This is a genomic window from Aquimarina aquimarini, from assembly GCF_900299535.1.
Taxonomy (GTDB): domain Bacteria; phylum Bacteroidota; class Bacteroidia; order Flavobacteriales; family Flavobacteriaceae; genus Aquimarina; species Aquimarina aquimarini.
Genome location: NZ_OMKE01000011.1, coordinates 1 through 57,671, shown reverse-complemented (window position 1 = coordinate 57,671; position 57,671 = coordinate 1). Strand labels below are relative to the sequence as shown.

General features: G+C 33.1%; 11 protein-coding genes. 10 read left to right on the top strand and 1 reads right to left on the bottom strand.

The annotated features are described in order from the left end of the window. Positions 1 to 16 precede the first annotated feature (16 nt). A complete protein-coding gene (locus tag DG508_RS06630; protein WP_234418192.1) occupies positions 17 to 2,095 on the top strand; it encodes a T9SS type B sorting domain-containing protein in 2,079 nt (692 codons plus the stop codon). An 82-nt stretch (positions 2,096 to 2,177) separates the two neighbouring features. Here DG508_RS06630 and DG508_RS06625 read toward each other — a convergent pair whose 3' ends face one another. Then, on the bottom strand, positions 2,178 to 2,972 hold the full coding sequence (locus tag DG508_RS06625; protein WP_108867386.1) for an FAD-binding oxidoreductase: 795 nt from the start codon (positions 2,970 to 2,972) through the stop codon (positions 2,178 to 2,180). Positions 2,973 to 3,429: 457 nt separating this feature from the next. On the opposite strand from DG508_RS06625, the gene DG508_RS06620 reads away from it, so the two are divergent. The 9 genes from DG508_RS06620 to DG508_RS06580 all read left to right on the top strand — a co-directional run. Continuing rightward, entirely contained in the window at positions 3,430 to 4,752 is a 1,323-nt protein-coding gene (locus tag DG508_RS06620) for a DUF1028 domain-containing protein (protein ID WP_108867385.1), read from the top strand. A 1,367-nt stretch (positions 4,753 to 6,119) separates the two neighbouring features. After that, positions 6,120 to 7,025, top strand: coding sequence for a chlorinating enzyme (locus DG508_RS06615; protein ID WP_108867384.1), 906 nt, complete (start codon positions 6,120 to 6,122; stop codon positions 7,023 to 7,025). 26 nt (positions 7,026 to 7,051) lie between these two features. Continuing rightward, positions 7,052 to 7,762, top strand: a complete 711-nt coding sequence (locus DG508_RS06610) for a thioesterase II family protein (protein WP_108867383.1) — start codon at positions 7,052 to 7,054, stop codon at positions 7,760 to 7,762. Positions 7,763 to 7,794: 32 nt separating this feature from the next. Further along, positions 7,795 to 9,525 (top strand): acyltransferase domain-containing protein, encoded by a 1,731-nt coding sequence (locus DG508_RS06605; RefSeq protein WP_108867382.1) that lies wholly within the window; start codon positions 7,795 to 7,797, stop codon positions 9,523 to 9,525. A gap of 237 nt (positions 9,526 to 9,762) precedes the next feature. Then, positions 9,763 to 18,765, top strand: a complete 9,003-nt coding sequence (locus DG508_RS06600; protein WP_108867381.1) for a hybrid non-ribosomal peptide synthetase/type I polyketide synthase — start codon at positions 9,763 to 9,765, stop codon at positions 18,763 to 18,765. Positions 18,766 to 19,381: 616 nt separating this feature from the next. After that, a complete protein-coding gene (locus tag DG508_RS06595; RefSeq protein ID WP_108867380.1) occupies positions 19,382 to 22,525 on the top strand; it encodes a non-ribosomal peptide synthetase in 3,144 nt (1,047 codons plus the stop codon). A 173-nt stretch (positions 22,526 to 22,698) separates the two neighbouring features. Next, entirely contained in the window at positions 22,699 to 41,859 is a 19,161-nt protein-coding gene (locus DG508_RS06590) for a non-ribosomal peptide synthetase (protein WP_108867379.1), read from the top strand. A gap of 132 nt (positions 41,860 to 41,991) precedes the next feature. Continuing rightward, entirely contained in the window at positions 41,992 to 43,659 is a 1,668-nt protein-coding gene (locus DG508_RS06585; RefSeq protein ID WP_108867378.1) for a condensation domain-containing protein, read from the top strand. A gap of 43 nt (positions 43,660 to 43,702) precedes the next feature. Then, on the top strand, positions 43,703 to 57,671 hold a 13,969-nt coding region (locus DG508_RS06580), incomplete at its 3' end, for a non-ribosomal peptide synthetase (protein ID WP_159090717.1).

Genomic DNA, 57,671 nt, shown 5'->3' with positions numbered 1-57,671 from the left:
TTTATTAAAAATAAAAATGAAATTCAAAACACTCATTTTTTTTGCTTTTATTCACACCACTTTTTTTGCTCAATTTATTAATACACCTGGAGGGGTAAGTTGTGATGATTTAAAACCTATTTGTTGGGATCCACAGGGGCGTTATACATTTGAAAACGTTTCGGATGTAACAAATGAGGGTACTGGAAAACAAGTAGCTTGCTTAGATACAGATCCTAGGCCTTCTTGGTTCTATTTTAAAATAGCAAAGGGGGGAGATGTAAAGTTTCGGATTAGTCAATGGGCAGATTTAGTGCCCAATAATAGGTTAGACCCTTTTGTAGAACCTGGCTTAGATGTAGACTTTGTGGTATGGGGACCTTTTAACTCTAAAAGTGTAAGGTGTAATGATTTTTCTGATCATTGTTCACCTAAATATAGTACGTCTTTGGATTCTGGATGTCCCACTAATACTACATTTACTAATGCAAGAGATTTTTATGCTACTATTAACACTACTAATGTAAAGGATTGTAGTTATAGTATTGCTGCTATTGAAGAAATGCATCTAAATAACGTAAAGTCAGGTGATTATTATGTTTTGTTAGTAACAAATTACTCTAATATAGGTTTAAATGGATTAGTTCAAATAGAGCAAATAAATTTGGATGAATCAGAAGCAGGAACTACAGATTGCTCAATTGTTGATATTGTGCATGTTTTGGGTGATGATTCAGAAGTTTGTGATGTTACAACTTTAAATGCAAATCCAAATCAAGACCAGCAATATGTACATTATTTTTGGGAAATAGATACAGGAAGTGGATTTGTTGAAATACCAAATACAAATGGAGAACGTATTATTACTGTAAATGAAACAGCAAACTATAGAGTTTCGGTAACAGATCTTGTAGGAGATATACACCAGGATGAAGTGGAAATTACTGTTAAACAAAGGGTTGTTCCTTTGTTTAATGCAATAGTTCCTATTTCTTTTGGAGATACATTATCTGAATTACCTACCACTTCTATAAATGGTATTACGGGATCATGGTCTCCAATATTAAGCAACTTAATAACTAAAGAGTACACATTTATACCAGATTCAGATCAATGTGGCACACCTACTAATATTACTGTAGTAGTTGCACCATTTATTCTTGATAGTGTTTTGGGGGGTGATTTAAACCTTTGCGGCGTTACAAATACAACTTTAAATGCAAATCCAAATGAAAGCCCACTCTATGGAAATTATTTTTGGGAAATAGATACAGGCAATGGATTTGTTGAGATATCAAATACAGGAGGAAAACGTATTATCACTGTAAATGAAACAGGAGCTTATAGGGTTACAGTAACAGATAGTATAGGCAATATACATCGAGATGAAATAGCAATTATCTTTAACGAAGAAATTGTGCCTTTGTTTAATAAAATTGATCCAATTTGTTCTGGCGATGAGTTATCAGAATTACCTACAACTTCTTTAAATGGTATTACAGGATCATGGTCACCAGAGTTAACTAACTTAAAAACCGAAGAATATATATTTACACCAGATGCACATCTGTGTGCCACAAATGTAAAGATGACTATTGGAGTGATATCAATAAATAAATTGGATATAGAAGCAAGTATTATTGATAATAATTACGGCAATGATTATAGAATCAAAGTAACCGTAAAAAATAATAATGAAAGATTTAAAGAATTTGAATACAGTTTGGATAATAGAAATTGGCAGGAAAGCAATGTTTTTGACAACGTAAAAGAATGTTTTCAAACGGTATATGTGCGTGATGTTTCTGGGTGTAATGATACAGGAGTACATACAACTTCAGTTTTGGATTATCCTAAGTTTTTTACACCTAATGGAGATGCTATTAATGATAGATGGAATATTCATTGTCTAAAAAATAATACTTCAGCAGTAATATATATCTTTAATAGATATGGTGCTCTGTTGAAGCAAATAAGACCTTCTTATGATTCATGGGATGGAACGTATAGAAATAGAAATATGCCATCTAACGATTATTGGTTTAAAGTTGAATATTTAGATAAAAATGATGGTGTTGTTAAAACATTTTCTTCACATTTTACTTTAAAGCGATAAGTTAATGTTGTTAGATTAGGAGGTAACAAAAAAAGAGGCAAAACAGAACCATAGTTTCACCCTTAAGTTTTTTTTCAATTCTTTAGGGTGAATCATTAGAATTAGTTCTTTCAAAGCTTTCAAAAAAAATACGTTCATTAGGAACATCAATTGCCTTAAGAGTTTTTTTCGTGTTCTCAATCATTGTTTCTGGGCCACAGATGTAGTATTCTGCATTTTTTGCATAAAGAGGAAATTCATTTATAAACCACTTGACAAGTTTAGTATCTATGCGACCTTTTCGGAAAATTTGCTCTTTTGAAGGTTTCCATAAATCATTCCAATTACTGTTAGGGTGACTCAAGGTATATTCAAGAATAAATCTATCTCCATATTTTTCTATAAGTTTGTCCAATTCTTTTTTAAATAATATTGAATTCTCTGTTCTATTTCCATAAATCATATAGACATAGCTACATTCTTCAGTTAATAAAACTGTTTTTAAAATTGAAAAAATTGGTGTGATACCACTTCCCGCTGAAAACAAATAATAAGTTTTAGAATTCTCTTTTTTAACATCAACAAAGAAACGTCCATCAGGAGGCATAACATTAATAAAATCACCAACTTTAATAGTGTTGTTTATATGATTTGAAACCAATTCATTCTTTACCAGTTTTAGGCTAATTCGCAATGATTTTTCTATAACAGGAGAACTACATAATGAATAAGAACGACGGATCTCTTTACCATTTAAGTTGAATTTTAAGGTTAAATATTGTCCAGGCTTATAATTGAATGTTTCGTGTAATTCATAAGGAACATCAAAAGAAACAGAAACGCAATCTTGGGTTTCTTTTTTTACTTCTAAAACTTTTAATTGATAGAATTTATTCATTTGTCATATATTCTTAATCATTTGAAGCCACAATTGTGTGATTGAAGATATTACAAGCGAGATAATCGTTGTTTTCTTTGTAATACAAAACTTTGACTTTCAAAATTATTTCGCAAATATCCAAGTAACTGATATGCTTTCCTTTGATTTATGTCAAAAAGTATTGAGATTATGCTAGTTTCTATATAAACTATCCTTTTTCCGTTTAAAAATAATCATACAGTCTTTTGATGGTAGTATTTCTTTTGATAACATAAAATCGTTTTTATTATTCATACGTTTTATTAGATTCAAAAGCAGTATTGTTTCTTTTTGATAATCAAAAGGTAACGAAGTTGTGGTTTAACAAGAAGTTTGCTCTTTTTAACAGAACGCTATCGTAAGGTGGTCAGTATTTTCAATTATTTTGTGGATATCTAATCTACAAATTATACTAACATCTTAAAACTAACTCATTATGAAATTTTTTAGTAATTGTTTTTTCTTATTGTATTTGATTTTATGCTTGCCAATTACGCTTGAAGCACAACACACTTTTTCTATTGTAGCAGTAGATCCAGAAACAGGCGAAATCGGAAGTGCAGGAGCCACTTGTATTAATTCCGAAGATGGGGCAAGAGATGTGAGTGATATTGTATTAGGAGTAGGAGCAATTAATACACAAGCATTTTGGATACCTGCAAATCAGCAAGCCGCTACAAAACGTATGGAGGCAGGTGATTCTCCAGAGCAAATTATACAATGGCTTGTTCAAAATGGAGAAGTTCCAGATAGTGCACAATACATTATTGCTGATTTAAACGGAGGGGCACCTAGAACAGCAGGATATACAGGAGACAAAGTATTTGATAAAAAGTTACATATTGCTGGATCCAATTATGCTATAGCAGGAAATATACTACTATCTAAAGATGTTATTTTGGATATGGAAAAAGCATTTTTGCAAACAGAAGGTACATTAGCAGATAAGCTAATGGCTGCTTTACAAGGGGCTAAAAGACCAGGTGCTGACTCTCGATGCTTACAAGATGGTGTGAGTTCAGGTTCTGCGTATTTGCGAGTTGCTAAGCCATCAGATACTGATAATAGCTATGGAAAACTTTCTCTAGATCTAAATGTATGGATTACTACTGATATTTTTGAACCTATCGACGCTTTACAAAAGGAATATGATAATTCAACTCAATGTACAGAGGTGACCCTAAAACTGAAAACGGATAATTATCCTGAAGAAACTTCTTGGGAAATTCAGGATAAAAATAAAAAAGTAGTAGCCTCAGGGGGACCCTATAATAAAGAATTGATTACAATTAAGAAGTGTTTGCCATTTGGTGATTATACCTTTATTATTAAAGATACATATGGAGATGGAATTTGCTGTCGATACGGAAGAGGAAATTACAGATTAACATCTGGAGAAAGAGTACTTGCTTCTGGAGGAAGTTTTAGATACTCAGAAAAGACTGCCTTTAGCTTGCAAAATTTGAAAAAAACAAAATTTAAAAAAGAGGAAGTAATCGTAGCTGTAGGAGAAAAAGATCAAGTTACAATATACCCGAATCCAGCGACTAATATAGTTACTATTAAATCAAATGGAAACCCTATTTTCTCATATGAAATCCGAGATGCTTATGGAAAACTTATCGAAAAAAGAGAAAACAAAAGAAAATCAGCTACTTCTGTTTATCTGGATGTTGTAAACTATAATTCAGGAGTTTATTTTGTAACAATTTATGATGAGTTTCAAAAAATACATGTAGATCGATTGATAGTAAGATAATCAGAAAAAATTAATAGATTAAGAAGCGATATTTTATTAGCAAAATATCGCTTTTTTGTAAAAAAAACTTACATTCAAATGAATCTGATATTGTATCATTTTATAAGTTTTTGATCTGAGACAGTCACTAGTTTAACAATGTTTCTCTATATTATTAGGATAGTATCTTTTAAATCCTAATTGAAGATAATCAAAGTTCAAATTTAGAGGTGATTAAACCCCAGAAAAAGGGGTGAATACCCCTTTGAATTTTGATTAGTAATCAAGTACATTTGAATTCTCAAAATAAAATAATAAAAATAAACAATGTGTTTTTACATAATTATTATTTTATATGATGGTACTATATATAATTCAGAAGAAAAAAGAAAAGATTCAAGACCAGTATCTAAGTCAATTAATTCTGAGTATAAAACTATAATATCAGTCAATACACAAGAAGAAACCTAGAACGAATTAGATCAAAAACAGAATTTCTTAAGATATAGATTATGACCCATCTTCTAATCCTTTAAGAAGGTGTTTTACACCAAGAAGAAGTATCAAGATAGGTAGTTATTATTGATCGTTCATGTCAAAGAAACTGTTGAGCGAATAGTAAGTGTCATTGATAGCTAGGAGGAAGAAAAAGAAATGGAGGAGGAGAAGCTAATATTGGATTAAGAATTTGATATAATTCTAAAATAAAATGATCGTTTTTCTATCATAATAATTGAAAATTATTGACTTTAAAATAAAATCCAGTAAGTTAACAAAAAGTTAATTGCATTAGTTTTTTGTTAATTATTGATGTGAAATACAAATGTGTATGGTAATACGTTACTTTTTTAAAGTATTGTTTATTAGTTGATTACGGTTTATTGTGCTTTGTTATGAATAAAAACAGCAAAACAATTGCGGATAAAGCGTATTGTGAAAAGATTGATAATAAGTATATTCGTTTATAACTTATAGTATCCATCATCAAGATAGACTATTCTATCTTATTTCATTAAATTTTTTAGATTTTTAAAAGAAGTGTGACACGAAGAGGCGAAGCTATGTCCAAATGCGAAATATAGTAAGTAACTACTATTTCTCACTAGTTTAATTAGTTCCTACGCCTATTACATATGTATTATTAATGGCTATATAATTCCTCAAAACAATAATCGGTTTATAATTTTCCAATATCAAAACCTATACTACCATTTTAATTTCTATAAACACGATTTTAAAGTTAAAATGATGTGAGAACCCAAAACTCTTTTATCCTGTATAAATACTAAATCTACATGTATTATAATAATATCTAAAACACTGTTTTTGAGAGGAATCCTTTACTACACCTATCGGTATATAACCAATAAACTTAATTCATACAAATCATGAAAAATTCATTAACACCAGAAGAAAAAAAGCAATTTTTTGAACAAGGATTTATAGGTCCTATAAAAGTTTACGAACCAGAAGAAGCAAAGAATATTCTGAAACAGATTAGAATTAAAGGTGCTGATCATTCAAAAATGTTACACAAAAACACACTCAATTATGACAGACATTTTGATATAGAAGAATTAACTAATCATATCTGTAGAGAAGAAATAGTGGAGAGATTGGCAAGTATTATGGGGGATGATATTAACCTATGGAGGGTAGAGATGTTTCCTAAATATCCAGGAAGTAAGGGTACAGAGTGGCATCAAGTACAAGATTATAGCTATGCAACAGGAAAACCCCAGTTAATTCCAACGGCTACAGAAGAGGGAATTCCTTTTGATTTAACTGTTTGGACTACTTTTACAGATGCTACCAAAGAAAATGGATGTTTGAAAATGATGCCAGGTTCTCATAACAAAATGTTTTTTGATGAGAAGAAAAATATAAGCACAGGTAGAGAAGAAGCATATACAGCCGTAGAGTCTGATACGAGTTTTTATGGATATAATTTCTCAGATTTTAAAGTAGATTCTAACTGGGAACCAGATGAATCTAAAGCTGCTGTTCTAGAAATGAAACCAGGAGAATGTGTAATTTTTTCTGCAAGATGTATGCATGCTTCTTTTCCTAATACTTCAGAACGTTCTACTAGATTTGCCGTTGCTTGCAGATATGTACAAGGGCAGGTACAAGTATATCCAAATACATCAACTTTTAGAGCACATGGAGCTGATTTTGATTTAAAAGATTGGGGATGTGTTAAGGTTAGTGGTACAGATACATATGGGCATAACAAATTTAGAACTAAAAATAATTTGGGACAGCCTTTTCCAGTACTATCATATTCTAGTTAATCAAGTTTATATCATATCAGTTTATTATGAAAATAATATGTATACATTATGGTGGAGGTAATAAATTTAGCTTTGCCAAATTAGAAGAACATATAGACAGTACATTAGTAATGGAGTCTATAGAATTACCAGGTCATGGAAAAAGGATCAAAGAGAATTTATTGACAGATCTTAATGAAATGGCAGTAGATATATATCATCAAATTAAAAATATAACAGATGACGAGCCCTATATCCTTTATGGGCATAGCCTTGGGGGGATGTTATGTTTTTTAGTTTCTCGATTACTTCAAAAAAAAGAAGATCAGTTGCCTTTACATATGATTATATCTAGTTGTAAAGCTCCTAGGTATAATCATGTTAGAAAGGTTACTTGCCATACATTAAGTGATGAAGATTTCAAAGAAGAGTTAAGAGTATTAGGCGGATTTCCTAAACGAGCTATCGAGAATAAAGAAATTTTGGATTTCTTTTTACCGATACTTAGGGCAGATTTTAAAGCGATAGAAACTTATGAATATAAGCAGGATAAAGCTTTAGATATTCCGATTACTGTTTTAGCAGGATTAGACGAAGACGTTTCCAAGGAGCAACTTATTGGTTGGCAAGAAGAAACAAAATACCCGTTTAGGTTTCAGCAGTTTGAAGGAGGTCACTTTTTTATTTTAGATAAATTTCAAGAAATAGGTAGCATTATAAATAAAGCAGCTCATACAGCTAAATCTCTTATGAATTAAGTTGCAATTCTCTGAAAAATAAACTCAAAACAATGACAAAAAAACAAATTTTACTTCCCTATAGGAATATTAGCGATTTGTCAATAGTAGCAAAACAATTGAAGTCATTTATTGAACAACAACAAAGATTCTCAATAAACCAATTGTCACATCAGTCATTAGGTATCACTAGAAAGCACAAATCCTATATAATCCTTGCTATAGCCAATAAAGAAGAGTTGATAGAAAAACTAAAAGCTGTAGAAAAAGGATTATATAGGTCAGTAGCTATTTTTCGTACAAAAGAGCATTTTCAAGGAAAAGCAGCTTTTCTTTTTACTGGTGGAGGGGCGCAATATGCCAAGATGGGAAAAGAATTATACCAAACAGAGCCTGTTTTTAAGGATGCTATTGATGAGTGTGCTATAATAGCAATGAAGTATCTAAAAAAAGATATACGACAGGTATTGTTTGCAGGAAAAACAACTAAACTTGGCAAATTAATTCATCGTATTGATTATATGCAAATGACTCTATTTGCGTATGAATACGCAATGTATAAAATATGGCAATCCAAAGGAATAAAACCCAAAGCAGTGATTGGGCATAGTATCGGTGAGATAACAGCCTCGTGTGTAGCGGGAGTTTTTTCTTTGGAAGATGCGATAAAATTAACATGCAAAAGTGGTGAGTTTGTAGAGACATTGACCAAAAAAGGACAGATGGTAGCCGTACAGGCAAGTGAGTTAGAAGTAGTGCCTTTTTTGCAAGGATATAAAAAAACAGTAGGAATTGCAGTAATAAATAGTGCAATACAAACAGTAATTTCTGGTGCGCCTGAGAGCCTTAAGGAAATCATGAAAAGACTTGAAGAAAAAGGGTATGAAGCCAAGAAGCTTAGAATATCTCATGCCTTTCACTCTCCATTAATGTTGCCCGCTTTAAAAAGTTATACAGAAGTTCTAGCATCCATTCAAAAAAATGAACCTAAAATAAAACTAGTAAGTTGTATTTCAGGAAAAGTTGCTGGAAAAGAAGTTTGTAAGTCTCAATATTGGATAGAACATTTATTAGGATCTGTAAAATTTCTATCCGCTTGGCAACAACTAAAACAGCTAGATATAGATACCCTGATAGAAGTAGGCCCTAATCCTATTTTATTAGGAATTATTGAACAATATGGAGATCATGAGTTTTTGTCTCTGGCATCAGCAACAGATGATCAACCTTTGATGATATATGATAGTTTTACAAAATGGCAATTAGAAAAAGGAATATTTACAGATAGTAAACGCTCTTCAGAAAATACATTTAAAAAAGATACAGCAATTCAATGTTTTTTTGAAGACATTACCAAATTACTTTCTGAGAGAAAGAATACGAATATTGAAAATGTAAACGATCAAAAAGAACTTCAAAATGTTTTACATGTAATTCAAGAACAGGTAGGTGATATCTTGAAGATAGAAGATCAAAACCAGATTGATATAAAAAAACCTCTTAAGGATATGGGCATGAATTCTTTAGAAGCACTTAAGCTAGTCAAAAAGCTATCTTTGATATTTGCGATAAATATTGCAATTGCTGTAATATTTGATCATCCTACAATAGAAAGTTTATCAGAGTTTGTTACTCAAAAATTATCACCAAAAAAAGAGAACTCATTATCTTATTTGCCAGAGTCTAACAAAGAAGCATTAGAAGCTTACAAAAAAGAAATTGCGGATATGAATATTGCGCAATTAGAAAATGAATTAGACAAAGAATTAGCTTTCTTAGAGTGAAAGTGAAGTGGTATTGCAATGCAGCAATTCAGATGTCTGTTTTATTATTCCCCCCCCCACTAATAAGAAACCCTCGTATTTAGTTAAAACCGCTTTATGTAATAGATTTTCTAATATATAAAACGGGTTAAAAAACAGTAGTGATCTATAGTGTCGTAGCAGAGAAATAGCTACAGGCTACCTATTTGTTGAATAACATATTGTAATAGTAAAAATTACAAACACAAAATTATACCCATGGATACGTATAAAGAAAAATTGAAGCAAGCTCTGATTGCTATCAAGACCCTAAAAAATAAAGTACAACAAAAAGAAGAAAAAGAACCCATAGCTATTATTGGTATGGGGTGTCGTTTTCCTGGAGGTGTTATTGATATCAATAGTTACTGTAAGCTTCTAGAAGAAGAAAAAGATGCAATTATAGAAGTTCCTAGTAATCGTTGGAAATTAGAAGACTGGTTTTCTGATCAGAAATCTGTAGAAGGAAAAATGTACTCAAAATGGGGTGGTTTTTTACCAGATATCGATCTTTTTGATGCAGAGTTTTTTGGGATTTCCCCTAGAGAAGCAATATATACAGATCCGCAGCAAAGAATTTTTTTAGAAACTGCATGGGAAGCATTAGAGCAAGCAGGATATACTAAAAAAGAGTTACAAGATAGTAATACTGGGGTTTATCTTGGGGTATATGCAAATGATTACCATACCAAAGTGATGAAAAATGCATCCCATGTGGGGGCTCACTCTTTTGTAAGCTCTTTAGGGAGTGCTATATCGGGTAGATTATCCTATTGGTTAGGACTTAAAGGCCCTAATATGGTCATAGATACAGCCTGTTCATCCTCGTTGGTTGCAATTCATACAGCTGTAAAATCATTGCAAAATAAAGAATGTAAAATCGCAATAGCAGGAGGAGTAAACATAATATTAAATCCAGAAAACACGGTAGGCCTAAGCAAAATAGAAGGGCTTTCTCCAACAGGTAGGTGCCAAACATTTTCTGCAAAAGCAGATGGTTTTGTACGAAGTGAAGGAGCTGGTGCCCTAGTCTTAAAACCATTGAGCCAAGCACAACATGATGGGGATACAATAGTAGGAGTCATCAAAGGAAGTGCTGTTAATCAGGATGGTCAAAGTCAAGGGTTTACAGCACCTAGCGGAAATGCTCAAAGAGAAGTAATCTATAAAGCTCTTGCAGATGCAGGGCTATCACCAGATGATATAGATTATATAGAAACACATGGTACAGGAACTGTGTTGGGTGATGCAATCGAACTCGATTCTATAGTAAATGTTTTTGGTAATCGTGATAAAGCATCATCATTATATGTAGGAAGTGTAAAAACCAATATAGGGCATACAGAATCTGCAGCAGGAGTGGCAGGAGTTATAAAAACAATCTTATGTCTTAATAGGCAATCTTTGTATAGAACGCTACATCTAGATACACTCAATACTCATGTTGATTGGGATAGTAGTGCTATAAAAGTTGTAGAGAATACAATTCCTTGGAAAAAAGAAAAAAACAAAACCAGAAGAGCAGGAATAAGTTCGTTTGGGATAAGTGGAACAAATTCTCATATTATTATTGAAGAACCTCCTCAAAATGATAAGGAGCAAATAAAAACTGAAAAGACAGAAGTAGGATTGTATCACATTCCTTTTTCAGCAGATAAGAAAGAAGCACTTATCCAACAGAAAAAAAGATTATATGAATACTTACAAATACATGTAGATATCGAACTCCAAGATATAGCTCATACATTATCGTGTAGAAAAGATCACTTTATGTATAGATCAATTCTTCAAGTTGGTACTATAGAAGAATTAAAATCTACTCTAAAATATCAGGTAGAACAAAAAGAAGAGTTTTTTGTAGATGAGGCTATAGACATTAATAATCCTGTATTTCTATTTACAGGTCTAGGTTCTCAATTTTCAGAAATGGGGAAAACAATTTACAACACAGAGCCAGTGTTTAGAGAAACTTTTGATCTCTGTTGTTCATTAGCTGTTCCTTATTTAGAAAAAGAATTGAAAGAGGTTGTATTCAACAAGAAATATGAATCTCTTTTGAAAGAACTAGATTATATGCAACCAGCACTATTTGCATTTCAATTTGCGATGAGTGCTTTATGGCAATCATGGGGAGTAACACCCAAGTACCTTTTGGGGCATAGTTTGGGCGAGATTGTAGCCGCTTGTGTAGCCAATGTCTTTACGCTAGAAGATGGTGTCAAGTTGGTTTGCCATAGAGGTCGATTAATGCAAAAGCACTCAGAAAAAGGAAGCATGCTTTCTGTAAAATTATCGCCAGATGAGGTAAAAAAGTTATTTAATAAAAATGAACCATCTATCTCTATAGGAGTTGTTAATGGCAAAAAACAGACTGTATTATCGGGCAAAACAGATGAAATCCTTAGAGTAAAAAAGTGGTGCGATGACAAAGAAATTAAATCGAAATTACTAAATATCTCTAGAGCCTGTCATTCTTCATTAATGGATCCAGTTTTAGATGAGTTCAGAGAAGTTCTTGATACGATTACTTTTTTCAAACCAACGTATTCTATCCTAAGTAATCTTACAGGTGAAATAACAGGAGGTGATATTGCTTCTTCAGCATATTGGGTAGACCATTTACGGCAAACCGTTCAGTTCTCAAAATGTGTACATACGATAGAAAAATTAGGAGCTAACACATTTATAGAAATGGGCCCCAAACCTATTGTATTAGGAATTATAGGTCAAGAGATTGACTCGAAAGAAAACAATTTATGGCTTCCCTCTAGTAGAGAAGAAGATGGGGATACAGTATATAAAAGTTTAGCAAAATGGTACACCAATAGAGGAGAAGTAGACTGGAACTCTTTGTATGAGAAAGGAAAACATGTGTATTTACCCACATACCCTTTTCAAAGATCATCCTATTGGTATTCAGAACAACAAACAGCAGATTCAGCATTAATAGAGAGTAAGAAGACTTTATTAGGAAACTATTTTGAAGGAGCAAATCATTGGATATATCAAAATCATATTGATTTTGAAAAGTTTCCGTTTTTGATCACTGTACAAAATAGAACGACCAATATTGCATCAGAATCTCTTATTTTAGAAATACTTCAGGAGTTTATGTGTCACCAAAAGCTACAAAAAAACACGATTGTAGAACAACTCCAGATACACCATCCATTACTTTTTCAGAATAAAAAAGGTCAAATACAATTGATCGTTAGAAAAACAGATCAAGCCTACTCCTTTTTATTTTACAGTAAAAAGACAAATGAATCTGATTGGGTCGAAAACGCCTCAGGAACATTAATTATGTCTGAAAAAAAGAGCGATGTAGTGAATATAGAAAACTTGCAAACATCTTTTGATCAACCATATGATATCAATGAGTACAATAGCTCTTTACAACGATTAAAAGATGTACCAGATACACTGCTGAAAGTTGAGAAATTATGGATAGATGAACACCATGTTTTGGCACAGATACAACTTTCTGAAACAGTAGATTTTTACAGTCAATCATTTCAAATACATCCTATAATACTCAAAGAAACATTTCACCTTATTTCTATATTAATGGAAGATCAGGGAGAATTGGATCAGTTTCCAGTTTTTTCTATAGGAACTTTTGAAACGTACAAAGAAGTTTGTGAAAAAGAAATCTGGATTAAAATTCGAAAAATTGCCAAGACTACAGATGCAAAAGAAATGTTTGCAGTAGATATTCGTAATCACAAAGGAGTAGGGCTTGTGAGTATGGGAGCGGTAGAAAAAGAATCTTTTTCATTAAAAAATTATAGTGATGCAATTGAGGTAGATTGGCGTTATAATTTAGATTGGAAACCAATAGATCTTGCTACTTATCAAGAAAGAACAATAAATAAGTTATTAATTTTTGGAGATCCTTCTGCCCATACCAAGTTGATTAATGAGCTTTCTAAAAAAGGAAATTCTATTTTTTATGCCACTCAATTAGAAGACGTAGAAGAGATAGTACAAGAAATGTCTATAGACACTGTTTTAGTATTGTGGAAACCTTCAATCAATAAAGAACCCGTAGGAGTTATTAAAGAGCAAATGCCAGAAGCTGTGGCTATGCTACAACAATATATCTCTTGGACAAAATCAAAAGCCTTTCCTCTTTTGAAAAATATTTACTGGATTACGCAAAATACCCAGCCCTTTACTAGCCATACAATAGATTTGGCAAAAGCAACTATATGGGGTGAAGCAACGGTATTTACAAACGAACGCCCAGATATCCCACTTGTTCTTATGGATATTTCAGAACAAGAGGATAATAATAAGATGATTAGTCAAGTAATTTCTAAAGATTTACTAGAAAAAGAACTAATTATAAAAGACCAACAAGTTTTTGGTAAACGTCTCACTAAAAGAAAAGATAAAAATAAAAAAGAGCATTTTATAGCTACCGCAGCATGTACTGTTATGATTACTGGTGGATGTAAAGGGATAGGATTACTTACAGCCGAATGGTTTGTCAAAAAACATACTATAAAGCATCTGATTCTATTAGGTAGAAGTACCCCCGATTCTTATGCAAAAGAAAAAATAGAAGCGCTTAGACAATTAGGAACAATGGTAACAATAGCAATAGCAGATGTTACAGATCAAGTTGCACTCTCAGAGGTAATAGAAGAAATTCCAGAAGAGTTTCCTCTCAAAGGGATCGTGCATTCTGCGGGAGTTACCAGAGCAAAAACAGTAGAGAATCAAATAATAGAAGAAGTTCTTTCTGATATGGCGCCAAAGATACAAGGAGCATGGTATCTTCATGAGTTGACAAAAGGGATGGATTTAGACTTCTTTATTTGTTACTCTTCTGCGGCATCTGTAATGGATGTGCTAGGAGTAGGGCAAGGAAGTTATGTTGCAGCAAATACCTTTTTAGATCATTTTGCCTACTATAGAAATCAACAGCACCTACCAACCTATAGTATCAATTGGTCTCCTTGGGAGTCAACAGGAATGGCGAAGAGTTTAACAGAGAAAGAAAAGAAAAGATTAAAAGCCTTAGGATTTATTAATATTCATAAAAATGAAGGTATAAAAATACTGGAGGAAATAGGTAACAGTGAAGCAGGGCAATATCCTGTTTTAAAATTTGATCCAACTTTGTTATTAAAATATTATGACGGAATCGAAATTTCATCAGTATACAAAGAACTAACAGATGCGCAACAATCAAAAACAGACAAATTAAATGATGTAAACCTCCTTGATACCATTCGAGGTAAAAAACCAAAAGCACAAAAACAACTGATAAAAGAAGTGATAAAAGATAATATCGCAAGAATTCTTTCTTTAGCTTCAAAAGATGTTGTCGATACCAGAAAGAGTCTTTTTAAACAAGGTTTAGATTCTTTAATGATGGTTGAGTTAAAAAATCGAATTACAAAACAATTAGCTATTAATCTCTCTTTATCAGAGGTGTTGAATATCCCTAATATAGAAGAACTGACAACTGTTATCGTAGAAAATTATTTAGGAATAGAAGAGCAAGAAATAATTTCTGATGATGTTGTGATAGATGATAAGGTAACTGTAACAAAAGTACCATTGTCATCAATGCAAGAAAGATTATGGTTTATATATAAGCTTACAGGAATCAACCAATTACATAATATCTATTTTGAACTTTTTTATAATGGAAATCTATGTTTGACAACTTTAGCAGAAACTATTCAGTATCTCGTAGATAGACATGAAGCCTTGCGCTCTGTCATAAAAGAAAATAAAAAGGGGGCTGCTTTTGTAGAAGTAAAGAGCAAATCAGGTTACCAGATTCCGTTTAATGATTTTTCGGAGTATAGTGAGAAAGAGAAGACAAAAGCAGCAGAAAAACTTAGAAAAAAGCGTATGAAATATTCATTTGATTTTTCTGAGGAAACAATGCATTTTGAAGTGGTTAAGCTAGAAGAAGATGTGTACAAGCTTATGGTTACACAGCATCATTTATTTTCTGATGGGTGGTCGATAATCGTACTTCTCAAAGAAATCATAAAGGTATACGATGCTTTACAGGCAAAAAGGACTCCTCAATTAGGTAAAGTCATTAGAAATTATGAAGAATTAGTAGTAACCGAAAAAAGTAAAATTAAATCAGGAGATTTTGATACAGATCTAGCATATTGGAGAGAATACCTTTCAGATGCTCCGTTATTAAAACTTCCAACCGATTATTCATATCCAGAAAAAAGGGGGTATCAAGGAGGCAATATAGAGCTCCTTTTGTCTAAGCCTCTTTCTAAGAAGATTGATACATTTATAAAAAAAGAAGGGGTTACGCTAAATACCATACTTTTTGGAGCGTATACATTAATGCTTCATTATTTTTCGAATCAAGATGATTTTGTTATTGGTTCAGGAATGGCAAATCGTAATGAAGAAGGGTTTGAAAATGTATTAGGATATTTTGCCAATACTATCGCCATTCGTTGCAAAATTAAGTCAGAAGAAACACTACTAGCGTTTTTAGAACGTCAACGCGCCTCTATATTTAATTGCCTTCCTTATCATGAAGTACCTTTTAATTTGGTAGTCAAAGAAGTGCTAAAAAGTAGATCAAAAGACAATACTATAGACAACCCGTTGTGCAATGTTTCTTTTGTCGTAAATAGCTTTGATCTTTCAGAGTTGTATGCGGTAAAATCTGATTGGTTATTTAAGGGATTAAATTTAGGAATAGAAGGAATTGCAACAGATGATCTTAATATGATCATGATGCGTAGCAAAAATGATATACAAGGTATTATTAATTATAATTCTGAAATATTTGATAAAAAAACAATAGAGCACTTAATTTCTTTATATAAAAGTATTGTTACTGCTATTGTAACAGATCCATATCAAACTATTAATTCAATTTGTCTAGTAGACAAACAACATATAGAAGGGGCTTTAAAAAGCAACAATAATCCTTCTGTAAAATATCCTAAGAAAAAAACATTGATAGCGCTTTTTAGAGAACAACAAGCAAAAACACCAAATGCTATTGCTGTTACCTATAAAGATCAAGTTTTGACTTATAAAGAGCTACAAAAAAAATCGTTACAAGTAGCTAATTATTTAGTAACAAAAGAAAATATACAATCAGGAGATACTGTTGCTATACTAGCACAACGAGGTGTTGATATGATAGTGAGTATTTTGGGAGTGTTACAATGTGGAGCTACCTATGTGCCATTACATACAGAATATCCGGTGAGTAGATTGCAGTATATTATAGAAGACTCTAATGTAAAAACGATCCTCTGTACAGATGAAAAACTAATCCTCGAAAAACAACTATCTTCTTATCCTTATTTTTTGATAGAAGAAACACAATCTTTTCAAGACACCCCATTAGATAGTAGTAGTACTCCATCTTCTATCGCATATATTATGTATACTTCGGGTACAACAGGAACTCCCAAAGGAGTTCGGGTTAGTCATCAAAACATAATGAAGCTAGTACATGACACGGGGGCAATACAAGTTTTACCAGAAGATCATGTGCTACAATGGTCAAATTTTGCATTTGATGGGTCTACCTATGAAATTTTCAGCACATTGCTTACAGGAGCAAGATTAGTCATGATAACAGAAGAAGACGCTCCAAATGTAATTCGGTTAGCAGATGAGATCAAAAAGAAGGAAATTACAGTATGTTTTGTTACAACCGCATTATTTAATGCATTAATAGATTATGATACACAAAGCTTATCAGGAATACGCAAAATCCTTTTCGGAGGAGAACTAGTATCTGTTCCCCATGTAAAAAAGGCTTTTGATACTCTAGGAAAAGGTAAAATTGTACATGTATACGGGCCTACAGAAACGGTGGTCTATGCAACAAGTTATGAGGTAAATAAAGTAGAAAAAGATAGTGTGCCTATTGGTAAACCATTAGATAATACTACGGTTTATATCTTTAATAAAGGAATGCAATTATGCCCAACAGGAGTAATAGGAGAATTGTACATAGGAGGAGATGGAGTAGCCAACGGATATTTAAATAAACCTGAATTAACAACAGAGCGTTTCGTATCAAATCCATTTGACACCCATAAAAATGCTACGTTATATAAAACAGGAGACATGGTTCGGTGGTTGCCAGGAGGAGATATTGAATTTATAGGCAGAAAAGACGATCAGGTAAAAATAAGAGGGTATCGAATTGAGCTGGGAGAAATAGAAACCACTTTTAAGAAATCTTCATATATCAAACAAGCTTTGGTAGTAGCGCAAGAAGACCCAGGAGGCTCAAAAAGATTAGTAAGCTATATAATTCCTGATAAAGGATATACAAAAGAATTACTCATTCAAGAATTACAGTTACAGCTACCTGATTATATGATTCCGCCTTTTATTATTTCTTTAGAATCATATCCATTAACCCCTAATGGGAAGATAAATAAAAGAGAACTTCCTGATCCGTTAGCAGTAGATGAGAAATTAACATCTGATAAGAATACTACAGCAATTATAGTTAATGAAACAACAGTAGAAAAGGTATTAGAAATTTGGAAAAAAGTATTAAATATCGATACCATCTCTATAGAAGATGACTTTTTTGAATTAGGAGGCCACTCGCTATTAGGAACTCAGATTATAGCAGAGATCAAAGAAGTTTTTGATATCGAAATTAGCCTTGGTGATTTATTCTCAGAAGGAACAGTAAAGAATCTAGTGGCACTAATTGAAGCCGCTACAGCTGGCGAAACTACTGAAGAAAAAACGATAGAAGGAACACTTTTAGAAATTTGGAAAAAAGTATTAAATATTGATACCATTTCTATAGAAGATGACTTTTTCGAATTAGGAGGTCATTCGCTGTTAGGAACTCAGATTATAGCAGAGATCAAAGAAAGCTTGGGAGTAGAAGTAAGTTTAGGTGACCTATTTTCTACAGGTACAGTAACCAATCTGGTAGCAGTTATTCAATCACAACTTTCTAGTACCAAAAAGAACACGACTATATTAAAAATAGCAGAAATCTGGAAGAAGGTATTAAATGTAGATACTATTTCTGAAGACGATGATTTTTTTGAGCTAGGAGGACATTCCTTACTAGGAACTCAGATCATTGCTGAAATAAAAGAAACTCTGGGGGTTGAGATTAGCCTTGGCGATTTATTCTCGGCAAGTACTGTAAAAAATATAGCTACGCTGGTAGACGCTAGGTTATCTCAAGAACAAAGTGCCATAGATACACTGCAAGTTTTATAAGAGCTATTTAGCAAAAATTGCAAGGTGTAATAGGTTTTATAATGCATAAATCGAGCTTTAATTAGAAGCAGAAAAAGTAGATCAAGGTCAAAAGTTGTGTGTGAATTAAGAATAGAATCTTGGTAAAAAATCAATAATTATGACTTGTTAAGCCCAAAATACGTTCCGATTGGTCAAAAAGACGCTCCATTTAACAAAAAAGACCAAACTTTTAACCTCCTGAGTTAAAAATTCAACTTTATAGGTTGAAATTTCAACTCAGCTTGTTGAAATTTCAAGGATAAGACCTGAAAATTTAACCGACAAAGCTAAACACTTCGTCAAAAAGACGCGTCAGAAGGTCTTTTGAGTTAAATAGAACACCCAATAGACCCGTTGATGAGACAGTATTGTTAAAATTTGGTTGATGACTGATAACCGTTTAGCCTGAGAGGCCTATAATTCGTCTTTGGAGAAAATAATACGATTATAATTTTTTATAGAGTAATCAGAATAGTTACCTAAACACAACAATTCAAAAGAATAAAATACAATAACAATAACACCAGTTATACTTTGAATTTTCTTTTACGGTAAATTCAAAGTGTAAATGGTATAAGACAATAAAAAGAGAATTATGTCAGAAGTACAGCAATCCTTATTTCCACTATCATATTCTCAAGAGAGCCTTTGGTTACTTGATAAAACAGAAGGAAGTACACACTACCAAATCCCTTATGTATATAACATACAAGGAAAAATAGATGTACAAAATCTTGAAGACTCATTAAAAAATCTTGTAGAAAAATACACATCCTTAAGAACAGTTTTTGATCAGCAAGAAAATGGAGACGTATATCAATCTCTTTTACCTTCTCATGATTGGAACATGTTCTATAGTGATGCGTATAAAGAAGATACTAAACTGGTAGCATACATTGATACATTAAAAGTTTCGTCTTTTGATCTTGCCAATGATTATATGCTTAAAGCATACCTTTTTAAACTAGATACAGCACAGTACAAATTATTGTTAGTGATGCACCATATAGCTTTTGATGGTTGGTCTAATTCTATTCTTATCAACGAATTAAATGCATTTTACAACCAGAAAAGAACAACAGAAGAACGTGCGTTTGAAAAAATAGAATATACATATATAGAATATGCTGCTCACCAAAGGAGTGCAGCATATCAAAAAAGCATACAAACAAAATTAGATTATTGGAAAGAGCAATTGAAAGATAGTACACCTTTACAATTTCCATTAGATTTTTCTCGTAATATCTCTCAAGGACATACAGGTAAGAATTATGTGACCACATTAGGGGTTGATCTTAGCAATCAAATAAAAAGTTTTGCAAGAACAAAACGGGCAACACCCTATATGCTACTACTAAGCATTTTTAAAGTGTTGTTGTATAAGTACACAGGTAAAACCGATATAGTAATAGGGTGTCCAACAGCAAATAGAAAGGATATTCAAACACAGAAATTGATCGGTTACTTTGTGAATTCTATTGCATTACGAACTCATATCTCTGGAGACATCGTATTCAAAGAATTATTAGATCAGGTAAAAAATACGATAATTAGAGGGTATGAGCATCAAGAAGTACCTTTTGATGAAGTGATTAGAACCTTAGGAATAAAGAAAGTACTAGGAGAAACTCCTTTATTTCAGATACTCTTCATCATGCAAAACAATCAAGAAGCTCCAGCTATTAAACTTGATAATGCTATTGTTACAGAAGAACCATTTGAATATAAAATGGCAAAATATGATATCACATTTAGCATTACCGAAAAGCAAGGAGATTTTGAAGTGTATGTAGAATATCGTGATTCCCTGTTTAAGCCAGAAACCATAGAACGGCTAGTCAATCATTTTAGAAACCTCATTCTAGAAATTATAAAAGATGGGGATATCAAAGTTTCAGCTATCAAAATGATAACAGAAAAAGAAAAGAATCAAATGCTAGATACTTGCCGTACTACATCAATTGAGCGCCCTATAGAAAAGAATACGGTACTTGATATGTTTAAAAAGCAGGTCAAGAATCAACCAAATGAAACTGCAATTCTTGTTAAGGATACAACAATGAGTTATGTAGAATTAGATAAAAAATCAGATGAGGTTGCCCATTTTTTAATAAGTAAAGGGGTTGAAAGTAAAGATATAATAGGAGTATGTGTTAAAAGGTCGTTTGAAATAGCAATAACTATTTTAGGGATTTGGAAAGCAGGAGCGATATACGTGCCTCTAGATGAGAAATACCCAGAAGAAAGAACACGTTATATTATAGAAAATTCTAAAACAAAATATCTTATTTGTTCAGATAAGAATGCAGACAACCATATCGATTTTGGGATAGAAAGTATATTGTTTAGCTCTATAGCAAAAGAACCTCAAAAAGAAGTATCAATAGATCGGTCAATTACCAGAGATATGTTGGCATATATCATTTACACGTCTGGATCAACGGGTAAACCTAAAGGAGTAATGATCTCGCACGATAATTTACAAGCCTTTTTAAACTGGAGCTCAGCTGAGTTTGCAAAAGACCAACACCAAATAGTATATGCAACAACATCTATCTGTTTTGATTTATCCATTTTTGAATTTTTCTACTCATTAACTAGTGGGAAAAAAATACGAATCTTAGAAGATGGATTATCAATCCCCAAGTATCTGTTGCAAGACAAAAATATATTAATCAATACCGTTCCAAGTGTGATTAACCATTTACAGAATAACAAGGTAATTTTTGAGAATGTAACAGAGATTAACATGGCAGGAGAACCTATTCCAGAACAAGTAATGAAAAGATTGGATTGGGATGCGTATAAAGTAAGAAACCTATACGGGCCATCAGAAGATACTACGTATAGTACTTGTTGGTTGATGAATACTAGCAGAACATCATATATAGGAAAACCAATAGCGAATACCAAAGCATATGTGCTAGATAATGACCTTAACCTCGTTCCCGAAGGGATTATAGGAGAATTATACCTAAGCGGAAAAGGAGTGAGCGCAGGATATTTTGCCAATGAACGATTAACTCAAAAAAAGTTTTTAGACAATCCTTTTGAAAAAGATGGATCAAAGCTATACAAAACAGGAGATATGGTACGATGGTTACCAGAAGGAGTTTTAGCGTATATAGGTAGAAAAGATACCCAAGTAAAAATTAGAGGATATCGGATAGAACTTGGCGAAATAGAAACAATAATTAATAAGGTATCATTTGTAGAAAAATGTGTGGTAGCTGTAAAAAAAGGAGAGGATAATGAGCAATTTATGGTTGCTTATGTAGTGATCAGAAATATAGAAGATTGGTATAAAAAAGTAAAAAGCCATTTAGAGAATAAAATACCAGGATATATGGTTCCTGCACATATTATCAAGTTAGACAATCTACCTTTGACTCCAAACGGAAAAATAGATAAAAAAGCGCTTCCTGAGGTCAAAGAACAGCTTTTTGAAACCATTGATTATGTCGCACCAACAAACGTATTAGAAAAAGAATTGGTTGCCATATGTAAGAAAGTGTTACATCAAAATAAAATTGGAATTCACGATAATTTTTTTGATTTGGGAGCACATTCCATGATGTTAGCAAAATTGGCCTTTTTGATACGTACGCAATATACAATTTCTATAGAAGTACATCTTCTATTTGAACTTTCAACGGTAGCAAAATTGGCTAAATACATAACCATACTTAAACAAGGTCAACAAAATGAAGAAGAGTATGAAGTAGTTGATCTCTTTTAATCTAAATATGCATTAGAGCTTTCTTATCAAGTAGTAGATTTTAATGCATAATCAGAGTTTATTTCCAAAAAAAGAGTGTTGATATCGCTTTTCAAATTCTCAGGCAGCAATTTGTTTTTAATCAGCACAAACCTTCACACAAATTATCAATAAATCTTTGCAAAACCGTAACAATGAATACACTAAGTCTAGTTGTCGATATTTTAGATAATGCAAAAAAATATGGGGTACAATTATTTCTTCAACAAGGAGAATTAAAATTAAAAAAGCAAAAAGGAGTAGCGGTACCCGTAACCATAATAGAGTTAATAAAAGACAATAAAGTAGCAATTACTCAATTCTTAAAAGAACATCAGAGTGCGCATAAAACAGGTGTAAAAAAGATTCATAAAAGTAACAATGATGCTACAGCAAAAGTATTGTCTTTTAATCAAGAGCGTATATGGTTTATAGATAAGCTACAAGGGAGCACCCAATATCATATGCCATTTTTGTTTAGTATTTGTGAGTTGATAGATTTACAAATACTAAATAGTAGTTTTAAAGAAGTAATTAGAAGACATGAAACATTAAGAACCGTTTTTTATGATCACAATGGTATTGCAGAGCAGAAGGTACAACAGGTTCATAACTGGAACTTGGAGCAACATGATTTTACTAGCACTGATCATGAGCTAGAACAGTATCTCCAAAAGTTAATACAAACTCCTTTTGATTTATCTGTAGATTACTCGATAAAAGTTCATTTTATCAAAGTTGCCGATACTGATTTTAAGCTATTAATCTTGATACATCATATCGCCTTTGATGGTCAATCATTACCAATTCTTCTACAAGAACTTTCTCAAATTTATCAAACATATATGCAAGGTGCATCGGTAAGCTTACCAGAACCCTCAATACAATACAGTGATTATGCCTTGTGGGAACGAGATGTTTTTAAGAAAAGTGGTACTACAGAGAAGTTGAGGTTCTGGAAAGAATATTTACAAGAAGTTGCACCTTTACATTTACCACTAAAAGGAATTAGACCTACTACCCAAAGTGTAGCAGGAGATAGAGTAATCTTGCAGTTAAACAAAAAAATAAAAGACCAAATAATAGGGTTTTCCAAGGCAAATAAAGTAACCCCATATATATTCTTACTATCTGTTTTTAAAATAATCATGGCTCGTTATTCTAGTCAGGAAGATATTTGTATAGGAAGCCCATTTGCAAATAGAAACCAAGAAGAAACCACATCATTGTTAGGTTTTTTTGTAAATACATTGCCTATTCGAACGTTTTTACCCAAAAAAACTAGCTTTATAGAATTGTTAAGTCGGGTAAAAGCTTCTTTGATGAAGGTGCATGAGCATCAGGAAGTACCGTTCTCTGAAATAGTAAATCTATTAGGTATTGAAAGAGATTTGAGTAAAAGCCCTTTGTTTCAAACCATTTTTACATATACCAATTCTGAAGAAAAGAAACCCTTTTTATTAGGAGAAACAATTGTCGTTGAGGAAAATAGTAACTATCAGGTTTCCAAGTATGACCTTGCGATGGAGGTTGAAGAACATCGAGCAGGAATGACGCTTACTCTTGAGTATTGTACTGATTTATTTCATGAAAAGACCATTAGTACCATGTTGTCTCATTATCAACAAGTATTAGAATCAGCAATAGCACAACCCACATCTTTTATTAATGATTTAAAACTAATCAGTAAAGAAGAAGAAAAAGAACTTATAAACAGTATACAGGTAAATACAATCGATTATGCTCTTGATAAAAATGTTATAGATAGATTTTGCAACATAGCCAAGAAAACTCCAGAATCGATAAGTATTTGTTTTGAAGGGCACTCATTTTCTTATCAAGAAATAGATAAACAATCCAATCAACTAGCCAATTATTTAATAGCAAAAGATATAAGAGAAGGAGATGTAATCCCTATATGTTTAGATCGATCTACTGAAATGATTATAAGTGTCTTGGCAGTATTAAAAACTGGAGCAGCCTATGTTCCTATCGATCCTTCTTACCCAAAAGAGCGTATTGATTTTATCCTTGAAGATACAAAGGCCAAAATACTTATTACAAATACGGAGAGTTACACAAAAAACAGCCTAAATACAGCAGTAACGATTATTGAAATAGATGAGGTGTATAAGCAATTAGCATCTTATAGTCACGAAGCGATTACTACTTCAATTAGTTCTGATCAATTAGCATATGTAATCTATACATCAGGAACAACAGGAGTTCCCAAGGGAGTTATGATTTCGCACAAAGGATTAAGCAATTTATGTTATTGGCATCAAGATGCCTATGATGTGAAGCCCTCTAGCAAAGCTACTCTGTTGTCTGGAGTTGGTTTTGATGCTTCTGTTTGGGAAATCTTTCCTTACCTCACCATAGGAGCTAGTGTTTTTCCAATAACAAATGAGCAGCGTTTAGAGACAGAAATGTTGATAGACTTTATCAATACTAATAAGATAACACATGGGTATCTACCTCCTGTATTATACAAAGAAGTCATAGCAGAAGAAAGCAAGGAATTTCATTCAGAATTTAAAGCTTTAATTGGGGGAGAGGCATTAATCATAAATAGACATAAGAAAAATGTAACCCCTTATAACAATTATGGCCCTACAGAAAACACAGTAGTTGCTACTTATTATAAAGTAAAAGAAAATGAAGTAGGAGCAGTACCTATAGGTAAAGCAATAAATAATGTGTCCTTATACGTTGTAGACGAAAACCTATCGATACTTCCTCCTGGAATAACAGGAGAACTCTGTATAGCAGGAGATCAACTAGCATTAGGGTATTGGAATAGGCCCAAGCTCACAGAAGAAAAATTTGTAGAGAATCCTTTTAAAACAAATACCAAACTATATAAAACAGGAGATTTAGTACGAGTACAACACGATGGTAATATTCAATTTATAGGAAGAAAAGACAATCAAGTTCAGGTTCGTGGCTATAGAGTAGAACCAGGGGAGATCGAAAGCCGTATTGAAGAATTGGATGAAATAAAACAGGCATTAGTTATTGCAAAAGAAGACCTTTCTGGAAATAATCAGCTTGTAGCCTATTTATTGCCCCAAAAACAACTCAATGTATCTAGTATAAAAGCACTTCTCAAGGAAAGCTTACCCTCATATATGCTTCCAAAAAATTATGTAGAAGTAGCTAGTTTCCCAATGACTGCCAATGGTAAAATAGATATCAAAGCTTTACCAGTACCAACAATAATTACTAATCAAGATAAAGAATATATAGCTCCTGTAAGTCTAACACAACGACAACTGGTATCCATATGGCAAGAATTGCTAGGCTCAGAAAAAATAGGAGTTACCGATAATTTCTTTGAGTGTGGAGGAGACTCTATAAAAGCGATTCAATTGGTAAGTAGAGCTAAAAATTATAAACTCTACTTCAAAGTAAAAGATGTATTTAGATACCAAACCATTCTCGAACTAGAACAACAATTAGACAAACAAACATCTACTTTAAGAGAAGAAGGAATTTTAAAAGGAACTTTTGGGTTATTACCTATTCAAAAGATGTTCTTTGAGATGAATCTGGAGAATTATAATCATTATAATCAATCGATGTTATTCTCTATAAAAGAAGAACTAACCTATACTCAATTGTCTAAAGCAGTATCAATTTTAATACAACAACACGATGCGCTTAGATTATCATTTGAATATCAAGATGTTAATACCGTTACCCAACAATATACCACAAAAGAGATACCCTTGATTAAAGAAGAAGCGTCTTCTGATAAAGAGGTAACAGCGCTATGTAAAAAATACCAACAAGAATTAGATAGTACTCAAGGAGAACCCATAAAAGTAATTTGGATTTCTAAAACAGAAAACGGAAAACAAAATTTATTGTTTTTCTGTGCACATCACTTAGTTATTGATGGGGTCTCATGGAGAATTCTATTAGAAGATTTAAATGAAATACTTAACGGGAACGATCCTTCACTTTCTAACAAAACAACCTCCTATAGGCAATGGCAATCAACGTTGGAGACTGCTGTCAAAGAAGAGTTATTTCAATCAGAAATACCTTACTGGACTGATGTCATATCTTATAAAAAACCATTTCCAGTAGAAAAGAAGTCTGATAAAGAGCTAACCTATCAAGAAACCAAGTATAAAACACAATCTCTTTCTTCAGAAAAAACAACATCGCTGGTAAAAGAGGCACACACTGCATTGGGTACAGATATGAATGACATATTGTTAAGTGCCTTGGCCATGACTCTTTGTAGCCAAATAGGAGAAGAAAATATTGTTATTGGAGTAGAAGGGCATGGTAGAGAAGAGATAAGTAACCAAATAGATCTTAGTAAAACTGTAGGTTGGTTTACTTCTTTATTTCCTGTTTGTTTATCAATCCCTAAGGAGGTTACAGATCTCAAAAAAATAATAGCAGATACAAAAGAAAACCTTCGGGGGATACCTAATAAAGGACTTGGGTATGGAGTGCTCAGATATCTAGAAGAAGACCCTTTGATGAAAGAAAAGCTGAGTGCTAATTTTGATGAGATACTCTTTAATTATTTAGGAAGTTTTGAATCTAGTATAAATAACAAAAGTCTTTTTTCATTATCAGAAATAGATAAAGGATCAGATATAGGAGAGTCAAATAAAAATCCATATAAAATTGCTATCAATAGCATTATAATTGAAGGACAGCTACAAATGAATTGGAGCTATGATAGCCTTCGTTTTAGTGATGCAATGATAGATAGACTATCAAGTAAGTATCTTCAAAATCTAGAGCAGATTATTGATTTTTGTAAAAGTATTACTACCCCTGTAAAAACAGCCTCAGACTATGGATTGTCTTCTGAAATAAGCTATAGTGAATTAGAAAAATTTCATTCACTTTCTAAGCATTCTTCAAAAATAGAAGATATATATCCGTTAAGTCCTTTACAAAAAGGAATGTTGTTTCATAGTCAATACGGAGAAAATAAAGGCGCTTATGTGGTACAATTTAGTTTTGATATTACCTCAGGTTTTGATGTTGAAATATTCAAAACATCTTGGAAATACCTTTCTAATAAACATACTATTTTACGTACAGCGTTTTTCTCAGATTATTTCAAAGACGCTGTTCAATGTGTATATAAAGAAGTTACTATCCCTACAAAAATTATTGATCATAGTAATGATACCTTACTCACAGAAGAAGATTTACATATCATTAAAAAAGAAGAACGTATTCTTGAGTTTGATATGTCTATAGCACCATTAGTGCGTTTTACGATTATAAAATTACCAGAAAATAAGATCAAATTATTAATAACAAATCATCATATCCTATGGGATGGGTGGTCATTTGCTTCATTGTTTTCATCCTTTGTAAATATTTATAATACAATCTCAGAACAAAAAGAATTACCCGTATTAGAAGTAGATAACTACGGAGATCTGATCAGAAAGAATACATTAGAAGACACCATTAAATCCCAAGCATATTGGAAAAAATATCTGGAACCTATAACAGCATCCACATTTCTTCCTTTTGTAAAAGACCCATCCAAAAGAAATAAACTTTTTGGAGATACAATAAGTACACTAGATTTTGATGAGCAGTTTACTCAAAAACTAATTACATATACGCAACAAAAGCATGTAACTCAAAGCACACTAATTCAAGGAGTTTGGTCCTACTTATTGTCAAAATATAATGGTACTGATACAGTTGGCTTTGGGGCTACTATTTCTGGAAGAAGTGCAGGGGTAGATAATATAGAGAAAAGAGTAGGTTTATATATCAATACGATACCAGTCATTAATAAAGTTTCTGATGATATGGTTGTAAGTGATTGGTTGCAAAAACTTCAAAAAGAACATACTACAAGTAGAGAAGAATATGGGAACCTATCCTTGAATGATATACAATCCACATCATCTATAAAAGGCTCTTTGTTTGATACTATTGTGGTATTTGAAAACTATCCTGTTGATGAAAAGTCTCTGAATGAGCAAGGAGTATTATCGATAACCAATATCGATGCAGATGAATACGGAAACTTTGTACTTAGCCTATCAGTTGCTATTATCGATAATAAGCTTAAAATCAAGTTTACATATCACCATGATCTATTAGAGCATCATACAGTAAAAATGATAAAAGGGCATTTGAAACAGACGTTGTTGCATATCGTTGATGGGGCTACAACCATAGGAGAACTTGATTACATTTCGCAAGAAGAATACAAAACATTAGTAAGCTCATTTAATCAAACACTAACCACATATCCCAATCAAAAAACGATCATTGAGCTCTTTGAAGAGCAAGTACTCAAAAACCCTGACAAAACAGCGCTAGTGTATGGTGATAAGCAACTTACCTATCAAGAGCTATTTGATGAGTCAAACCTTTTGGCACAACACCTTTTGTCTCAAGGGGTAATTCCTGGAGATACCGTTGGGATTCTTGCAAAAAGAGGAATAGAGATGATGATTGGTATTTTTGGAGTATTACAATGTAGAGGCGTATATGTTCCTTTACACATGGATTACCCTACCCAGCGATTAGAATATATTCTAGAAGATGCCGCTGTTGCCAAAATTATCTGTACCGATAAGTCTTTAATTTCTGAAAAAGAACTTTCGGGCTACGAATTCATTTTGATAGAAGAGCTAGAAAGAGGTGAGGTAAAGCCTCTACAAATAAAGAGGAGTGCCAATTCCTTAGCATATATCATGTATACATCAGGAACTACAGGCGCCCCAAAAGGAGTACAGGTAACACACCAGAATATCATTAAATTGGTTTATGATAAAGGAGCGATAGCAATTCAACCAGAAGATCATGTATTACAATGGTCTAATTTTGCGTTTGACGGATCAGTTTATGAGATTTTTAGCACCTTACTAAAAGGAGCAAGCCTTCATCTTATTCATGAAGCAGCAGCGCCAAGTGCAATACAACTTACCAAATTAATTAAAGAGCAGAAGATCACCGTTTGTTTTGTTACCACAGCATTATTTAACTCTTTTGTAGATAATGATCCTGAAATTTTTAAGCACCTACGAAAAGTTTTATTCGGTGGAGAACTTGTGTCTGTGCCACATGTAAAAAAAGCATTGGAGCATTCAGGAGAAAATACGATTATCCATGTGTATGGCCCTACAGAAACAGTAGTTTATGCAACCAGTTACCCTATTAATACTGTACAAGATGATCTAGTGCCGATAGGGAAACCCCTATCCAATACACAAGTATATGTTCTGGATGCTTATAATAAATTGTGCCCTATTGGGGTAGAAGGAGAACTATATATCGGAGGAGATGGAGTCTCTAAAGGGTATTTGAATAAACCTGAATTAACAAGGGAACGATTTGTTCCAAACCCATTTAATAACAAAGAAGGAGTTCTGTACAAAACAGGGGATCTTGTAAAGAGACTTAGTGATGGTACGATTAATTTTATAGGAAGAAAAGATGCACAGGTAAAAATTAGAGGGTACCGAATAGAACTAGGAGAAATAGAGACGGTTTTGCAAGAATTAGACTTAGTGAAACAAGCGATTGTCATAGCATTTGATGATCCAGGAGGATCAAAAAGATTGGCGGCATATATCATTCCAGAAGGATCTTTTGATAAGTCAACTATACATAAACGATTGGAAGAAAAATTACCAGAGTATATGATTCCTCCATTTATGATCCCAATGGATTCATATCCACTAACTCCTAATGGTAAAGTAGATAAAAAAGAACTACCTAGCCCACTAGAAAAGAAAAAAACATGGGCACCACAGCATTTTGTCAATTCTATAGAGATACAACTTATCCAGATTTGGAAAGAAGTCTTGAATCTGGATTCAGTAGGAATAGAAGAAGAATTTTTTGAATTGGGTGGTCACTCACTATTGGCTACACAAATGGGTGGTATGATCCGCAAGACCTTTGATGTAGTAGTAGACATCAAAGATATTTTTGAGCACGATACCATCGCCAAGCTTTCTGCTTTAATAGAAAGTAAAAGCAATCTCACACAACAACAACTCATCGAGATTTGGAAAGAAGTTTTGAGTTTGGATTCAGTAGGAATAGAAGAAGAGTTTTTTGAATTAGGAGGTCACTCACTATTGGCTACACAAATGGGTGGTATGATCCGCAAGACCTTTGATGTGGCAGTTGATATCAAAGATATTTTTGAGCACGATACCATCGCCAAGCTTTCTGCTTTAATAGAAAGTAAAAGCAATCCCACACAACAACAACTCATCGAGATTTGGAAAGAAGTCTTGAATCTGGATTCAGTAGGGATTGATGAAGAGTTTTTTGAATTAGGTGGTCACTCACTATTGGCTACACAAATGGGTGGTATGATCCGCAAGACCTTTGATGTGGCAGTTGATATCAAAGATATTTTTGAGCATGATACCATTGCCAAGCTTTCTGAATTTATCACAACAAAAAATAATAGAAAAGAAGTTACAGATAAGATAGAAGTTCAAGAATGCCCAGAACACATTCCGCTATCGTATTCTCAAGAGCGATTATGGTTTCTTGATCAATTAGAAGGCAGTAATCATTATCATATACCAGTAGTTTTAGAAATTACAGGGGAGCTGGATATTTCATTATTAGAAACATCTATACAAGAAATTGTCAATCGCCATGAACCCCTTAGAACTATTTTTTATGAATATAAAGGGCAAGGGTTTCAAAAAATAGTACCTGAGAATGAGTGGATGTTTACAGAGATAATACAATTGTCTGATGATAAAAAAGAAGAAGAAATACTAAAAGAGAAAATAACACTTCCTTTTGATTTGTCTAGTGATTATATGCTAAAGGCTTATTTACTAGAAAAAACAACATCTAAATACACATTAATTTTTGTGTTTCATCATATTGCAGCAGATGGTAATCTTCCGTTGTTTTTTAATGAGTTGTCAACTATTTACAACGCCAATATCAAAAATACTTCCCCTACTCTAAATACGCTTCCTATTCAATATATAGAGTATGCTATTTGGCAACGAGAATATCTGCAAGGAGAGGTTTTGACAAATAAACTAGCATATTGGATAGAAAACTTGCAAGACTCAACCCCCTTAGAATTACCTACTGATTTTGCAAGACCCTCTATACGAAGTACAAAAGGAAATACAATAACGGTAGATATTGAAAAGGAATTATCTGAAAATCTTATTAAACTGGCAAAACAAGAAGATGTAACGCTATATATGTTAATGCTAAGTGTATTGAATGTATTGATGTATCGTTATTCTGGGCAAACAGATATAAATATTGGAAGTCCAGTAGCCAATAGAAAACAAAAAGAAATTCAGCAGTTAATAGGTTTTTTTGTCAATACAATTGTTATTCGAAGTCATGTAGATACTAAGCATAGTTTTATTGATTTCTTACAGACTGTAAAATTTACAGCATTATCAGCATATCAGCATGAGGATGTGCCTTTTGAGCAAGTTGTAAATGTATTAGATGATATACGAGATAGAAGCAGAACTCCTCTTTTTCAAGTATTATTTTCATTACAAAACCTGTCGGAGAACGAGGCATTTCCAATGGAAGGTCTTGTCACCAAGTATAAAGACTATGAGTATCAAATTGCTAAATACGATCTAACATTTATTGTAATTCAGAAGGATGAGCATCTTTCTGTGGCTGTAGAGTATTGTACTGATTTATTTGCAGATGATACTATTCATAAAATGACATCACATTATATACAACTCTTACAAAGTGTCGTTGCCAATCCGTCTCACAGAATAGACCAATTAACATTACTCTCTGTATCTGAACAAAACTATTTATTAGATAAACTAAGTACAGGAAATGTTTGTAAGAGTAATGAAAATACGATTCTCAGTATGTTTCAAGAAATCGTAAAAGTTTCAGGAAATACTATTGCACTACGATCAGGAGAGGATCAAATTAGTTATAAAGAATTAGAAGACCGTTCTAATCAATTGGCACATTATTTATTAGATCGGGGAGTAGTAAAAGGAGCGTTTATACCAATAAGTATGAATCGTTCTTTTGATTTGATTATAGGAATTTTAGGAATTTTAAAAACGGGAGCTGTTTATGTGCCTATAGACGCTACGTATCCAAAAGAACGGATTGATTTTATTATTGAAGATATAGATGCTAGTTTGATTTTGAGTCATAGTGAGTTATCCTCGGTATTTTTGGATAGTGCTATAGACATCATTAATATAGATTGTATAGATAGTGTTGTAAAAAAATATTTAAAAACAGCAGTTCCTGTTACAGTATCTACAGAGGATTTAGCCTATATAAACTATACATCAGGATCAACAGGAAGACCCAAAGGAGTGCTAATTCCGCATAGAGGAGTTGCAAGATTAAGTCAGATAGATGTAGTATCGCTAGATAAAAACACTAAGATGTTGCAATTATCTTCGATTTCTTTTGATGCAGCAACTTTTGAGATATGGGGATGTTTATTGAATGGAGGAGAGCTTATAGTATACACCCCTGATCAGGTAGATATATCAGAAATAAATAATCATATAACCAAATATTCTATAAATACAATTTGGTTAACCGCAGCCTTATTCGATCAATGGGTACTTAGTAATATCTCAGAATTACCGTTGCAATATGTATTGTCTGGAGGAGATATCCTGTCTCCTCACAGTGCTAATCAATTATATAATAAGCACAAGACAGTTGTTTTAATCAATGGGTATGGTCCTACAGAGAATACTACATTTACCTGCTGTCATCAAGTTCCAAGAGATATAGATCCCACTAGGAGTATTCCTATCGGAAAACCAATACCAGGAACAAATATCTATGTATTAACACAGGATATGAATATTTGCCCGATAGGGGTTGTTGGAGAATTATATACAGCAGGATTAGGAGTATCAAAAGGGTATCTTAATTTGGATGATTTGACCAAAGAACGTTTTGTAACAAATCCTTTTGATGATTCTGAAAATTCAATCTTATACAAAACAGGAGATTTAGTACGCTGGTTACCCGATGGTACGATAGCGTTTATTGGTAGAAAAGATACGCAGGTAAAAATTCGTGGATATCGTATAGAGCTAGGAGAAATAGAATATCAATTAAATCAAGTTGAAGGAATAGCACAATCATTTGTTATGACTAGGGGCAATGATACAGAAACCAAATCTATTGTCGCCTATATGATCGTTAATAAAGAGATAGATCAGCATGCAATTGCTACAGTATTGCAAGAAAAACTACCTTCTTATATGTTACCTCAATACTATATCTTTTTAGATACTTTCCCATTAACTCCTAATGGTAAGATTAATAAAAGATTATTACCAGCACCAGATCATAACTCTTCTCTTACACATAACTATGTTGCACCAGAGACAGACTTAGAACAGCATATAGCGTCCATCTGGCAAGAAGTATTATCTATTGAAAAAGTAGGAATTCATGATAATTTCTTTGCTATAGGAGGACACTCACTCATGGCAGTACGGTTGATATCTCGCATCAAGGATGTTCTTGCTATGCATCTCAAGATATCATTAGTGTTTAATCACCCAACAATTCATGAGTTGTGTATTGCAATAAATAAAGAAAGTGTTTCTTCTTTACCAGCAATACTAAAAGAAGAAAGAGAAGAAAGCGTACCATTATCTTTTTCACAAGAGCGATTATGGTTTTTGGATCAGTTATCAGGAACTTCTAATTACCATATGGCAATAGCATTGCGAATTCATGGGAATCTGAAAAAAGAAATATTAACCAATTCGTTACAAATCATAATAGAGCGCCATGAACCTTTGCGAACTGTTTTTAAAGAAGAAAAAGGGATCGGATATCAGCACCTATTATCAGCCAGTGATTTTGCCATAAAAGAAAGGGTACATACGAGTAAAAATATTTCTATAGAAGCGTATGTAGCAAAGCTGGTTCAAGAAGCTTTTGATCTATCCAATGATTTTATGATTAGGGGAGTATTGATACCAAATAATAAAGAACAGGTTTTTGTGATTACAATGCATCATATCGCTTCAGATGGATGGTCTATTCCTATATTTATAAAAGAATTGGAAACCTGTTATAATGCTATATGCGAAGAAAAAAATATTGAATTGCAACCATTACCAGTTCAATACTCAGATTATAGTGTATGGCAAAGAAAGTATATCTCAGGAGATTTTTTAAAAGAAAAAATGGGGTATTGGATGGATCAACTAGAGGATGTACCTACATTAAACCTTTCTACAGATTATAAAAGACCTCCTGTACAAAGTACCCAAGGAGCGATGTATACTTTTACCCTGAATAGTGAAATTACAGAAAAGCTTAAAGCCTATTCAGTATCAAAAGAGTGTACCTTGTTTATGACCTTATTAGGAATTTATAAGGTATTATTATACAAGTATACAAATCAGAATGATATTTGTATTGGAACCCCAGTAGCAAATAGAGAACAGCATGAAATCGCTACTTTGATAGGATATTTTGTAAATACCATTGCACTGCGAACTACGATAAATACAAAAGACAGTTTTGATACATTTCTAGATAAGGTTCGAGAAGTTACTTTATCGGGTTATGATCATCAAGATGTACCTTTAGAGCGTGTAGTTGATGCACTTGAGCTAAAAAGAGACCAGAGTAGAACTCCTCTTTTTCAGACAATGTTGGCTTTACAAAACAATGAGCAAGTACATACAATTAGCTTAAAAGATGTTGAGGTTACCTCATTACCATTTGAGCATACTACTGCTACATTTGATTTGTCTTTTGATATCACAGAAAAAGAAAATGGAATGGATGTCGCTATAGAATATTGTACAGACCTATTCAAAGAAGATACTATCAGGCGTATGGGCGCTCATTTTACCAATCTCATCCATACAATTCTTTTAGACAGTACAATAAAAATTGCTGATATTTCTATGCTGTCAAAAGATGAAAAAAGAATATTGACAGAAGAGTTTACTACAACAGTAGATGCTTACCCAGATGGTGAAACGGTGATAGATTTATTCCAAAAACAAGTAGCTTCAAATCCTGATGCAATTGCGTTGAGTTTTGAAGGGACAACGCTTACATACAAAGAACTTAACGAAAAGGCGGATTTCCTAGCCAATGATTTACATAAAAAACATGTCAAAGCAGAGGATTGTATTGGGATATGTGTAGAGCGTTCATTGGATTTGATAATCGGTGTATTGGGAATCCTAAAATCTGGAGCGGCCTATGTGCCTATTGATCCTACATTACCAAATGCCAGAATCCAATATATTCTAGAAGATACAAAAGCATCTATTGTCTTAACGCAACAAGAACTAAGTTCATTATTTACAAATAAAGAAGTAGAGGTATTGTGTATAGACACCCTATCTTTTGATCCAGAAGAACAGTTGTTAGAAACAAAAAAACCTGTTCCCAAAGGGCATCACCTAGCATATATTATCTACACATCAGGGTCTACAGGAAAACCTAAAGGAGTTTGTATAGAACATAAGAACCTTCATAATTTGGTATTGGCACAAAGTGAAGCTGTAGGAGTTACTAGAGACACGAATATTTTACAATTTGCTTCTTTCAGTTTTGATGTGTTTGCAGGAGAAGTATTCGGAGCCTTATCTCATGGTGCAAAACTGGTACTTATTTCTAAAGAAACTATGTTAGCAACAGATAGGATAGAAAAGGTACTAGAAGATGAACAAATTGAAATTATAGATTTACCAGTTGTTTATGGAGAGAGTTTAAAACCAGAACGTTTGAGCAGTCTTAAGACTGTTATTTTTGGAGGAGAACGAGTTCCCCAATCCTTAATAACGAGATGGCAACCTTTTACTACTGTTATTAACGCATACGGGCCAACAGAAACCACAGTGACAGCCACATTGACAACAACCCCTATAAAAGACAATAAAGTCTCTATAGGTAAGCCGCTGAAAAATGTTCAGGTTTATATCGTAGATGAGCAATTATCATTAGTTCCTATAGGAGTTACAGGAGAATTATGTATTGCAGGGCAACAAGTAGCACGAGGATACCATAACAATGAAGAACGTACCAGAGAAGCATTTGTCTCAAATCCTTTTGTTACTGATAAAGAAGCACGACTTTATAAATCAGGAGATCTGGCAAGGTGGTTACCAGATGGGTCGATAGAATTTTTAGGGCGAAAAGATGAGCAAGTAAAAATTAGAGGTTTTAGAATAGAGCTGGGAGAAATAGAAACCACTTTAAATAAACTACCTCAGGTAAAAAATACAGCTGTAATTGTAAAAGAAATTGACAGTAATACAAAGCAACTTGTAGCATTTGTAGAGCCTGCTAAAACAACTGATTTCTTTGATAAAGAAATTATACAAAATCAATTACAACAACTACTACCATCTTATATGGTGCCATCAATATATCATGTTGTAGAAAACTTTAAGTTAACATCTGGGGGTAAAATAGATCGAAAATCTTTAGAAAATAAAACGATAGATATCACTACAACTACAACAGAATCATATGTAGCTCCTTTTTCTACCGTACAAAAGCAAATCATAAAAATTTGGGAAGAATTGTTACATGTGTCTCCTATAGGTATAGAAGATAATTTCTTTGAATTAGGAGGTGATTCTATCAAGGCCATTCAATTAGTAAGTAGAGCCAAAGAACGTGGATTATACATAAGAGTAAAAGATATTTTTGATCACCAAACCATTGCAGCTATTACAGAGAATCTTCAAGAAGAAATAGTAGTTATCAAAGAAGAAGGAATACTAACAGGAGATGTAGGATTGCTACCAATTCAAAAAGAATTTTTTGCCACACCGTATGAGGATATTAATCATTACAACCAATCGATGCTATTAGACATTGATAAAAACAGTACATATGAAGAAGTATCTAAAGTCTTACAAACATTAAGTAAGCATCATGATGCATTGCGATTTGTTTATAAGAAAGAAGAAGATACCATACAACAGGTGTATGGAAAACAAATAATTCTTGTAGAAGAAAAACAGGTAGAAACAAAAGAAGAACTTACTGCATTATGTGAATTTTATCAAAGAAGTTTATCTATTTATACGGGAGAGAGTGCAAAATTTGTATGGATTAAGACTGCCGATAATGAAGAGAAAAACAGACTTTTTATGGCGGTACACCATCTTTTGATTGATGGAGTGTCTTGGCGAATTCTTTTTGAAGACCTTCAAAAAGCAATGGTGTCTATAAAGAACAATCAACCAATTAATTTAGGTAATAAGTATACATCTTATAGACAGTGGTCTCAAAAATTATCTGAATATGCCAATGAAGGAATAGAAGCGTCTGAGGTAGCTTATTGGACAACAATTATAAACAATCGCAATGAATTTCCTCAAGACTTTGATTACAAGGGGTCTACAATTTATGAAGATGTCAAAAACCATGATGTTATAATAAATAATACAATAACAACTGCTGTTTTAACCAAAGTACATGAGGTGTATAACACTGAGATTAATGACATACTTCTAGCAGCTCTCACCCTTACATTATCAGAATGGGGAGGCACTAAAAATGTAACAATAGCCTTAGAAGGACATGGTAGAGAAGAACTATTTGAGGATGTAGATATCAGCCGTACAGTTGGATGGTTTACAACTGTTTTCCCTGTTGTTTTATCAGCTCCAAAAGAAAAAGAAAACCTTTCTGAATTAATAATTGAAACCAAAGAAAACTTAAGAAAAATACCCAATAGAGGTATAGGGTATGGAGTGTTAGAATATCTTTCTTCTCAAAAACAACTTCCTAATAATGAAATTAGTTTTGATCAGATTGTTTTTAATTACTTAGGAAATTTTGATACAAGTATCAAAGATGGGATGATTAACTTCTCAAAAGAAGATAAAGGCAATGATATAAGCTTATTAAATGCAAATCCGCATAAAATAGCTATTAATTGTATGGTAATAGATGGTAAACTTCAGCTACGATGGAGCTACGATAGTAAGCGATACAAAGCAATTACCATTCAACAATTGGCGACCCAATTCAACACGTATTTAGAAGAGATAGTATCTCATTGTAAGACTCAAAAAACAGTAGTTAAGACCGTTTCTGACTATATGTTACCTGCTACGATTACACAAAAAGAATTAGAAGCGTTTAAACAATTGCCAAGCCATAGCGCAGAGATTGTAGATATAGCCATATTAAGTCCATTGCAGGAAGGAATACTTTTTCATAGTATTTTTGATGATACTCCTGGAGCTTATGTAGTACAATTTAGTTTTGATTTTGTAAATGGAATTGATATTCCACTATTCAAAGAAAGCTGGGAAAAATTATTCAAGAAGCATGCTATATTACGAACAACGATACATGCAGAATATTTTGAAGTGCCTGTGCAATGCGTATATGGTGAGGTAGATTTTCCTTTAGAGATAATAGATTACAGTCACCTTACAGGAAATGCACTAGCAGAAGCAATAAACTCTTTCTTGATTTCTGATAAAGAACAAGGGTTTGATCTTACAAAAGCTCCCTTGGTACGTTTTACGATACTCAAATTACCAGAAAACAGAATGAAACTGGTCATTACGGATCATCATATTTTATGGGATGGTTGGTCATTTTCTATTTTGATGAGTTCTTTTATTACAAACTATATGCAGAAAAGGGAGCAGGAACCTTTGCGTGTTGGAGAAGATAATTATATTGATTTTATACGACATATACATCGTAAGAAGACAAAAGAAGCTACAGGGTTTTGGAAAAAATATCTATCCTCATTAAAAGCACCTTCATACATTCCTTTCACAAAAAACAGTGATCAAAAAAATACCGTATTTGCCAATACGATCAGTGATCTTACTATTGATAATGAAACGACAAAAAGTATACTACAATATTCTCAACAGTATCATTTAACCCTTAATACGATCGTTCAGGGAATTTGGAGTTACTTACTGTCTAAGTATACAAGGCAAGACACAGTTACATTTGGAACCACGATTTCAGGAAGGAATGTTCCTGTAACTGCTATAGAAAATAGAGTAGGACTTTACATTAATACCATACCAGTATGTACAACGCTTACCCATGAGCCTCTTGCACAATGGTTACAGCAATTACAAAGTTCGCACACAACTGCAAGAGAAGAGTATGGATATATTCCTCTGGGTAAGATTCAATCATATACCCATATTAAAGAAGCCCTTTTTGATAGTTTATTGGTCTTTGAAAATTATCCAGTAGATGAAAATACATTGAATGTAGCAGCATCTTTACAAATAGAAAATGTAAAAGCAGAAGACTTTACAAATTATACAATCAGCATCTCTATAGTGCAACAAAAGGAAACTATTTTAATAAAGTTTGCGTATAACCCAGAGATCATTACTCATGAAAGTATACACCGCATACAACAACATTTTCATGAACTATTCAAGAGTTTTTGTAAGCCAGAGACCTATGAGATAGACTCATTAAATTATATTACAGAGAAAGAACAAACAACGATACTTCAAGACTTCAATAAATCAGAAAGAGCGTATCCAAAAGAAGAAACAGTTCTTGATATGTTGGCAAAACAAGCAAAAAATCAACCAGATCAAGTAGCGCTTATCTATGAAGACCAAAAAATATCATATCGAGAATTAGAAGAACAATCAAATCAAATAGCGAATTATCTGATCAGTAAAAATGTAGAAAGAGGAGCTGTTCCCATCTATATGAATAGATCATTAGAGATGGTTATTAGTATTTTTGGGGTGCTAAAATCAGGGAATGCCTACGTGCCAATTTCTCCATCATATCCAGCTCATAGAGTAGCTTATATACTAGAAGATTGCCAATCAAAACTATTTCTTTCTACTATTGATACAGAATCGCTGCATATAAATAAAAACATAGAAGTTGTACATATAACCAGAAACGCAGCAGAAATACAAGCATGTGATATAGAAAGACCAACACTAGCAATAGACCAAGATCATCTAGGGTACATTATCTATACTTCTGGAACTACAGGAAACCCTAAAGGAGTAGAAGTTTATCATAAAACAGTAACCTGCCTATTGTACGGAATGGCTAATCAGTACCCATTAACAGGAAATGATAAATTACTATTAAAGACTAATTTTACCTTTGATGTTTCAGTATATGAGTTGTTCGGGTGGCTTGTACATGGAAATAGCCTAGTTATTTTACCAGAAGAGACAGAAACAGATATAGAAAAAACAGTAGCAATTATTGATAAGGAGAAAATAACCCATCTAAATATGGTGCCCTCTCTATTTGCTACTATGATAACAACAATTTCTGAAGAAGCAATTGCAACAAAGTTTAATAGCGTTAAGCACGTTATGCTGGCAGGAGAAGCTCTATCTCCTGGGCTAGTGAATAAGTATAAGAAAATTGGTTTTACAGCAACATTATCAAATATTTATGGGCCAACAGAGGCTACCGTTTATACTAGTCATTATACCATACCAAAAAATCAAGATACCGTAGATGTTGTACCAATAGGAAAACCATTAGATAATGTGTCTTTATATATTTTGGATACAAATAAAAAAATAGTTCCTGTAGATGTTATTGGTGAATTATATATAGGAGGAAGTCAATTGGCAAAAGGGTATCGTAACCTACCAGAGTTAACCAACGAAAAGTTTATCCAAAACCCTTTTGAAACAGACCAATCTCGTTTGTATAAAACTGGAGATTTGGCACGATGGTTACCCGATGGAAATATAGAATTTTTAGGAAGAAAAGATCATCAGGTAAAAATACGAGGATATAGAATTGAGCTAGGGGAGATAGAGTCTTGTCTAGATGAATTATCAGAAATAAAACAATCCGTAGTAGTCGCTCAAAAAGATGTAGACAAAGAAGCATTTTTAGTTGCATACTATACACCAATCACCAATATAGAGAAAGGTGATATTGTACAAAAACTCAAAGAAAAATTACCTTCTTACATGATTCCTCAAATCTATGTGCCACTAGAAAAAATCCCTCTAAATACAAATGGTAAAGTTGATAGAAAAGCACTCCCTATTTTTAATCAACAAGCTTTGGTAAATAATGAATACGTTGCTCCAGAAACAACCACACAAAAGAAATTGGTAAACATATGGCAAGAATTATTATCGATAGACAAAATAGGGATTCATGATAATTTCTTTGATCTAGGAGGACACTCGTTATTAGCCATAAAAATGATGACAAAAATTAAACACCTGTTTGATATTAGACTTTCGATCAAAGTTATTTTTGAAAACCAAACTATTAAAGAGTTATCTGTAATCGTAAATCAGTTGAGTAATAACAATATTGCTAAGGATAAAGAATATACAGATATCATTATCTAATATCAAATGACTTTAGAGTCTGTTTTGGTATAAGTATCCACACTACACATTCATCTTTTTTTAAATAATCCATTCTTAGAAAAAAGATTGTAATCTTTTCTAAGAAGACTAACTTTTTAATACGCTTAAAAAATGGAAAACAAAGAGCTTTCTCTCTTATTGGATAAAATAGAAAAAAATAATATCACTCTTAATCTAAAAGATAAAGAAGATCTTGCAATTAGGATAGATAGAGATGTACCCTTAAATCAAGAAGTTATTGAAGAAATCAAACTTCATAAGTTCGATTTAATAGCGTATCTAGAAAAATTACAAGAATATCACGTTGATAGTGATAATGAAATACAGCAAATAATAGCAAATACAGATGATACCATAGATATTCCGTTATCATATGCACAAGAAAGACTGTACTTTATAGATAAGTATTCTGGGACCTCTAATTACCATATTCCAATAGTTTTACGTATTGAGGGTGGATTTGATATTCCAGTTTTATTAGATGCAGTAAGACAAATTTTAAAAAGACACCAAAGCCTGCGAACGGTCTTTATAGATGCTCAAGATGAACCTTATCAAAAAGTATTATCCGTAGATCAATTTAGTATCACTCAACAAGGGATTAAAAAGGAAGATGTAAATCGAGCAATAGAGGCTACTATAAAAGAACCTTTTGATCTGTCAAAAGACTATATGCTTAGGGTAAATGTCCTGTCTACTTCCTTAGAAGATCAAACTCTGGTAATGGTGATGCATCATATAGCTTCAGATGGTTGGTCGGTTCCTATTTTGCTTCACGAGATAGAAAAGATATATAATGCTGGTTTAAACGGAGAGAAGGTAGCACAACCTCCTTTAGAAATACAATATTCAGATTATAGCCTCTGGCAAAGGAAACATGTATCAGAAGCTGTTTTAAACAAAAAACTAACCTATTGGAAAAATCAATTATCAACGGCTGAACCACTAGAATTACCGCTTGATTACCAACGTCCTTCTATACAAAAAACAGAAGGAGCTTCTTATGAGTTTGAAATCCCACAATCAACTATTCAAGGGCTAAAAAAGGTTTCTCAAACAGAAGGAGCTACACTTTTTATGATACTACTAGGGGTTTGCAAAACCTTATTATATCGGTATAGTGGACAGAATAATATCTGTGTAGGAACTCCAATCGCAAACAGGGGACAGGAAGAAATATCAGGATTAATAGGATATTTTGTAAATACACTACCATTACATACTGTTATAAATGGACAACAAAGCTTTAGAGAATTCCTTTCAGATATTCGTCAAACTACATTAACAGCCTATGATTATCAGGATGTTCCTTTTGAGAAAATAGTAGAAGCAGTAATTACAGATCGAGATCAAAGCAGAACACCACTATTTCAAGTATTGTTTAGTTTGCAAAATAATGAACAAGTACACAGCCTCACATTAGGAGATACAAAAGTGTCTTCTGTAGATAGTATTCATGCCAGTTCAAAGTTTGATCTTTCTTTTGATATCACTGAGTTTGAAGATCGTTTATTGATAGGGATAGAATATTGTACTGCTTTATTTAAAGAATCGACCATAGCCCGTATGGCCTCACATTTTAAGGCATTGGTAGCATCGGTACTATCAGATATTGATACGCCTATCAGTAAATTATCTATGTTGAGTGAGACAGAATCCCATCAGCTTTTGGAAGTTTTTAATGATACGAATCTTCCCTATGATAAGCAATCCACTATTGTCTCTATGTTTAGAAGGCAATCCACATTTTCTCCAGATACCATAGCGATTAGTTTTTAATGATACGAATCTTCCCTATGATAAGCAATCCACTATTGTCTCTATGTTTAGAAGGCAATCCACATTTTCTCCAGATACCATAGCGATTAGTTGTGGTGATGTGTCGATGACGTATGAAGAATTAGAACACCGATCTACACAGCTTTCACATTATTTACATAAAGAAGGAGTACGACCAGGAATGAAGATTCCTATCTGTATGGATCGTTCTATTGATATGATTATAGGTGTTTTGGGTATCCTTAAGACAGGTAGTTGTTATGTTCCTATAGACCCTGATTATCCATCAGATCGCATATCGTTTATGTTATCAGATACAGATGCAGGTTATATTCTTACAGATTCATCCTTGTTTTCATTGTTTAGAGCGTATGAAGGAATTATCGTGTATGATCTAAATTCTTTGATAGGTCAACTAGCTGATGTTGATTTCTCAGAAGCTCCACCATTAGAACCAGTTACAGCAGATACCGCGGCTTATATCATTTATACGTCAGGATCTACAGGAGTTCCCAAGGGAGTAGTAGTTGCCCATAGGTCTATCGTTCGCCTATCCTACATGGATCATTTACCAATAGATTCAGATACAAGAACATTACAGGTATCTTCTATCTCTTTTGATGCCGCTACATTTGAGTTATGGAGTCCATTGCTTCATGGGGGGTCAGTTGTTTTGTATCCAGAACGACATTTAGATTTACAAAAGGTAAATTCTATTATCTCAACTCATAACGTAAACACAGTTTGGTTTACCTCGGCTTTATTTGATCAGTGGGTTGATAGTGATGGAGTAGAAGAATTACCCTTACGCTATGTTTTGTCAGGAGGAGATGTATTAAAGCCCTCTAGTGTATCGAAGTTGTACAGTCGTTCAGCATCAGTAACGATCCTCAATGGGTATGGTCCTACAGAGAATACAACATTTACCTGCTGTTATCGTATTCCACGAGATTTCTCGAATAGGGTTAGTATCCCAATAGGAAGCCCTATCATAGGAACTCAGGTGTATGTATTAGATAGAGAGATGCAATTATGCCCTGTAGGAGTTCCAGGAGAGTTATATACCTCAGGAGAAGGAATTGCTTTGGGATATTTGAACAGACCCGACTTTACCAAGGAGCGTTTTGTTTCAAACCCATATGGTAGTGTAGATAGTAAATTATATAAGACAGGAGATGTAGTTCGCTGGTTATCCACAGGAGATTTGGAGTTTATAGGCAGAAATGACAATCAGGTAAAAATTAGAGGATTTAGAATAGAACTAGAAGAAATAGAACAGCAATTAGATCAGTTACCTCAGATAAATAAATCTACTGTTATTGTAAAGGAGACTCCACAAAAAGATAAATTTTTGGTAGCCTATGTTATTCCAAATGATGATTATGAAGAGAGTGTTGTAAAACATCAATTAAAAACTTCTTTACCAGGATATATGCTACCTCAATTTATAGAGCCAGTAGCAGAATTTCCTATTACAACCAATGGTAAAATAGATAAAGACAAACTCTCTAGGCTTTCAAATTTTGAATTGAAATCTACCGTTTTTGTTCCAGCCACTTCTCAAACCGAAAAAGAATTGGTAACACTCTGGAAAGATTTGTTGGGAAAAGAAAAGATAAGCACTACTCATAGCTTTTTTGAACTAGGAGGGCATTCTTTATTAGTAATGCGTCTTACAACAAAGATTCGATCTCAGATGAATATCGATATCGATATAAGTACTGTGTTTGAAAACCCAACGATAAAAGAATTAGCGGCTATAATAGATCAAAAAGAGAGTACAGAATTAATTCCTATACTACAGCACGAATATGTAGAAGACATCCCGTTATCTTTTTCTCAGGAACGATTATGGTTTTTGGACACCCTTTCGGGTACCTCAAATTACCATATTCCGATTGCACTAAAAATAAAAGGGAATATCGATACATCTTTATTAAAAAAGACGCTGAAAACTATTATACAGCGCCATGAAAGTCTTAGAACAGTATTTTATCAAAAAGACGGAAAAGGATATCAAAAAGTGTTGCCAGTAGAAGGGTTTACCATACAAGAGGAAAAGTTACAGAGAGAAATACAACCTAAAGAGTTGTTATCTATTATAGATAAAAGTGTAAAAAAACCTTTTGACTTATCAAAAGACTATATGGTTCGGGCCAATCTGTTTTTTATATCAGAAGAGGAAACTATTTTGGTAATAACCATGCATCATATAGCTTCAGATGGGTGGTCAATTCCTATTTTTATTTCAGAAATAGAAACAATTTATACGAGTTATGTAGAAAATACAAAAAATCTACTTGAACCAATATCTGTACAATACTCAGACTACAGCATATGGCAAAGGACACAACTGTCAGAAGAATTATTGAACAAGAAACTAGATTTTTGGAAAAAAAACCTAGACAATATTACTCCTTTGGTATTACCCACTGATTATGCAAGGCCTTCTGTTCAAAGTACAAAAGGAGCTGTACTAGAGTTTGAAATAGATCAAGAAGATACCAAAAAGATACATGAATTATCATTGAAACAGCATACAACAGTCTTTATGACATTATTGAGTGTGTTTAAAGTTGTTTTATATCGATACACTGGTCAGAATGATATTTGTATTGGTACTCCAGTAGCCAATAGAGGACAACAGGAAATAACCAATCTTATTGGTTTCTTTGTAAATACATTGGCTATTAGAACACTCGTAGAAGAAGATAGCTCTTTTACAACCCTATTACAGCAAATAAAAGAAAACACACTACAGGCTTATGATCATCAAGAGGTTCCTTTTGAAAGCGTAGTGGATGCTGTGACCAATCAAAGAGATCAGAGTAGAAGTCCAATTTTTCAAGTTCTTTTTAGTATACAAAATAATGAGCAGGTAACCGATATTACATTGGGGGATACTAGTATAGAATCTATCACCTTACCTCATGACACCGCTACTTTTGATTTGTCGTGTAATATCACAGAACGTGATCACAAGTTGTATGTAGAGTTTGAGTATTGTACAGCTCTCTTTAAAAAATCAACAATTGAGCGATTAGAGCAACACTTTAAGAACGCTATTTCTTGCCTGACTCTTAATCCTGAGACACGTATTCAAGAAGTTGCATTACTAGGAATACAGGAACGACAACGATTATTAATAGACTTTAATGATAATCATATACAATATGCTCAAGAAGAAACGATTCTTGATATGTTTACTCAGCAATTAATAGCAAACCCTGATCATATTGCATTAAAACTGGGAGACGTAGTATATAGTTATGACTCTTTAGATAAAAAATCTAATCAACTTGCTCATTATTTGCAGGCATCGGGAGTAGAAAGAGAAGAGTATATACCTATATGCTTAGAGCGCTCTATAGATATGGTAATCGGTGTTTTAGGAATACTAAAAGCAGGAGCTGTATTTATCCCTATAGATCCAAGTTATCCGAAAAAAAGAATAGAATTTATTCTAAAAGATACAAATGCAAGAAAAATAATAAGCCGTTCAGCGTATAGAGATCGTTTTTCTTCAATTTCAACAATAACCCCCATTTTTCAAGAGGAAATACAAAATGAATTACAAGTTCAGAGAACAGATACTCCTCAAATTCCGATATCCCCAGAACAACGTGCCTACGTTATCTATACATCAGGTACTACAGGAAAAGCCAAAGGGGTAGTTTGCAATCATAAAGGACTTTATAGTTCTATGAGAGCAAGAAATGATTATTATAAAGGATACCAAAAAGCACTACTCACTTTATCATTTTCTTTTGATGCTAGTTATGCGGTGGTATTCGGAACTTTACTATCAGGAGGTACATTGGTTTTAGTTAAAGAAGAAGAGATCTACGATATATCTAGAATTGCTAATATTTTTAATGATAATGAAATCGATACCGTAATATGTGGTAGTCAATATTATAACCTGATTTTATCTGTTGATACCATCAATTTAGATACCTTAAAAACGGTAATTCTTGGTGGAGATCATCTTCCTCAAAAAAGTATTCAAAAACATTTTGAAAAAACAAGAGCATCACTTTATAATGAATACGGCCCTACAGAGGCTACCATTTGGGCTTCTGTATCCAAAATTAGTGCAGATAGTAAAGTAACAATAGGAAAACCAATAGCCAATACTCATATACATATTCTAGATGATCAATTAGAACTGGTACCTATTGGAGTGGTAGGAGAATTATGTATAGCAGGAAGACAATTGGCAGTAGGGTATCTTAACAGAGAAGAGCTAACAAAAGAAAAGTTTGTAAATAATCCATTTACACACCATAATGAGAGGCTATACAAAACAGGAGATTTAGCACGATGGTTACCAGATGGAACAATAGAATTTATTGGAAGAAAGGATGATCAGGTTAAAATTAGAGGTTATAGGATAGAGCTGGCTGAAATAACATATCAGTTAGATGAATTAACATCTATTCATCAATCTATAGTTATTGCAAAAACAGATAAACAAGGGACTAAACATATAGTAGCGTACATAGTAACAGATAACACTTTAGATACATCATGGATTCAGGATCAGTTAAAAGATAAATTGCCTGATTATATGATTCCGAAAATATATGTATTTATAGATGCTATTCCTTTGACATATAACGGAAAAGTTGATAAGAAAAAGTTACCAGAGCCAGATTTCTCATTGGAGAATACGTATAGAGCTCCAACTACTATAACAGAACAACAATTAGTAGCTATCTGGAAGGAACTTTTAGAGAAAGAAAAGATTGGAGTATTAGATAATTTCTTTGAACTGGGAGGAGATTCTATCAAAGCCATACAACTAGTAAGTAAAGCCAAAGAAAGAAATATTTTTTTCAAAGTAAAGGATGTATTTACCTATCAAAATATTAGTGCAATTGCCTCAAATTTGGTAAAAGCACAAGACATTCTTACAGAACAGGGAAAACTTATAGGAGAGAGTGGTTTATTACCTGTACAAAAAATGTTTTTTGAAACAAGGTATACGTATTATAACCATTACAATCAATCAATGTTGCTATCATTGGATAAAGCAATAACCTATGATAAATTAAAGAAGGTAATTACTATTTTAATTGATAAACATGATGCACTTCGATTTCAGTATCAAGATATTCATACCGCAAATCCAATACAGCGATATATCACAAAAGCGACATCTTTAAAAAGAGAATTGGTAGCCAATGAAACCGAAATTACAAAAATTTGTGAATCATATCAGCAAAGCCTTTCGGTTACAGAAGGACAGATAGCCAGTTTTGTATTATTAGAAACCCCTTCTGATTTCAAAAAGAACAGACTTTTTATGGCAGTTCATCATTTAGCCATTGATGGAGTCTCATGGAGAATTATTTTTGAAGACCTTCATAAATTACTTGTCAAGGACACAGTGCTTTTTATTGATACTAAAACGACTTCTTATCGACAGTGGCATAAAAAACTAACAATGCTGGCGCAAAGTGTATATATACATTCTCAGCGTTTTTATTGGCAAGATATCTTACAGAATTATACACCACTTTTACCAGAAAACAAAAGTGAAGAAATTACAACATATGGCAATACATATCATCATAGTAATTCCCTTTCGGTAGAAGCTACAGAATCAATCTTATCAAAAATTCATCATATCTACGCTACAGAAATTAATGATGTTTTATTAAGTGCGCTGGCAATAGTAGTAAGTAACTGGACAAATAAAGAAAAAAATGTTATAGGACTAGAAGGACACGGAAGAGAGGAAATCTTTAAAAATGTAGATGTAAGTCAAACAGTAGGATGGTTTACCTCTTTTTATCCTGTTTGTTTATCAAAACAAAATACCATAGCAGAAACGATTATCCATACAAAAGACTTTTTGAGAAGTATCCCAGACAAAGGAATAGGTTTTGGAGTATTAAAATACCTTTCTGACAATGAGGATATTCAGAAAAGTCTAGCCACAAATTTTGACGATATTACGTTTAATTACTTAGGTACTTTTGATAATAGCATGTCAGATGATATGTATTTTGATTTTGCCAAAGAATCAAAAGGTAATGATATCAACCCCGCCAATCATAATCCTCATCAACTGGCAATCAATTGTGTAGTTGTAGATAAACAACTGGTTGTAAATTGGAGCTATGATAGCCTTCGTTATACTAAAGAAACGATTAGCAAATTAGCCACTTCTTATCAATTAGAACTAGAAAATGTAATCAAACATTGTTTAGAACAGACAGAGAAGGTTAAGACTTCATCTGATTATGGGTTGTCAAATTTTGTATCTGCTCATGAGTTGTCCTCGTTTATTAAGAATGACAATCACCCCTCTGTTATAGAAGATATCTATACATTAAGTCCATTGCAAGAAGGTATGTTATTTCACAATCTATTAGGAGATAATACCGAAGCATATGTTATACAATTTAGTTTTGACTTTGTAAAAGGGTTTGATAAGGAGCTGTTTATTAAAAGTTGGGAAACATTATCAAAAACTCATAACATATTACGTACTGCTTTTTTTGTAAATCAATTCGAACAACCAGTACAGGTTGTATATAAAAATTTAGCGCTTTCTGTAACTGAAATAAACTATAGTCAACTCACAGAAGAAGAGGTGACCATAGCAGTAGATACATTCCTTACAGAAGACAGAAAAAAAGGATTCGATATAGAAAAACCGCCACTGGTTCGTTTTACACTAATAAAATTACCTGACAACAGTACAAAATGTGTTATTACCAATCATCACTTATTGTGGGATGGATGGTCTTTCTCATTACTAATGAATCGATTCATTCAAATATATCAAACAATCCAAGAAGGTAATCTATTGCCAGTCTTAGAAAAAGATAATTACGGAGATTTAATAAAAGATATTAAGAATAAAAATCAGCTAGGGCTTGCTGAATTTTGGACTGTATACTTACAGTCAATAGAGAAACCTGCCTATTTACCTTTTATTAATACACCTTCTGATAGAAATAAGGTTTTTGCTAATACTACAGATGAGGTATTGTTTACAAAAGATCAGACTCGCAAAATAATTGATTTTGTTCAAAAACACCATATCACCACCAATACATTACTACAAGGAGCATGGGCATACTTACTTTCTCAATACACTAGTACTGATTCAGTAGTATTTGGAACAACAATTTCAGGGAGAGATGCACAAATTAAAAATATAGAAAATAAAGTAGGGTTGTATATCAATACAATTCCTGTTTGTACAACCGTAAACAAAAATTTGTTGGTCATTGATTGGTTAAAAGAAATTCAATCACAACATACAAATGCTAGAGAAGAATATGGCTATGTACCTCTAAGTCAAATAGAATCGTATAGTGATGTTAAAGAAGCACTATTTGATAGTCTTCTTGTTTTTGAAAATTACCCTGTAGGAACTTCTGATACAGCAGATAAAACAAACATAGAAATAAACAATGTAGTTGCTGAAGAATATGGAAACTATGTAGTAAGCTTATCAATATCTCTTCAGAGCGATCATCTATCGATCAAGTTTACCTATAACAATAAACAACTTGATGCATATTTTGTAGAATTGATTAAAGGGCATTTACAAACAGTATTGTTTAAGATGTTATCAGATATTACCTTAAAAGAAATATCCTATAGAACAGCTACAGAAGACAATAATGTATTGCAGTTTAATACTACAAAATGTCAATACCCTAAAGATAAATCAATTATTACTTTGTTTGATGAATGGGTAGCAAAACAACCTAATGCAGTAGCGGTAACTCACCATGATCAAGAAGTAAATTACAAAGAGTTGTATGATAAATCGGTTCAGATAGCTCAATATTTAATCAATAAAGGAGTTTCTAGACAGGAAAATATTGCAGTACTGATGGATCGTGGTCTGGATATGATAAGCAGTATTTTGGGAATCCTAAGAGCAGGAGCAGTTTACGTGCCAATTCATAAAGAGTATCCAGTAGAACGATTGCACTATATACTAGAGGATGCTAGGGTTAACTATATAGTCTGCTCAGACATATCTGATGTAGAAACAAAAGTAACATCAACAACGGGCTTGTTGAATGTATCAGAAGCATATGATATTGAATTTGATACAACCATAACGGACAAAGCTACTATAGAGGACACTATGTATATCATGTATACATCTGGTACCACAGGCGAGCCAAAAGGAGTAGCAGTAAGTCATAAGAATGTAATAAAACTTGTAAATGAAAAAGGATCAATTGCTATACGTGATAATGACAATGTATTACAATGGTCAAATTTTGCTTTTGACGGTTCTATATATGAAATTTTTGGCACCCTTCTTAATGGAGCACATTTACACCTTATAAATGAGGAACATGCTGCAGATGCTTTTGCACTGACAGAAATAATAGAACAAAAGGAAATTTCGGTAAGTTTTATGACCACCACATTATTCAATGCGGTTGTAGATACGAATGTTTATGCATTAAAAAACATTAGGAAATTGCTTTTCGGAGGAGAAAAAGCCTCTACATATCATGTCAAAAAAGCATTTGAAGCATTAGGAAAAGGTAAGTTGATCAATGTGTATGGCCCTACCGAAACAGTAGTGTTTGCAACGACATATGATGTGAATACAGTACCAGAAAACACCACCCCAATAGGAAAACCTTTAAACAATACGATCTTATATGTATTGAATAAAGACAAAGAAATATGCTCAATTGGTGTTCCTGGAGAACTTTATATAGGAGGAGATAATGTATCAAAAGGGTATTGGAAAAAACCATCCTTAACAGAGCAATGCTTTATAGATAATCCTTTTAATAAAGGTGAGACCTTATACAAAACAGGAGATTTGGTTAAATGGTTACCCGATGGCTCTATAGATTTTGTAGATAGAATTGGTGGGCAAGTAAAAATAAGAGGTTATAGAATAGAGTTGGGCGAGATAGAAACAGTCTTAGAAAGCTTAGAGTCTATAAACAAGGCGATTGCTCATGTTGTTTCGTATGATACCGATAAACAATTAGTAGCCTATATTCAATCAGATACAGATATAGACACTTCAGAAATTATCTCATGCCTAAAGAAAACGCTACCAGAATACATGGTGCCAATAGCATTTGTACCTGTTGCCAATTTCCCACGAAACATCAACGGAAAAATAGATAAAAAATCATTGCCAGACCCTCGTGATTGGATGTCTGAATCAAAAGAATACGTTGGTCCTGAAACAACAAATCAACAAAAAATGATCACTATTTGGGAACGTATATTGCATAATCCCAAAATAGGAATTTATGATGATTTCTTTGAGAAAGGAGGGCATTCTCTTTCTGCAATTCGATTAGTGTCTGCTGTAAGAGCAGCATACAATGTAGATGTTGGTATTCAAACTATTTTTGAACACCCAAAACTCGTAGACCTAGTAGCATTTGTACAAGAACAAGAGATATCAAAAGTTCCTCAAATAGAAGTTTGTAAGGATAAAAAGAATATCCCTCTTTCTTTTACACAAGAAAGGCTGTGGTTTATAGATAAGTTATCTGGAACAGTAAATTATCATATCCCGATTATACTTAGGGTATCAGGAGCATTTGATCAGAAAGTATTTTTAGAGAGTACGACTCAGATTCTTACAAGACATGAGAGTCTGCGTACAGTATTTAAAGAATCAGAAGGAGTAGCATATCAAGAAGTAATTTCGGCAGATACTTTCACCCTAGACAAGAGCAAGGTCGAAGCACAAGAAATTTTAGAAACAGTTGAACAAATAATAAATCAACCTTTTGATTTATCAAGAGATTATATGCTTCGAGTGGCACTATTGCAAATCTCAGAAAAAGAGCATGTTATTGCAATTGTAACACATCATATAGCTTCTGATGGATGGTCTATTCCTATTTTTATACAAGAGCTAGAGCAATTGTATAATGCAGGACTTGCTAGAGAACAGATAACATTGCCTGTCCTACCAGTGCAGTATAGTGATTATAGTATTTGGCAACATTCGTATCTATCAGGAGGTATACTAGATACAAAATTATCCTACTGGAAAAAGCAATTATCAGGAGTAAGCACCTTAGCGCTACCATTAGATTACCCAAGACCACAAATACAACAAACCAAAGGAGCAGTATATGAATTTGAAATTCCTACATCGCTTACAAAAGCGTTGCATGTATTGACACAATCAGAAGGGGGAACACTTTTTATGACATTACTAGGTGTATACAAAGTGTTATTGCACAAATATAGTGGGCAAAACGATATTTGTGTAGGAACTCCAGTAGCCAATAGAGGACAGTATGAAATTTCTGGATTGATAGGGTACTTTGTGAATACAATAGCATTGAGATCATTTGTTGATCAAAATCAGGTATTTAAGTCGTTATTATCTAATATTCGCGAAACGACATTATCAGCTTTTGATCATCAAGAAGTCTCTTTTGAAAAAATAGTAGATACAATTGTTAGTGATCGAGATCAAAGTAGTACTCCCTTGTTTCAAGTAATGTTTAGTTTACAAAATAATGATCAGGTAACAGATATAACCTTAGGAGAAGCAGTAATATCATCGTTAGAGATCCCACATTCCAGTTCTAAGTTTGATATAACTTTTGATGTTACAGAGGTTGCCGATCGTCTATTGGTTACTGTAGAATATTGCACAGCACTGTTTAAAGAAGCTACTATTGCCCGTATGTCCAACCATTTTATGACATTGGCAGAATCAGTTACAATATCTCCTGAATTGCCTATAAGCCAATTACCAATGCTGACATCTACTGAGAAAGAAGAATTGATCTGTACTTTTAATAAAACAGAAAGTATAACCCAATATTCTGGTACAGTACTCGATATGTTTGCCCATCAGGTAAATATTACTCCCGAGGCAATTGCAATTAGTCATGGCGATAAAAAAATAAGTTATGAGGAGTTAGATAAAAGGTCCAATTATTTAGCATACCATCTACAAAATAAAGGAGTAACCCCAGAAACCTTGGTTCCTATTTGTATTCCTAGATCCATAGAAATGATTGTAGCAATACTAGGGGTACTCAAATCAGGAGGAGCCTATGTTCCAATTGATCCTACGTATCCTAAAGACAGAATCACTTTTATCATAAACGATACAGAGGCAACGATTGTTCTTACAACACAAAAACACAAAGCACAGATTGATATTGATAAAACGATAGATGTTCTGTGTATAGAAACGTTAAAGCAGGAATATTCTAAGAAATATACACCTGTTCCCGTATCTCAAAAACAATTAGCGTATGTAATTTATACTTCAGGAACTACAGGTACACCCAAAGGAGTAATGATAGAACATGCATCGTTGGTTAATCTATGCAAATGGCATCAAGAGTATTATGCTGTAGATCATACTAGCAAAGTCTTGATGATATCGGGAGAAGGTTTTGATGCTTCTGTTTGGGAAATATTTCCATACATAACCAGTGGAGCTGAATTGTTTCCTATAGATGATTCTATTCGTTTACATTCAGAAAATCTATATCATTTTACTGTCAGTAATACTATATCACATGCCTATTTACCTGTAGTTTTATATCATGAACTCATGAATCATGAGTCTGTGAACTATAACGTAAAATATTTGGTAGGAGGAGAAAGTCTTACCCTTCAGAATACTATTGATGATCGATTACAAGTGTATAATAATTATGGGCCTACAGAGAATACAGTAGTTGCTACATGTCATACAATTACCAATCAAGATAAAGGAAAAATCACGATAGGAGAACCAATTGATAATGTACAGGTCTATGTACTGGATGATCAGTTGGCTATAGTACCAATAGGAGTTGTAGGAGAATTATATATAGGAGGAGCCCAAGTAGCAAGGGGGTATCTCAATAAACCAGAACTAACAAAAGAAAAATTTATAAATAATCCTTTTAGTACAACACAACAGCAAGAGCGACTTTATAAAACAGGAGATTTAGTTCGTTGGTTACCTTCTGGAAAACTGGAATTTGTAGGCAGAAACGATAATCAGATTAAAATTAGAGGATATCGTGTAGAACTAGAAGAAATTCGATATCAGTTGTTACAGCTAGAAGAAATTAAAGAGGCTATTGTAATAGCGAATTCCTCCATAAGTAAAGACACCCTACTAGTAGCTTATCTGGTTTCACACGAATCTTTTGATACTAAAGAGATACATGAAAAATTAAAAGGAACTCTCCCTTCTTATATGATTCCAGGAGCATATGTGAATTTGGATAAAATACCATTAACTCCAAATGGAAAGATAGATATCACAGCACTTCCTTATCCAGAAATAAGTGCCTTACAATCGGTAGATTATAAAGCCGCAGAAACTACTTCTGAAAAAAGATTGGTTCAGATATATCAGGAGCTTCTAGGGGTAGAAAAAGTAGGTGTTTATGATGATTTTTTCAGATTAGGTGGAAATTCCCTTTTGGTAATACGTCTTATAGCACAAATCAGAACAGCTTTTAAAATAGAAGTAACAGTACAAGATATTTTTACAGATGCTACAATTTATCACATTGCAAAAAAGATTGAAAACTCTACAGCTACCAATACACTACCTCCATTAGAAAAAAGTAAGAACAAAGAAAGTGTTCCTTTATCATTTTCTCAAGAGCGATTGTGGTTTTTACATAAATTAAGTGGTAGTCAGAATTATCATATTCCGATGGTGTTCAGAGTACGACAAGAACTTCATAAAGAAGCGTTGGCGATAGCACTCAAGAAAATTATAGAAAGACATGAAAGTCTGAGAACAGTCTTTGCTGAGCAAAACGGAGAGGCCATGCAAGCAATAATTCCATCAGAAGACTTTGAACTGCATGATATAGCTCAAACACCAATAAACGAACAGCGTATCGAAGAATACCTAAATCCTTTTATAACCCAACCTTTTGATATCTCTCAAGAATATTCACTCAGGGCAGGTATACTACCAATAGAAGACGATTCAACGATTCTGGTTTTGGTGATGCACCATATCGCTTCAGATGGTTGGTCTGTACCTATTTTTGCGAATGAATTAACAGTACTATATAAAGCAGCGATTGATAATGCCGCCGTTTCATTACCTACATTACCAGTTCAGTATAGTGATTATAGTATATGGCAACGCTCTTATTTGTCTGGAGAAGTATTAGAAAAGAAGCTTTTATACTGGAAAAAACACCTAGAAGGAGTATCTCCTCTAGAATTACCAACTGATTTTATACGCCCCCCAGTTCAACAGTTAGAAGGGAAAATGTATGAATTCTCATTAGAAAATTCTGTAACAAATACGTTAAAAGATATAGCAACTTCTCAAGAAAGTACTTTGTTTATGGTATTGCTAAGTCTTTATAAAATAGTGTTGTTTAAGTATTCTGGACAAGAGGATATTTGTATCGGAACACCAGTTGCAAATAGAGGGCAGGAAGAAGTGTCAGGATTGATAGGGTATTTTGTAAATACATTGGCACTAAGAACACAGGTAAAAAATAAAGAAACCTTTGTTGAGCTACTCAAAAAAGTTAAAAACCATTTGCTTGAAGCTTATGAACATCAAGATGTGCCTTTTGAAAAAGTAGTGGATACTGTTGTAAAAGAAAGAGACCAAAGTAGAACACCATTATTTCAAGTACTATTATCACTTGAAAACACTACCAAAGGCAGTTATCAAAATGAATCTTCTTTTATAGAACCAGTTTCGTTTCCGCATACAACTTCTAAGTTCGATATTTCTATGAATATCTCTGAGTCTGAAGATGGTTTGTCGATAGGGATTGAATATTGCACAGCTTTATTCAAAGAGTCCACTATAGCGCGTATGGCCTCACATTTTAAGGCATTGGTAGCATCGGTACTATCAGATATTGATATGCCTATCAGTAAATTATCTATGTTGAGTGATGCAGAATCTCATCAGCTTTTGGACGTTTTTAATGATACGAATCTTCCCTATGATAAGCAATCCACTATTGTCTCTATGTTTAGAAGGCAATCCACATTTTCTCCAGATACCATAGCGATTAGTTGTGGTGATG

What these genes read in the sequence shown, in the direction of transcription:
- DG508_RS06630 (WP_234418192.1), top strand. Translation starts at nt 17, where the DNA reads ATGAAATTCAAAACACTCATTTTTTTTGCTTTTATTCACACCACTTTT.
- DG508_RS06625 (WP_108867386.1), bottom strand. Translation starts at nt 2,972, where the DNA reads ATGAATAAATTCTATCAATTAAAAGTTTTAGAAGTAAAAAAAGAAACC.
- DG508_RS06620 (WP_108867385.1), top strand. Translation starts at nt 3,430, where the DNA reads ATGAAATTTTTTAGTAATTGTTTTTTCTTATTGTATTTGATTTTATGC.
- DG508_RS06615 (WP_108867384.1), top strand. Translation starts at nt 6,120, where the DNA reads ATGAAAAATTCATTAACACCAGAAGAAAAAAAGCAATTTTTTGAACAA.
- DG508_RS06610 (WP_108867383.1), top strand. Translation starts at nt 7,052, where the DNA reads ATGAAAATAATATGTATACATTATGGTGGAGGTAATAAATTTAGCTTT.
- DG508_RS06605 (WP_108867382.1), top strand. Translation starts at nt 7,795, where the DNA reads ATGACAAAAAAACAAATTTTACTTCCCTATAGGAATATTAGCGATTTG.
- DG508_RS06600 (WP_108867381.1), top strand. Translation starts at nt 9,763, where the DNA reads ATGGATACGTATAAAGAAAAATTGAAGCAAGCTCTGATTGCTATCAAG.
- DG508_RS06595 (WP_108867380.1), top strand. Translation starts at nt 19,382, where the DNA reads ATGTCAGAAGTACAGCAATCCTTATTTCCACTATCATATTCTCAAGAG.
- DG508_RS06590 (WP_108867379.1), top strand. Translation starts at nt 22,699, where the DNA reads ATGAATACACTAAGTCTAGTTGTCGATATTTTAGATAATGCAAAAAAA.
- DG508_RS06585 (WP_108867378.1), top strand. Translation starts at nt 41,992, where the DNA reads ATGGAAAACAAAGAGCTTTCTCTCTTATTGGATAAAATAGAAAAAAAT.